We start from the raw sequence: 57,671 nt of genomic DNA on the forward strand, positions 1-57,671 counted from the left end.
GGCGGTGGCTTCCTTCGTCGGCGCCACCATCGCCACCATCGGGCTTACGCTGTTCGCGCCGCTGTTGGTGGACCTGGCGATCAAGTTCGGTCCGGCCGAGTACTTCGCGCTGTTCCTGCTGGCCTTTGCCACCATCGGCGGGGTGACCAGCGGCAGCTTTACCAAGAGTTTCATCGCCGCCTGTCTGGGCCTGCTGCTGGGGACCGTGGGCATCGACCCGGTGTCCAGCGTCGCGCGCTACACCTTCGGCACCTTCGAGCTCTATGACGGCATCGACTTTATCGTGGCCCTGGTGGGACTGTTCGCCATCTCCGAATGCCTGGTGTTTCTCGAACAGCGCCACGACGCCGACAAGCCGCATATCAAGCTGGGCTCGGCCTGGCCGGGGATGAAGGCGTCGCTGTCCTGCAAGGGCACCATCGGTCGTGGCTCGCTGATCGGCTTCGTCTCCGGGGTGCTGCCCGGCGCTGGCGCCTCGCTCGGCAGCTTCCTGTCCTACATGCTCGAGAAGCGCTGGCTGGGAGCCAAGGGGGACTTCGGCAACGGCGACCCGCGCGGTGTGGCCGCGCCCGAGGCAGGCAACAACGCCGCCGCCGGTGGCGCGCTGATTCCGATGCTGTCGCTGGGCATTCCCGGCAGCGGCACCACCGCGATTCTGCTGGCCCTGCTGCTGTCGATGAACATCACCCCGGGGCCGCTTTTGTTCGCCCAGCAGCCCGAGATGGTGTGGGGGCTGGTGGCAGCGCTGTTTATCGGCAACATCATGCTGCTGGTGCTCAACGTACCGCTGGTGGGACTGTTCGCCCGGGTGCTGCAGGCCCCCAGCTGGCTGCTGATGCCGATGGTGGTTCTGATCGCCTTTGTCGGGGTCTATTCGCTCAATAACAGCCCCTTCGATCTGTACATGATGCTGGCCTTCGGGGTGCTCGGCTATGTGCTCAGAAAGCTCGAGATTCCCACCGTGCCGGTTGTGCTCGGCCTGCTGCTGGGTGGGCAGATGGAGTTCAATCTGCGCCGGGCGATGTCGATCAGCGGTGGTGACTGGAGCATCCTGGTCAACAGCGGGATCTCGATCGGGATCTACGCCTTCGCCGCCACCCTGATCGTGGCCGGAGCGGTCTACGCCATGATGCTCAAGCGTCGGCTGGCGTAGAGAAGCGTCGCTAAAGCGTCGCTAAAGAAAGAGGGCCCGGTGGAGGTGTATCCACCGGGCCTTTCCATCGACTTTCCATCGATGCGCCTAGGGCCTGTCATGAGGGTCCTGGCGACCTCGCGGTCGTGGCCTTGCAGGTGTCGTCCCGGGTGTCAGAATGGAGGGCCACAAGGAGGGGCCATCGATGAAGACCATGAACTGGGAACGACTGCTCGATCCGGGCCGACTGCACGATCCGCGTGGCGGGACTCGTGACGAGGTGGGACGCAGTCCCTTCCACAAGGATCACGATCGCATCGTCTTCGCCGGCTCCTTTCGCCGCCTGGGACGCAAGACCCAGGTGCATCCCCTCACCGACAACGACCATATCCACACCCGCCTGACCCACTCGCTTGAAGTGGGCTGCGTCGGCCGCTCGCTGGGCATGAGCGTGGGCGAGCTGCTGCGTGACCGCCTGCCCGACTGGATCACTCCGGCGGATCTGGGGGTGATCATCCAGGCGGCCTGTCTGGGGCACGACATCGGCAACCCCCCTTTTGGCCATGCCGGTGAGTACGCCATCCGCGACTGGTTCAAGTGCGCCGAGGTCAACGGCAGCGGGCTGCTCGATGGACTGTCGCCGCTGGAGCGCGAGGACCTGCTGACCTACGAAGGCAACGCCCAGGGCTTTCGTATCGTCACCCAGATCGAGTACAACCAGTTTCGCGGCGGCATGCGCCTGACCGCAGCGACCCTCGGTACCCTGCTCAAGTATCCGTGGACGGTGACCCACGGTGGCAAGGCCGGCAAGTTCGGCTGCTATCAGAGCGAACTCGGTGCACTTGAGCAGGTGGCCGACCATCTGGGACTGATTCCCCAGGGCGAGCACCGCTGGTGTCGCCATCCGCTGGCCTGGCTGGTGGAGGCCGCCGATGACATCTGCTACGCCCTGCTTGACCTCGAGGACGGGGTGGAGATGGATATCCTGGCCTTCGACGAGGTGGCCGAGATTCTGACCCAGATCGCCGGTGGCGAGCCGTCGGACTACGCCGAGATGAACCGTGCCGGTGTATCTCAACGCCGGCGTATCGCGGCGCTGCGAGGGGCGGCCATGGAGCGAGCGGTCACCGACGTGGGCCAGGTGTTCGTCGAGCATGAGCAGGAGCTGCTTTCCGGAACGCTTCAGGATGACCTGCTGGAGCTGTGCCACCCGGATCTGGACTGGGGGGTCAAGCTGGCCAAGCAGCTGGCGCGCAAGCGCATCTTCCGCAATACCCGCAAGGCCAAGCTGGAGATCGGTGCCTACACCACCCTCGGCATTCTGCTCGAGGCCTTTATCGGCGCGGCCCACGAGTTGCACCACACCGGCCATTCGAGCTTCAAGCACCAGCGGGTGCTGGCGCTGATCGGCGAGAACACCCCGCTGCCGTCCTGGTCTTTGTACGACAGCTATCGACGCATGCTCGACTTTATCGGTGGGATGACCGATCACTACGCGGTCGACCTGGCCCAGGAGATGGGCGGAAAGCTACGTGGTGATTGAAAAACTGAGTGTGTTCAGGCGGTAAGCTCGCGGTGAGTGAACCAGGGCGTTCCGGCCAAGGGAGTCGAGCGGCGGACGATAGGGCGTTTGTCGCTGCGCGGCCTAAGTCAATGGATTACGTTTGATGCAGCAAGACTGCGTATACTGGGGAAAACGATAACAAGGTATGGCCCGTGAAAAGGAAATCCTCCCCCGCCTCTTCCGATCAAGGCTTTGATGCGATCGACAAGCCCACCTTCTTCGGTTCGCTGTTTCTCCTCCTTGCTGTCACTCTGCCTCTGGTGGTGTTCCCCGAACAGGGAGCAACCTGGGTCATCGCGGCCAAGAACTTCATTACCAATGAGCTCGGTGTGCTGTATCTGGCCCTGGGGCTCGGGGCCAGCGGCTTCATGCTGTTCATCGTGTTCAGCGATATCGGCCAGATCAAGCTGGGTGACCCTGAGGAGCAGCCGGAGTTCTCGACCCTGTCCTGGGCGGCGATGCTGTTCTGCGCCGGTATCGGCGCCTCGATCCTCTACTGGTCGATGATCGAGTGGATCTACTACTACCAGGCGCCACCCTTCCATGTGGAACCTCAGTCGCCGGATGCGGCACGCTGGGCGGCGGCCTACGGTATCTTCCACTGGGGGCCGGTGGCCTGGTCGATCTATCTGATCCCGGCGATTCCCATTGCCTACTTCTACTACGTGCGCAATCACAGCGTGCTCAAGATCAGCGAGGCGCTGATGCCGGTGCTGGGCGAGAGCCGAGCCCACCGCTGGCCGGGCAAGCTGATCGACGTGCTGTTCGTGTTCGGTATGCTGGGCGGCGGTGCCACCACCCTGGGACTGGCGGCGCCCTTGATCAACGAGGGGCTGCATGAGCTGTTCGGTTTTCCGAAGACCCTGGCGACGCGCATCTTCGTGCTGATGCTGTGTACCGTTGTCTTCGGCTACAGCGCCTTCGTCGGCCTCAAGAAGGGCATCAAGGTGCTGTCGGACATCAACTTCTGGCTAGCGGTATCGCTGCTGACCTTCGTCTTCATCGTCGGGCCGACCCAGTTCATGGCCAGCACCGGCCTGGATGCCCTTGGCAGGGTGCTCAGCAATCTGGTGCACATGGGCACCTGGACCGAGCCCTTCGCCCGCTTCGAGAATTTCCAGGACACCCACTTCCCTCAGGACTGGACCATCTTCTACTGGGCCTGGTGGCTGGTGTTCGCCCCCAGCGTCGGCCTGTTCATCGCGCGCATCTCCCGCGGCCGCACCATCCGCTCCATGGTCGCGGGCTCGATCTTCTTCGGTACCCTGGGATGCGCCCTTTTCTTCATCATCCTCGGCAACTACGGTCTCTACCTGCAACTGTCCGGCACCCTGGATCTGGTCACCATCCTTAATGAGCAGAGCCCCACGGCGGCGATCTTCGCTACCCTGTCGACCCTGCCGCTGAGCTACCTGGTGATCTTCGCCTTCACCCTGCTGGCGCTGATCTTCACCGCCACCACCTTCGACTCCATCTCCTACATCCTGGCGGCGGTGGTACAGAAGGAGGTCGACGAGGAACCGATGCGCTGGAATCGACTGTTCTGGGCCTTTGCGCTGTCGTTCATGCCGGCGGTGCTGATGTTCATCGGTGGACTCGAGACCCTGCAGACGGCCTCGGTGGTAGGGGGTGTGCCCTTGCTGCTGGTGGCGCTGTTGTTGTGCATCTCGACCGTCCGGGCGGCCCACTACGATCTGCGCTATCAGCCCGACTACACCGACAAGGAAATCTATATCGAGGAATTCCCCGAGGATGATCCCTGGACCGAGGAAGGCACCTGGGAGTTGCCGGAAGGGGAGCACCACGGTGTCGATCATGACGACAAGCCCCACCAGGAGGGCGACCCGGCGAGCCATCCTTCACGGCTGTAATCAGCGCTCAACGCCGACTGCCCGGGCCACCGTCATTGCGACGGTGGCCCGTTTTCTTGTGGTCGATCCTGTGAAGGGGGATAGCTCCGAGAGCGGCGACCAGCAAGGATCAGGCCGCCTGGCGCCAGCTATCCTGCTCGAGGTGTTCGAGGATCGCCTCTCCCACGCTGGTCTCGGGGGAGTCGATACCCTGGTTGCCGAACAGGCGGTTGAACTCCAGCACCATCGGGGCGTCGTCGACCATGGCGATGTCGAAGCCGGCGTGATCGATGCCCAGGCGCTGGGCCAGGGTGGTGGCAAGCTCGATGGCGGAGGCCGGCACCGGGTCGTGGCGGATCTCGCCGCCGCGTGCCACATTGGTGCGAAAGTCGCCCAGCGGGCTCTCGCGCCAGTAGGCGGCCAGCACCCTGCGCCCGACCACCACGATGCGCAGGTCGCGTTCGATGGGCAGGTAGCGCTGGGCGTAGAGCAGATTCTCGCTGGACAGGTGATCGATCAGCGCCTCGCGGGAGCGAATCAGGCGCACGCCCTCGCCCATGGAGCTGCGCACCCGCTTGACCACGAACGGGTAGCCGAAGCGCGCCTCCACCTGGTGGATGGCGTCTGAATTGACCCCGAGGATGGCGGTATCGGGCGTTGCCTCGGGGCAGCAGGCCTGGAAGGCGCGGGTCTGTTCGATCTTGTCGTGACCCAGGTGATAGCTGGGTAGACTGGGAAAGACGCGCGGATTGAGGCCGTAGGCCAGGGCATTGATCTGCCAGTATTCGGGGAACAGCAGGGCGTCGGCATCGGCCAGGGCCTGGCGATGGTCATTCATGTGCTCAGGCTTGATGTATCGCGCCCCCGGGACCCCCAGACTCCGTAACGGATCGAAGGTGATCAGGTTCATGAGACAGTCATCCGAGAAAGACGAAAGAGGATTGAAGCGAGGCGGCGCACCTTGCCAACTGTGGTCGCCGATTGCAAGGCGGCAGGGTGGCCGGGGAGCCCGTCGACGGCAACCATGGCGCGCGCTGGCTGCGGTGCTGCTGGCCCTCACCATGGTCGCTGGCGCCCAGGCCCACGAGCCGCAGGAGCAGCGTGAGGCACTGGAGGATCTCGAGCGAGAGCACTTCGATCATTATGTGCTGGCGCTGACCTGGCATCCCGGATTCTGCGCCAGCCGTCGTCAGCCGCCACGAGAGTGCCGGGATCCGTCGCTGATGGTCGGGGCCGACGATGGCTTCGTGATCCACGGGCTGTGGCCGTCACGCCCCGTCAGGCTGATCTCACAGGGCGTCAGTGTCAGCGAGTGGCGCCGCCAGGGCTGCTTTCTTGAACGCCCGAGGCCAGCGGGCGATTTCTGCCAGGCAGGGCCTGCCATCGATATCGGCTCATCGCTTGAACAGGAGCTCGACGACGCCATGCCCGGCAGGGCCAGCTGCCTCGACCGTTACGAGTACGCCAAGCACGGTGCCTGCCTGTCGATCAGCGATGATGACTTCTTCGACGGTGCCCTGGCGCTGACCGAGATCGTCAACGCCGGGGCCCTGGGGGACTTCATGCGCGACAACCGAGGTTCGACGGTCAGGCGCAATGCGCTGATCGCGGCCTTCGAGGAGGCTTTCGGCCGGGGTACCGGCAGCTCCCTGTCGCTGCAGTGCGGGGGCTCGGGCAACCGACTGCTCACCGAGGTGCGCATCGGCCTGGAGGCGGAGCATATCGATGACTTCCCGGCCAGAAAGAGTTTCGCTCCGGTGGATCATGGCCGCTGCCCCGGCCGGATCGAGCTGCGCCGCTTCTAGGGCTCGTCCGAAAAGTGCCTGCGCTCGGTAATACTGCGTTAAAAATCGGATCAAAATGCTCATTTACACCCCGTAAACTGCGCTTTCTCACCGATTTTTGCCTTGTCTAACCTTCGCTCGTCGACTTCTCGGACAGAGCCTAGATGGACGGGCCTTCCAGGTGGCCAAGTTCCCGCGTCAGTGTTCGCCGGTTCAAGGCCTCGATGACCCGGTCGTGCAGCGTCGGATCCATCGGTGCGATACCAGGGCAGGCGTCGGTCAGATGGGCGGCCAGGCCTTCGCCGCTGACCACGGCAAGATCGTCGTCGGGGACCTCACGTTCGATTTTCCAGCCGGGCAGGGCAAGGATGCCCTTGACCGGCACCGGCTGCCCCAGTTCGCGACATAGCCAGGAAGCGACCCAGCGGGTGGCCTGGCGGGCCTTGCGCTGGGGGCGTCGCTCCATCCAGCCGGGAAAGCGCAGGCGCTCGTGTTCGACCACCACGGTGTCCTCGGTCTCGCCGGCGGGACTGATGGCCGGGGTGCGGGCACGGGTCTCGATGACGAAGACGGCGTGGGGGGTGATCGCCACGTGGTCGATCACGAAGGTGTCGGCGGGTACGTCGTGGAACACGAAGTAGGGGTGGGCTTCGGGACGAATCAGGCGTTCGAGCTCCTGGCCCACGGCCAGTTCGCAGGCGAGCCCCAGCTTCAGTCGACGGATACGCTGGTAGTCACGCATCAGTCGGAAGCTGACCACGATCGCCAGCAGTGTGCACAGCACACCGTAGAGCGCCCATTCGATCCAGTTCTGGTGGCGCGAGAACAGCATCCTGCCCATGCCGTAGACCAGTGGGGTCAGCACCAGTACGGGGCCGAGGGCGGCGTTGAGGAACAGGGTGGCGAAGGCGCGATCCAGCCGATCGCGCAGGGCCTGCCCAGGCTCACGCAGTGGATGGGCGTCGAACGGCGAGCGTACTCGCGCGTCGTGCAGGCTTCGGAGTGCCACCACCACCGTGGCGGCCGCCGCGAGGGGGAACAGAAAGAACAGCGGCAGCAGGTAGTCCAGCCAGGCCATCGGCACTCCTTGCCCGTGAAGAATCCCGTCCATTGTAGACAACGACGTGCCTGTTGGGCCATGGCGCCCTTGGTCTTATCGATCGCCCGGGGGTAGTCTTGGCCTTGGGGGCTGGGCTGACGGGCCTGCCCCGGGTGTTGGTGCGCGGTCACAAGGGGAGGAGCAATGACGAATGTCGGCGGCGGTAGCGAGGCTCGAACTTGCGTCAACCGAGACGCGTCAGCGTCGGCGATGGATGCGCTGTACGCTCTCGTCTGTCGTCACCGGCGCATCGCGGTGCTTAGTGGCGCCGGCATCAGCACCGCCAGCGGTATCCCCGACTATCGTGACGCCCAGGGCGAGTGGAAGCGTTCGCCGCCGATCGACCATCGCGACTTCATGTCTCGCCACGCCTCGCGTCAGCGCTACTGGGCGCGGGCGATGATCGGCTTTCGTGTGCTCAATGAGGCCAGCCCCAACGCGGCGCACCGGGCCATCGCCGAGCTCGAACTGCGCGGCAAGGTCTCCGGGGTGATCACCCAGAACGTCGATGGTCTGCACCAGCGCGCGGGGACCCGGCGGGTCATCGATCTGCACGGCAGGGCGGATCTGGTGGTGTGCATGAGCTGCGGTGCGCGCCAGATGCGCCATGCCCTGCACGATGAGCTGGCACGCTGCAATCCGCAGTGGGTGGCGCAAACGTCTCCGGTGCGGCCTGCGCCGGACGGCGATGCGGACCTGGAGGCGGACTTCTCGAGCTTTCGGGTGCCCTCCTGTGGCCGCTGTGGCGACGGTATCTGGAAGCCCGATGTGGTGTTCTTCGGCGACAACGTGCCAGCGGCGACGCTGGCCAGCGCCCGAGGGCTGCTCGAGGACAGCGACGCCCTGCTGGTGGTCGGCAGTTCGCTGATGGTCTATTCCGGCTTTCGCTTCGTGCGCGAAAGCGTGAAGGTGGGACGCCCGGTGGCCTGCATCAATCTGGGGCGCACCCGCGCCGATGAACTGTTCGACGTCAAGCTCGAGGCCCCGGCCGATCAGGCGCTGGAAGCGCTGGTCCAGGATCTGGGCTAGGCGCCGGCCCAGGCACTTCTCAGGCGAGCCAGCGCTCAGCCTCCGGCCAGCTTGACCCTGTAGCCTTTCTTCTCCAGGGCGTCTTTCAACACCTGGCGATGGTCGCCCTGGATCTCGATGACGCCGTCCTTCAGCGCGCCACCGGTGCCGCAGCGTTTCTTCAGCTCCTTGGCCAGAGCCTTCAACTCCTTGTCGGCAAGCGGCACGCCGTCGATGGTGGTGACGCCCTTGCCCTTGCGTCCGCTGGTTTCCCGGCGGATTCGCACCACCCCGTCCAGGCTGGCCAGGCGCGCCTGGTCCTGGATCTCGTCGCAGCGGCAGGCGTCCTTCGGTTCACGGCAGTCCGGGCAGATGTCGCCGTGTTCGGTGGAGTAGACCAGCGAGCCGAGTTGTTCCTTCAGCGATGCCATGGTGGTGCGCTCCTGTCGGGTGGTGCGATGGTGCGGTCGGATCAGGCCAGCTGGACCGGGATGGCGTTGCTGGTGTGGCTGATCTCGTTGCCTTCCTGGAGGTAGACCAGGGAGGGCTTGTGCTGGTCGAGTTCGCTGTCGCTGTAGTGGGCGTAGCTGCAGATGATCACGCGCTGGCCTTCGCTTGCCAGGTGGGCAGCGGCGCCGTTGACCGAAATCACCTTGGAGCCTTCCTCGGCACGGATGGCATAGGTGGTGAAGCGCTGGCCGTTCTCGACGTTGTAGATCTGGATCTGTTCGTTTTCGCGGATACCGGCGAGGTCGAGCAGTTCACCGTCGATGGCGCAGGAGCCTTCGTAGTTGAGCACGGCGTGGGTCACGCGAGCCATGTGCAGCTTGGCCTTGAGCATGATGGTGTACATCTAGGGGGCTCCTATCGAGGTAGCGTCACAGTGAGGTTGTCGATCAGTCGCGTGGCGCCGAGACGGGCGGCCACCAGCAGGATGGCGTCACGGGTGGTGGCGGTCACCGCGCCGAGGTCACGGGCGCGCAGCTCCAGATAGTCGGGAGCAAAGCCGTGGGAGGCCAGGCGCGCGCGTCCCTCTTTAAGGGTGGCGTCGATGTCGGCGCCGGCCTCGAGGCTGCGCGCAAGCGTCACCAGGGTGGCCTGCAGTTCGGCGGCGGTGGCGTGCTCGGCCTCGCTCAGGTAGCCGTTGCGCGACGATAGCGCCAGTCCCGAGGCCTCGCGCACCGTGGGCACCCCGATGATCTCGATCGGCATGTGCATGTCGTGGACCATGCGGCGAATGACCGCCAGTTGCTGGTAGTCCTTTTCGCCGAAGCAGGCGACGTCCGGCTGGACGATATGGAACAGCATGCTGACCACGGTCGAGACGCCGTCGAAGTGGCCGGGTCGGGCGCCGCCGCACAGGCCTTCGCTGACCTCGGGTACCCGCACCAGGGTCTGGCCGTCGAGGCCGTCGGGGTACATGGTCGCCGGGGTCGGGGTGAACACCATGTCGCAGCCAGCGGCCTCGAGCTTGGCCAGGTCCGCCTCGAGGGTGCGCGGATAGTTGTCCAGGTCTTCGCTGGGGCCGAACTGCAGCGGATTGACAAAGATCGAGGCGACCACCAGGTCACAGCGCTCGCGGGCCGCTTCCACTAGCGCCAGGTGGCCCTGGTGAAGGTTGCCCATGGTCGGCACCAGGCCGATGCGGGCACCACTGCGGCGGTGAGGCGCGAGCGCTTCGCGAAGCTTGGCGATGGCGGAATGGACGTGCATCGCAGACCTCCTAGAAGCAGTGCTCGGCAGCCGGGAACTCCCGCGCCAGCACCGCTTCGTGGTAGCGACGGAAGGCGCCTTCGATGTCCTCGGCTTCGGCCAGGAAGTTCTTGACGAAGCGCGGGGTCCGCCCGTGGGTCACGCCGAGCACGTCGTGCATCACCAGGATCTGGCCGTCGGTGTCGGGGCCGGCGCCGATACCGATCACCGGCACTTCCAGAGCTTCACTGACGGCACGACCGAGACTCGCCGGCACGCACTCCAGCAGGATCACCGAGGCGCCGGCCTCGACCAGCGCTCGGGCGTCCTCGAGGATACGGCTGGCGGCTTCGGCCTCGCGTCCCTGGACCTTGTAGCCACCGAGCTGATGCACGGTCTGGGGGGTCAGCCCCAGATGGGCGCAGACGGGCACCCCGCGACGGGTGAGTTCACGGATGTCATCGGCCATCCAGCCCTCACCCTCGACCTTGACCAGCTCGGCGCCGGCCCTCATCAGCGCGGCGGCGTTGTCCAGCAGGCGCTCGCGACTGGGATTGCCCATGAATGGCAGATCGACCATCAGCAGGCTGTCGCCCTTGCCGCGTGCCACGCAGCGGGTGTGGTAGAGGATGTCGTCCATGGTGACCGGCAGGGTGCTGTCGTGCCCCTGCAGGACCATGCCAAGGGAATCCCCGACCAGCAGCACGTCGATGCCGGCGCGCCCGGCGGCGGCGGCAAAGGAGGCGTCATAGGCGGTCAGGCAGCTGAAGGGTTCACCGGCGCGCTTGCGAGCCTTCAGCGAGCTCAGGGTGACGGAAGTCATGGCGTGTTCTCGTGTTGGCGGTGGGGCGACTTCTATGACCGCCCCAGAGTGATCACCGCGGATTGTTACCGATGGGTGAATCTGTGTCGATAGGTAACGTTGACCAAGGCAGAGCAGGGTTCAAGGTAACAGCGACCAAAGTGGTAGAGGTCGATCGGCGTCTAGTGAGTGCCTGGAGGCTTCGGGCCACCTGGGCTCCAGGTGCTCAGCGAACGGCCTCGGTGGCGTTCAATGGGGATAGATCACCCGAGGTGAGGGCGCCGTTCCAGCGCTCGGCCAGCGATGCCAGGGTCTGACCGTCGGGCAATCTGAGGTCTGTGGCGATCTCGGCCAGCGGCAGTACCACGAAGGCGCGGTTTACCAATTCCGGGTGTGGCAGCGTGAGGCGCGGGTGGCGCCACTCGGCGTTGCCCATCCACAACAGGTCGAGATCAAGGGTGCGGGGCCCCCAGTGGCGCTGGCGTACGCGTCGATGACGTTGCTCCAGCGCCTGCAGTTGGTCGAGCAGGGCCAGCGGCGACAGCCGGGTGTGGAGTTCGGCCACGGCGTTGACGTAGTCGGGCTGGTCCTGGGGACCGACCGGGCGGCTGGCGTACAGCCGAGAGGCCGCGACTCGACGCGTCAACGGCAGCCGGTCGAGCTCCTCGAGAGCCTGCTCGACCTGACGACGGGGGGCGTCGAGATTGCTGCCGAGGCCGATAAAGGCCTGGGTATGGCGCCCCACCTGGTTCACTCGTCCGACTGCGGCGGTTGTTGCGGGCGCGGCTTGCGCCGCCGGCGACGGCGCTTGCGCGGGGCGGCGGTGCCGGCAGGGTCGGCGCCTACCTTGCCCAGCAGACGGCGCTGTTCGTGCTCGTCGGCTTCCTGAAAGGCGGTCCACCAGTCACCCAGTCCCGGTTCGAGTTCGCCGGCGGCCTCGCGCAGCAGCAGAAAGTCGTAGGCGGCACGGAAGCGCGGATGGTCACGGGTCTGGAAGGCACGCTTGCCACGACGTAGCGGCAGACGCTGCTGCAGGTCCCAGATGTCTCGCATCGGCATGCTGAAGCGCTTGGGCAGTGATACGTGCTGCAGCTCGCGGCTGATGACCTGCTGGGCGGCGGTCTGCAGGGCCGGAACGGGAGGCATGCCGTCGGCCTCGAGATCACGCTGGCGCAGCTGCACCGGCCCCCACATGAAGGCGGCCAGCAGGAAGGCGGGCGTGACCGGGCGATCCTCGCGAATGCGACGGTCGGTGCTTTCCAGTGCCTGCTCGATCAGCGGCTCGGCCCAGGGTAGCTCGGCCATGCACTCGTCGGCTTCGGGGAACAGCATCGCGAACAGGCCATAGTCCCGCAGCAGACGGAAGGTGGTCAGACCCTCGCCGGACAGGAACAGCTTGAGGATCTCGTCGAATAGCCGCGCCGGAGGAATCTGCAACAGCAGCGGCGCCATCTCAGCGATCGGCGCCTCGGTATCCGGGGCGATATCGAAGTCGAGCTTGGCGGCGAAGCGGATGGCCCTAAGCATGCGCACCGGGTCCTCGCGGTAGCGGGTCTCCGGGTCGCCGATCAGGCGCAGGGTACGCGACTCGATGTCGTCGACCCCGCCGGCGAAGTCATGCAGGCTGAAGTCGGCAATGCTGTAGTACAGGGCGTTGACGGTGAAGTCGCGACGCAGCGCGTCTTCCTCGATATTGCCCCAGACGTTGTCGCGCAGCAGCAGGCCGTCATCGGACTGGGAGGCGACATGCTCGCCGTGGTCGTCACGGGGCTTGCCACGGAAGGTGGTGACCTCGATGACCTCGCGGCCGAAACGCACGTGCACGATACGGAAGCGACGGCCGATGATGCGTGAATTGCGAAACAGCTGCTTGACCTGCTCCGGCGTGGCGTCGGTGGCCACGTCGAAATCCTTGGGAGCGATCCCGAGCAGGGAGTCACGCAGGCAGCCTCCGACCAGATAGGCTTCGTAGCCGGCGTTGTGCAGGCGGTAGAGCACCTTGAGGGAGGCTTCGCTGAACTGGCGACGGGACACGGGGTGTTCGTCGCGTGTGAGTACGCGGGGCATCGGCGGTCCTGCGGCGGCTTCCTGAGCGCCGAACAGCGACTTCAAGTGCTCGCCTGGGCTCTGTAGAAAGCGGGTAAATCCTTTGATCATGCGGCGATTTGGACTCGCGGGGTACGGAAAGGTGATGAGTGTAGCGGACGCTCCCGGCCTTGCAAAGCGCAGTGGACAAAGCCGCTCGGGTGTCAAGGACGACAGTCGGCGCAGTGTTCGTGCTGCGAAGAGGCGCAAAAGGTCCGGTTGCCCATGGCGATTGAGCCCTTGGGGGCTGTCTCGTCTGGCGGGGCAACGACTGGCTTGACGCTCGGAGGCCAGACAGCAGAAGGGGAGGCCAAGGGCCTCCCCATCAAAGCAGGATGCAGCGTCCGTGCTGCTAATTTTTCTTCGTGATGGCGCATCGCCTTGAATACGCACCACAGTCACCAAGGAGTTTCAGGCAAGCAATGATGTTGTTGTTATTGGCGCTCCTGACGGCGACCGTCTCGTATTCAAAACAATAGTCCAACCACGACGGCATGGGATCATGCCTCCTCCCGGATTATTGGCATTGTTGCCGGGAGTGCGCTCTGACGACCCTGTTGTTCTTGTTGGTCGGTCATCGTTGGCGCGTCGCGTCCTGGTACTCCGGGCCTCGTCGTCTTGTTGTTGTTCGACGAGTGATAGCTCCGCAGGTCCGTATTGTTGTTGTCAAGGCTGCGGTGCCTAGTGCCCAATCCGCCTGCTTCACCTGGAAGCGTTGTTGTTGGGGCGGCGGATTCGATCGTGGCGGTGCAGGTTATTGTTGTTGGCTGCCCACGATCGCCGGAATTTGTTGTTCTTGCCCAGACTTACTGCAGTTGTCGTGCCTACTTTGATTTTTTTCTTTTTTATCAGCCGCTTGCTTCATTGTCGTTGGTTCGAAGCAAGCCGCCGGGTCATTTGTGTTACCTCGGGCTACCCATTTTGGCGCACTCCCCTGTGTGGGATGGTAACAACCGGTGCATCAAGAGGTAGCTGGCGTGCAGGGCCTACAATGCCTGTATTGATCGCTACAGACACTTGCACCATGGTCGAATGAACCAAAGCAGGGGGCATGGCAGGAAGCGGCAGGCAAGGGCGAGCCGAGGGGTGAGTCGAGGGGTGAGTCGAAGGGAGGGCAAGGTGAGCGGCCCAAGGGAGGCCGGGGCGAAGCGCGGGGCCAGGGCCCCAGGGTGTTGAGCCTGTGGTCTCGCGTCAGTGGCGCCGCGCCGCCTTCTTGCGCGGGATGCCCAGACGCTGGCGGCGCTCCCACAGGCACTTGCGTGAAATTCCCAGCTTGTTGGCCAGCTCCGTCTCGCTCATCTGGTCCTGATGTTCGAGTACGAAGTGCTGGAAGTAGTCTTCCAGCGACAGGTCGTCCTCGGTAGCCGTGTCGGATCTTTCGGAGGCGGGCGCCTCCAGTGACGTGGCTGCCTCCTTGGGGGGACTGGGCGGGCGCGTTACCGGCACCGTTGCCAGGCCCAGGTCGTCCGGATGGATCAACTGGCCTTCAGCGAGGATCACGCCACGCTCCAGGGCATTTTCCAGCTCCCTGACGTTGCCTGGCCAGGGGTAGTCGGCGATGTCCCGCCGTGCGGCGCGAGACAGGTGCAGACCGTCGCGGGCGTGGCGCTTGCAGGCCTTGGCCAGCAGCACGTCGGCAATCTCGAGAATGTCGTCCTCGCGCTCGCGCAGCGGAGGCAGGTCGATCTGCATGACGTTCAAGCGGTAGTAGAGATCGAGACGGAAGTCTCCGCTGCGTGACAGGGCGCGCAGGTCACGGTGGGTGGCAGCGATCAGCCGAACGTCGACGTGGCGCGTCTCCACCGAACCGATGCGGCGTATCTCGCCTTCCTGCAGCACCCGCAGCAATCGGGCCTGGGCGTCCAGCGGCAATTCGCCGATCTCGTCGAGGAACAGGGTGCCGCCGTCGGCGGCCTCGACCAGTCCGGTACGCATGGCGCTGGCCCCGGTAAAGGCGCCCTTCTCATGACCGAACAGCTCAGATTCGATCAGCGTCTCGGGGATGGCTGCACAGTTGACGCAGACCAGCGGCGCCTCGGCACGGCGGCTCTGCTGGTGCAGGGCCTTGGCCACCAGCTCCTTGCCGGTACCGGATTCACCCTGAATCAGTACCGTCACGTCTGCCGGGGCAGTCTTGCGGATACGGGTGTAGACCGCCTGCATCGCCGGGCAGTTGCCGATCATGGTGTGGCGCCGTCCACCCTCGTCGGCGATGGCGGGCGGCGTGCTGCGCTGACTCGCCTGGCGGTGCAGTACTCGAGCCACGGTTTCCAGCAGTTCATCATGATCAAACGGCTTGGCGACGTAGTCCACCGCGCCGAGTTTCAGCGCATCCACCGCCGAGCGCATGCTGGCGTAGCTGGTCATGATCAGTACCGGGCAGGGGGCGGCGGCCTTGATCAGGTCGGTGCCGGGTGCACCGGGCAGGCGCAGGTCGCTGATGATCAGGTCGTACTCGCCAAAGCCCTGCCCGCATGCCTGCTCCACCGACTCGCATTCGCACACGCGGTGGTCGTGGCGTTCGAGCAGGCGGCGCAGGGCGCTGCGGATGATGGCTTCGTCTTCAACGATCAGGATTCGGTTCATGGATCGGCATATCCCCGGCAGGTCGATGGACATCGGGAGAAGGTAACCATACCTGAATTCTGGTGCCACCGGCCTGCCCCGGCAGGGGCGACTTCACCTCGACCTTGCCCTGGTGCTCGGCCACGATGCTTACCACCAGGGCGAGACCAAGACCGGTACCTTGGCTTGGCGGCTTGGTGGTGGTGAAGGGCTCGAACAGGTTTTCGCGCACGCTGGGATCGATGCCGGGCCCCTGGTCGGTGACCGACAGCCAGTGACGCTCACCTTCCTCGCCGGCGTCGATGACCACCAGGCCGTTGGCCGGGCTGGCGTCACGAGCATTGCTCAGCAGGTTGATCAATACCTGCAGCAGGCGCTGCTCGTCTCCCGTGATGTCGAGCCGCGCCGGACAGCGATTGTCGTAGCGAACATCGTCGCTCTTGCGGGCCAGCTTGAGCAAGTGCAGCGCCTGGTCGGCCAGATGCCTGGCCGATACCGGCGCGAAGTCGCTGCCGGTGACGTGGCGACCGCCGTGGGCAAAGCCCACCAGTGAGCCAACGATACGCGACACGCGCTTGGTCAGTGTCTGGATCTGTTCGGCGGTCTCGAGCACGTGGGGATCCGTGGTGTCATAGCGCAGGTTCTGGGCCAGCGATGAGATGCCGGTGATGGGGTTGCCAATCTCGTGGGCCACGCCGGCGGACATCTGGCCGATGGAGGCGAGGCGAGCCGCGTGGATGAGTTCGTTCTCCAGCCATTTCATCTCGCTGTGGTCCTCGACCAGGATGACCGTGCCACCAGCGGCGTCTGCCGCCGGCTCGTCCACCAGGCTGGCCTTGAGCAGGCTGACGTAACGCAACCCCCGGGGCAGCTCCACAGCTTCCTGGTAAAGCCGGTCCTTGTCGCTTTCCAGAATGGTCCCGAGCAGCTCGGCCCAGGGCGCGGGCAGGGCCTGGCGATGGGCGCCAATGATCTCCTCGCCGGAAATCTCGCAGAGCTCGGCCAGGGCGTCGTTCCACATCAGTACCTCGCCGTCGTCACCGAAGGCACACAGCCCGACAGGCAGTCGCGTCAGCATGCGGCGATGGTGACGTCGCAGCTCATCGAGTTCCCGCGCGAGGCCAGTGAGGCGAGATCGGTAGGCCTCCAGGCGGCTTTCGACGAAGTGGATATCTTCCTTCGGCACTCGCCCATCGCGCCGATAGGGCAGGTAGTGATCGACGATGTCCTGGGCGACCGATGGGCCCATCAGGCCGGACAGGTTGGCCTGGATACGGTCGCGCAGACGTCGCAGCGCGTAGGGCCTGGCATCCTTGGCAGATTGATGGAGGCTTGCCAGCGCCCGGGTCACTTCGCGCTCGGCGACCTCGTCGCCCAGCGCCATGGCCAGGCGCCGCCTGACGTCATCACTGTCGGCCAGATTCAGCGGCAGGCGCTTGGGGCGGATGACCGCATCCACCGAGCAGGCCTCGGCGGCCGCTCGTTCTCCGGCGGAGGTGGGGGTGATCAGCGACACCAGAATCAGGCTCAGGCCATTGACGCCAAGCGATACCAGGGCGACCGGATACCAGGCGGGCGAGTCGGTGACAGCCTCGTCGCCCAGGAGCCCGAGCAAGGCGTCCAGCGGCGCAAGCAGCGGCGGCAGATCGCTGAGCAGCGGCAGCCACAGGCCGGCACACCAGATCGCCACACCCAGGCCGAGGCCGGTCATCACCCCCTTGCGGTTGGCACCGGGCCAGTACAGCAGGGCCAGCAGACCCGGCAGACACTGAGCCATGCCAACCACCGCCACCAGCCCCAGTCGGGTCAGCTCGGTATTGGCGTCGACGGCCTGGGCGAACAGCCAGCCGGCGAGAATGATGGCGCCGATCAGGCCGCGCCGTAGCCAGCGTAGCCAGCGATAGAGGTCGGGGTGCTCCACCGGAGGATGGGCGACCAGCACCAGATGGTTCAGCACCATTCCGGCGAGCGCCAGCGCGCTCAGGATCAGGGTGCCGCAGGTGGCGGCCAGTACCGCGACAAAGGCCAGGGCGGTGACGGCGGGGCTATCGGACAGCGCGAAGATGACGTAGGCGGCCCCCTGGATATCATCGGCCACCCCCATGCGCTGACCGGCCCACAGCACCAGCGGCACCGGCAGTGCCATCAGCAGCAGCACCAGCGGCAGCCCCCAGCCCGCGCTGAGCAGGGTTCGGCGACTGAGCGGGCGGGCGAAGGTCACGTGAAACATGTGGGGCATCAGTAGCGCAGCGGCGAAGAACAGCAGCAGCAGGGTTCTCCATTGGGCGGCATCGAATTGGCTCGCCTGTGCCTGGTGGACGCGGCCGGGCCCGTCCAGCCAGTGCTGCAGGTCGCCGGGGCCGTCGAAGATGGCGTAGAGCGCAAAGGCGCCCAGCCCGAGAAAGGCGACCAGCTTGATCAGCGACTCCAGGCCGATGGCGGCGGTCAAGCCGTCGTAGCGCCGATGGACGTGGGTATGACGGGCGCCGAACAGTATCGCGAACAGTGCGATCAAGGCACACAGCATCAGCGACAGCAGGCCTGGAGAGGCAGCGTCGGTGTAGCGATGGATGGCATGCCTCATGGCCTCCACCTGCATCGCCAGCAGCGGCATGACCGCTACCAGGCTCAGCAGGGTGACGCAGGTGCCGACCCAGCGGGAGCGAAAACGAAAGGCGAACAGGTCCGCCAGAGAAGACAGCTGGTGGGTTCGCGTCATGCGCTGCAACGGCAGCAGCAGGACCGGTGCCAGCACAAAGGCGCCGGCGGCACCCAGGTAGTAGGCGAGATAACCAAATCCCCGCTGGTGGGCCACGCCAAGGCTGCCGATCACCGCCCAGGCGTTGGCGTAGACGCCCAGGGCCAGGATGCCGATCAGTGGGTGGTGGACCAGCCGCCGCGGAATCCAGCCGCGCTCCACCGCGCTGGCGGTAGCGAACAGTGCCGACAGGTAGCCAAGCCCCAGCAGTACAAGGGAGACGAGCTCAGCGCTCATCCAGCGCTCGCTTCTGCTCGAGCCACAGCGTCAGGGCGATCAGTGCCCCCCAGATCAGGAACGGGCGGTACCAGGCGTTGCCGGGCTGGCCCCAGCCGGTCATCAGCAGCGGCGAGAGCAGATACCCGCAAAACACAAGCAGCAGCATGATGCGGTAGACGTACATGGCAGGCTCACTCGTTGGTGTCAGCGTCGTCGCCGTCCACTTGCAGCCCCTGCGAGGCGATGTCTGCGCGGGGGATCTGTCGAGGACGCCAGCGGCGGCAGGCGGCCTCGAGCTGCTCGGCCACCGGCGCCTCGCTCGCCGCCGGGTCGGGGGACTGCCCCAGCAGTGCCAGGGTGGCATGCAGCAGCCGGCGGACGTCACGAGGATCTTCGGGCAGTGGTCGGGCCAGGTTCTGCTTGGACAGCTTCTGCCCATCCTGCCCTATCACCAGCGGCAGGTGAAGATAGCGCGGCGGCTCGGCACCGAGGGCTTCGAGCAGCTGCAGCTGCCAGGGGGTGTTGTCGAGAAGATCGGCGCCGCGCACCACGTCGGTGATGTGCTGGTCGATATCATCCACCACCACCGCCAGCTGGTAGGCCCAGAGGCCGTCCTTGCGCTTGAGCACGACGTCACCCAGGGCGGCAGGGTCGAAGCGCTGCAGACCCTGCAGCCGATCGTGCCAGCTGACCGGGCGCTGCCCCAGGTCGCTGCGCAGGCGCCAGGCCTGCGGGGCCTCGGGCTGGCATACGCCGTCGCGGCACCAGCCTGGATAGATGCCGTAGTCCCGCCACTGCTTGCGCGAGCAGCTGCAGGGGTAGGCCATGCCCTGCTCGGTCAGCCGCGCAAGGGCACGTGCATAGGCGTCATGGCGATGACTCTGGTAGCGCACCTCGCCGTCCCAGGCGAGGCCAAAGGTCTCGAGCTGGCGCAGGATGGTATCGACGCTGCCAGGAGGGCAGCGGGGGGGATCGACATCCTCGATGCGCAGGCTCCAGCGGCCTTGCTGGCTACGCGCATCCAGATAGCTCGCCACCGCGGCCACCAGCGAGCCGGCGTGAAGCGGACCTGAGGGGGTGGGGGCAAAGCGACCATGGACGTGGTGCATGGGGGCTCCAGCGCTATCGGGAACAGGCAACCCTCGTGAACAGGCAGCCGGGGGGGCAGGTGATCACGCAAACGGGCACCCTGAGGTGCCCGTTGTCGAAGGTCCGGCGAGGGGGGGATCAGCCGCCGAGCTGCTTTTCCTTCAGTTCGGCCAGGGTCTTGCAGTCGACACAGAGGGTGGCGGTGGGACGCGCTTCCAGGCGACGGATGCCGATCTCCACGCCGCAGGCATCGCAGAAGCCGTAGTCGTCCTCATCGATCATCTCGAGGGTCTCGTTGATCTTCTTGAGCAGCTTGCGCTCGCGATCGCGGGTCCGCAGCTCCAGGCTGAAGCCCTCTTCCTGGGTGGCACGGTCAGCCGGGTCGGCGTAGTTGTTGGCCTCTTCCTGCAGATGGCGAACAGTACGGTCGACTTCTTCCATCAGCTCCTGCTTCCAGCCAAGCAGGATCTGGCGGAAGTGCTCGAGCTGCTTCTCGTTCATGTATTCTTCACCCGCCGCCGGCTCGTACGGGATGAACTTCTTGGGCGCTTCCGGTTTTTTCTGTGCAACTGGCATGGGATTGCCTCATTACTTTAGTGACTGCTGATCAATACCCCACGCTAGGCTAAGGTATCTCACGCCAAAGGGAAGGTTGTTTAGCGGATATTTGGCCGTAGTGCAATAGTTTTGCGCGATAACTACCAGTTTTCTCCCCGAAAGTCGTAGCCCGCATCGTCCGGATCAATGATTGGCGTCCTGGACGGTGACGGACGGCGACGAGGTTCCATGTTTCAATACCTCCATTGGACCATCAAGCAGGGCTCGGGTTCGCTGCGGGCCGCGATCAAGAGAGGAAGCCATGAGCTTTAACGCCAGGGTCGAAGGGGTCGCCCCTTTCCGTGTGATGCATCTGCTGGAACTCGCTCAGCAGCGCGAGGCGGCCGGCGAGGACGTGATCCATCTGGAGGTCGGCGAGCCGGACTTCTCGACCCCACCTGCGGTGCGCGAGGCCGGCCACCGTGCCCTGGACGAGGGACGCACCCGCTATACCCCTGCCACCGGTATTCCTGCGCTTCGCGAGGCGATTGCCGGCCACTATCGTGAGCACTTCGATGCCGAGGTGGCGCCGGAGCGGATTATCGTCACCCCCGGCGCGTCCGGGGCGCTGCTGCTGGCGAGTCAATTGCTGGCGGGGCCCGGAGACGGCGTGCTGATGGCCGACCCGAACTACCCCTGCAATCGCCACTTCATGGCGCTGGCCGGCGCCCGGGTAGACGCGGTGCCGGTAGGGCCCGATAGCGGCTGGCAGCTGAACGCCGAGCTGATCGCGCGGCATTGGCGCGACGATACGCGCCTGGCGATGCTGGCCTCGCCGTCCAACCCCACCGGCCATGTGCTCGAGCGCGCGGCGCTCGGCGCGGTGGTGGACGCGGTGGCCGAGCGTGGTGGTGAACTCTTGGTGGACGAGATCTACCAGGGGCTCAACTACGGCATGGCGCCGCTGTCGGTGGCGTCACTCAGCGATCGGGCCTTTATCGTCAACAGCTTCTCGAAGTACTTCGGCATGACCGGCTGGCGCCTGGGCTGGCTGGTGGCGCCCGAGGACGCCGTGGAGCCGCTGACACGGCTGGCTCAGAACGTCTTCCTGGCCGCCTCCACGCCGGCCCAGCACGCGGCGCTGGCCGCTTTCAGCCCTGAGTGTCAGGCGTTGTTCGAGGAGCGCCGGCGAGAGCTCCAGACACGCCGGGACGCCTTGCTGGAAGGGCTGTCGCGGCTCGGCCTGGCACCGTCGCTGCCGCCCCAGGGAGCCTTCTATCTTTGGCTCGACATCTCCGCCTACAGCAACGACAGCCAGGCGTTCTGCCTGCGCCTGCTCGAAGAGGAGAACGTGGCGATTACCCCGGGGACCGACTTTGCCCTGCAGGGCGGCGAGCACCACGTGCGCATCGCCTTCACCACCGAGGTGCCGCGTCTGCAGGACGCCCTGGCGCGTCTGGAACGTTTTCTGGCACGGCAGGGCTCATGAACTACCCCACCCTGGTCGGCGGCGTATTGCTGCGCCGCTACAAGCGATTTCTGGCCGATGTGCGCCTCGACGACGGGCGCGAAGTGGTCGCCCACTGCCCCAACACCGGCTCGATGCGCGCGGTCAATGTTCCCGGCGCCCGGGTCTGGCTGTCCCCCAGCGACAATCCGGCGCGCAAGCTGGCCTGGACCTGGGAACTGATCGAACTGCCGTCTGGCGACGCCCAGGCCGGTGCTGCGTCGGCGTTGGCCTCGGTGCATACCGGGCGAGCCAACCGGATCGTCGAGGAGGCCCTGCGCTCGGGGACGGTGGCCGAACTCAGGGGTTATTCGGCGATCAAGCGCGAGGCCAAGGTGGCCAACGCCCGGCTGGACTTTCGCCTGGATGATGACGAGCGCCCGAGCTGCTTCGTCGAGGTCAAGCAGGTCACCCTCAAGGAAAGCGATGGCCACGGTTACTTTCCCGACGCGGTCAGCGAACGTGGGCGCAAGCACCTGGAAAGCCTGGCGCAGCTGGTGGCCGAGGGGAAGCGAGCGGTGTTGCTGTTCCTGGTCGCCCACGAGGGCATCGACGATGTGGCTCCGGCGATGCACCTGGATCCGGGGTACGGCGATACCCTGAGACGGGTGATGGCCGAGGGCGTAGAGGTGCTGGCCTACCGCATCCGCGCCCGGCGAGACGACCAGGGCAGGCCACTGGCGCTGACCCTGGATGCAGCCTTGCCGGTGCGGCCGATGGCGCAGTTCGTCGAGTCCTGAATGGGCGCTTCTGTGAGGGGCGGATTCAGTCTGCTGCGGACGGGCGGCAGTCGGGCAGGGCCGCGAGGACGCGCTGCATGGCGGTGTCGCCCTTGGCTCCCTCGCTGACCTGGTCCCACCACTGACGATGGATGCCGCGGACGCGCACCTCGACCCGTGGTATGCCGATCACCTGGGCCATGGCCATGCGGTGCAGCCCCTTGTTGATCTTGACCAGCTCGCCGTGCCGATCCACCGCCGCGCCCAGACGGTCCTTGCCGAGGCCATTGTCGAAGCCGAAACAGGCCATGGCCTCCATGTACAGGAGGTATCGGCGCAGATAGGCGAGGATGCGTTCGGGACGATCCAGCACCATGCCGTCGGAGTGCGAGGCCACCGGCTTGCCTCTGGCCAGGCGTTCGGCCAGCTGGTGGTAGCTGCGGCTCTGGCTTGGGTCGCGGCGGTGTGCCCAGATGTCGGCGATGAAGTGCATGCGACGGCTCGACAGGGCGTGGGTCGTCGACAGATCCCAGTCGCCGTCCCATAACAGGCGATCGCTGATCCGGTGACGCTCGCGCCGATCCGGGAAGGAGCGTGGATAGTGGATCTGCCTGAGCAGCCGGCGTGGGTCGACGCTGACGTCCAGGGCCTCGCCGTAGCGTGATTCGATGCCGCGCCGGGGCAGGCCGCGGGCCTCGAGGGGCCGGCTGCCCGGGGCCTCGGACAGCCACAGGCGCAGGGCCAGGTGCTCCAGCGGCAGTGTCAGCGAGCGATTGATCAGTCCCTTGGCCCGCTGGGCCAGTCGTGACAGGCTCATGCGCGGGCCCAGGCTGGGATCGTACAGGCTGGGGTCGGCGGGCTCACCGCCGGGCGTCAGCGGCATGTCGCGGCTGGCATCCAGCAGGCTGATGGCACAGCACAGTCGTGCCTTCAGGGCATCATCCACCGACGCCGGAAGCAACTGCTGGTACAGCGCCATCAAGGCGTCCAGCGTCGGGCGCTGGGCATCCGTCAGCGGAGGCGGCAGAACGACGCGGTCGACATCGAGCCGCCAGGGCGTGGCATCGGCCGGCGTGGCCAACGCCAGGCGCTGGCTCGCCAGGCGCGAGGCGAACACCTGCATCAGCCACGCATGGGGGGACTCGGCGGCGGGGTCGAAGCGCCAGACGTTGTGCCATGCCAGCACCAGGGTGTCGTGGATCACGTCCTCGACATCCCTTGGCGCGTCGAGAAAGTGGCGGGCGATGGCGGTCAGGTGAGGCACCGTCAGCCTGGCAAGGGTCTCGAGGCCGCCGGTGGCGCCCTGAGCGCACTCTTTCAGGGCGTCGCCGACCGCCGAGGTGACGGGTAGCGCGGAAGAGAAAAGGGTATCACTGGTCACGATAGAACCGTTTCAAGAAGCTGACTGCCTCGGGGGAAGCGTTGCGGTCAAGCTGCAGCGAGAGCCGAAAGCGCATCGGCGCACTGGTGTCGATGGCGAAGGTGGCGTAGCGCGAGATGCCATCGCCTTCCCGCAGGGTGCGAAAGGCCAGAGGTGTCTCGCCGGGCTTGCCCACCACCGAGACGCTGCCTTCGGTGGCGACGTTGAGGGCCTGGCCATCGGCGTCGCGAACGCTGAGGCTGACCAGACCCTGGTGCGGACTGCGCTGGATATCCAGACGGCGGGCCATCTCCTCGGAGAGAAAGTCGGTGGTGATGGCGCTATAGTGCGCCTCGATATCGCCGAAGCGCTCGAACTGCTGGGCCTGGGCTGGCGCCGTCGGCAATGCCTGCAGCGCCAGCAGCACCAGCACAGACAAGGCGAGTGCGTATCGTCGGTGGCTGGCTCGATTGACGTTCATCTCATCCTCCTTGGCAGCAGGCCTGCCTGCTGACGTCCGACCCATTACGGCCTTGACCCTCGGCCCGATCCTGTCGCGCCGAGGCCTGTGGCGCGCCCGCGCCAGGTGTCAGCCGTCGCGGCTCACGCGAAAGATCGCGATCTCGCCGAACAGGTTGGGCCACAGCCGTGACAGTCGTCTACCTTCGTGGTCCTTGATGCCCACCGCGCGGTCGACGATGGTCACCCCCTTGTCACGACACAGCGCCTCGAAGTCATTGAACGTCGACAGGTGGATGTTGGGGGTGTCGTACCAGGCGTGGGGCAGCGACTTGGACACCGGCATGTAGCCGCGTAGCCCAAGATGGACCCGGTGGCGCCAGTAGGCGAAGTTGGGGAAGGTGATGATGCATTCCCGGGCCACCCGCAGCATTTCGTCGAGCATGCGGTCGGGGCGGCGCAGCGCCTGCAACGCCTGGGTCATGATCACCAGATCGCAGGCATCATCCTCGAAGTTGGCGAGTCCTTCGTCGAGGTTCTGCTCGATGACGCTGACGCCCTTCTCGATGCAGGCGGTAATGCCGTCAGGATCGATTTCCAGACCGTAACCGGTGACGCCCTTGTCGCGCGCCAGAGCGTGCAGCAGGGTGCCGTCACCGCAGGCCAGGTCGAGCACATGAGCACCCTCGGGAATCCAGCCGTGAATCAGGGTGAGGTCAGAGCGCATGGTCGGCCTCCTGGCGTGACGGCAGCTTGAGGTCATCGGCGACGCGTCTCATGAAGCCGGCGAAGATCGCTTGATAGCGCGGCTCCGGCATCAGGAAGGCGTCATGGCCGTGGGGCGAGTCGATATTGGCGTAGCTGACCGACTTGCCGGCACGAATCAAGGCGTTGACCAGCTCCTTGGAGCGTGACGGCGGGAAGCGCCAGTCGGTGCTGAAGCTGACCACCAGGAACGGACACTCAGCCGGGGCCAGGGCCTTGGCCAGGTCGCCCTGGTGGGACGAGGCCGGGTCGAAGTAGTCCAGCGCCTTGGTCATCAGCAGATAGGTGTTGGCGTCGAAGGAGGTGGAAAAGGCGTCGCCCTGGTAGCGCAGGTAGGACTCCACCTGGAACTCCACGTCGAAGCCGAAGTTGAGGTCTTCGCTGCGTAGATCGCGGCCGAACTTCGAACCCATGGCGTCTTCGGACAGATAGGTAATGTGGCCGACCATGCGTGCCAGCTTCAGTCCGCGACGGGGCAGGGTCTCGTGATCGGCGTAGTGGCCGTCGTGGAAGTCGGTGTCCGAGCGAATGGCCTGACGCGCGACCTCGTTGAAGGCGATGTTCTGAGCCGACAGCTTGGGCGTGGCGGCGATGACCACCGCGTTGGCGATGCGTTCCGGATAGGCCAGTGACCACTGCAGCACCTGCATGCCGCCCAGGCTGCCGCCGACGACGGCGGCGAAGCGGCTGATGCCCAGGCGATCGGCCAGGCGAACCTGGCTGTCGACCCAGTCGCAGACGGTGACCATGGGGAAGTCCGGCCCCCAGCGGCGGCCGGTGTCCGGGTTGATGCTGGAAGGCCCGGTGGAGCCGTGGCAGCCGCCGAGGTTATTCAGCGAGATGACGAAGAAACGATCGGTGTCGATGGACTTGCCGGGACCGATGTGGGCGTCCCACCAGCCTGGCTTGCGATCGGCCTCGTCATGATAACCCGCGGCGTGGTGGTGGCCGGACAGGGCATGGCAGATGAGGACCGCATTGCTGCGGTCCTGATTGAGGGTGCCGTAGGTCTCGTAGACCAGGTCGTAGGCCGGCAGCGTCTTGCCGCAGACCAGGGGCAGAGGGTCGTCGAAGTGCGCCACCTGCGGCGTCACCAGTCCGACCGAATCGCGAGTCGTCTCGGGCATCAGTCGTGTGTGTCCAGTGAAAGTTGGTGTTGTCGTGGCCGTGTACGCGAGCGTTGGTCGAGCCTAGAGCCCGACCAGCATCCCGGAGATACCGGCGGCCCGGACCAGCGAACCCACCACGATGCCATCGATCAGGTTGATGCCGATGAACACCACGATGGGTGACAGGTCGAGCATTCCCAGCGGCGGAATCACCCGGCGTACCGGCGCCATGATCGGCTCCACCAGTTGCATCACCAGCAGCGCGCCGGGATGGCTGGCGTTGGGGGCGACCCAGCTGAGGATGATCATCACGATCAGCGCAAAGAAGTAGATCTTCAGGATCGCGCTGGCCAGGGCCGCGACGCCGGCGATGGCCAGGCCATCGAGCCTCGGCATGCCGACACCGGCCAGCTGCAGCAGGATGATGATGCTGATCACCTTGACCAGAAAGCCCGCGGCCAGGGTGGCCAGGTCAAAGCGGCCCATCACCGGGCCAAGCACGCTCTGGAAGGGACGCACCACCGGCTGGGTGATCTTGACCACCGACTGGCTCAAGGGGTTGTAGTAGTCCGCCTTCGAGGCCTGCAGCAGAAAGCGCAGCATCAGCAGGAACAAGAAGATGTTGATCAGGGTGTTGACCAGCAGCAGGCCAGCGTTTCCCAGTTGACTGCCCATGTGGGCTCCTCCGTCTTTGATTAACCCTTGCCGAGTTCGGCAGACATTTCCTGGGCACGCTTGGCACAGGCTTGCATGGCGCCGTCGAGCGCCTGCCGCAGTCCTGCCTGCTCCAGATATTCGATGGCCCTCTCGGTGGTACCCCCCGGGGACATCACATTGCGTTTCAGTTCACCGGGATCGCGGTCGCTCTGCATCGCCATCGAGGCGGCCCCGTAGGCGGTCTGTATCGCCAGTCGGCGAGCGCTTTCGGCGCTTAGCCCGAGTTTGACGGCGGCCTCTTCCATGGCCTCGAACATCAGGAAGAAGTAGGCCGGTGCACTACCCGAGACGGCGGTGACCGCTTCCAGCAGGGCTTCGTCTTCGACCCATTCGATGATGCCGACGGAAGTCATCAGCTCGCCGACCAGGGCGCGCTGCTCGTCGCTGACGCGCGGGTTGGCATACAGCCCGGAGGCACCGGCACCGACCAGCGACGGAGTGTTGGGCATGCAGCGGACCACCGCCAGGCCGCCACCCAGCCATTGTTCCAAGGTCTCGGCGCTGAGGCCAGCCGCCACCGACACGATCAGCGGCTGACGCTTTTGCACCGACTCCCGTAGAGTCTCGCACACCTGGCGCATGATCTGTGGCTTGACCGACAGTACGACCACGTCGGCGTGCTCGATCGCCGCCAGATTGTCGGTGGTGGTATGGATGCCCAGGCGCTCGGCGAGCGGCGCCAGGGTGGCGTCACGGGTGGCGGTGGCGGTGATGGCATCGGCAGGGTAGCCGCTGTGCACCATGCCGCCGAAGATGGCGCTGGCCATGTTGCCGGCGCCGATAAAGGTCACGTTGCTGGCCATGCGGGGCTCCTTGAAGGGTAGGGCGTTGGGTATTCGGACAAACAGGGTAGCGTCACCAGGCCTGTCGTGGCGACGGGCTCACTGGCGCGAGCCAAAGATCGCGGTGCCCAGGCGCACGATGGTGGCACCCTCGGCGACGGCGGCCTCTAGGTCGGCACTCATGCCCATGGACAAGGTGTCCAGCGGTGCGTCCGGCAGCTCTCGACGCAGCGATGACAAGGCCTCTGCCAGTAGCCGGAAGGGCTCGCGCTGCGCTTCTGGGTCTTCGCTGGGGGCCGGGATGGCCATCAATCCGCGCAGACGCACGCGAGGCAGCGCCGCCGCCAGGCTCGCCAGCTCAGGCAGCTCCTCCAGGCTGACGCCTGATTTGGTTGCTTCGCCGCTGACGTTGACCTGCAGACAGATATTCAGTGCGGGAAGGCCATCCGGGCGCTGATCGCTCAGGCGCTGAGCGATCTTGGCACGATCGACACCATGGACCCAGTCGAAATGGCTGGCCACGTCACGTGTCTTGTTGGATTGCAGCGGTCCGATGAAGTGCCAGTGTATGCCAGGGCAGTCGCCCAGTTGGGCCTGTTTATCCAGCGCTTCCTGTAGATAGTTCTCGCCGAAGTCGCGCTGGCCCAGGGCATAGGCATCCCGGATCATGTCGGCTGGCTTGGTCTTGCTGACCGCCAGCAGCAGGGCCGCGTCGGGCGCTCTTCCCGCCTTTGCAAGTGCCTGATTCAGGCGTGTCCGGGCTTGGGTCAAGGATTCGGCAATCGTCGTGGTCATCGGCCTGGGTCTGTCCTATCGTGGGGCTCCCTGCCCCCGAGTCGGGGGTTCAAGCCTGGTAAGCCCATGGATATTACCGAACTGCTGGCACTCTCGGCAAAGCAGGGCGCCTCGGATCTGCACCTGTCGGCGGGACTGCCACCGGTGATGCGCGTCAATGGTGAACTGGAGCGTCTGCCTGGCCCGCCGATGGGCGATGGTCAGGTCAGATTGTTGCTCGAGTCGTTGATGGATGAGGAGCTGCGCGAGCAGTATTCGCGCACCCACGAGGCCGACTTTTCCCACCAGATACCGGGTCTGTCGCGTTATCGCGTCAATGCTTTCGTCCAGCAGCGCGGGGCGGCGGTATTGCGTACCATCCCCGATCGCATCCCGACGCTTTCGGAGCTGGGGATGGGCGAGATCTTCGAACGTCTTGTCGCCCTGCCGCGGGGCCTGGTACTGGTGACCGGGCCCACCGGGTCCGGCAAGAGCACTACGCTTGCGGCGATGATCGACCATATCAACCGCCACCGTCGCGACCATATCCTCACCATCGAGGATCCCATCGAGTTCATCCACCACAGCCAGCAGGCGCTGGTGTCCCAGCGTGAGGTACACCGCCACACCGAGGGCTTTGCCGTCGCCCTGCGCAGCGCCCTGCGCGAGGATCCCGACGTCATTCTGGTCGGAGAGATTCGCGACCTGGAAACGGCGCGCCTGGCCATGACCGCGGCCGAGACCGGGCATCTGGTATTTGCCACCCTGCATACCGCCTCCGCGGTCAAGACCATCGATCGGATCATCGATGCCTTCCCGGGTGATGAAAAGAATGCGGTGCGGACCATGCTGTCGGAGTCGTTGCAGGCGGTCGTCTCCCAGGCGCTGCTGCCCAGCAGCCGGGGCGGGCGAGTGGCGGCGCGAGAGATCCTCTTGATCAATCAGGCGATCCGTCATCTGATCCGCGAGGACAAGCTGGCTCAGATCTACTCGTCGATGCAGACCGGCGGTCAGGCCGGCATGCAGACCCTGGACGCTGACCTGGCGAGACTGGTGGCGTGTGGCGAGGTGGCGCCGGAGGATGCCCGGCGCCTGACCCGTGAATCTCTGGTCGATAGCGCGCCGAGCGCCGGCTGGAGTGGCGGGCAGAACGAGGGCTGGGTGAGCCCCCAGGGCGAAGGCTGGGGGTGAGGCGGTGGTTCAGAGCCAGTCGTTACCCTTTAGCGGGCGTAGAGCCCGCCGAGCACGCGCTCTGCGCTGGCGCCGGTGACCGACGGCAGGTTGCCGGGTTGCAGATTCAGTCGGGCATGGGCCAGCCAGGCAAAGGCGGCGGCTTCCAGCCAGTCGGCCGGCCAGCCCAGGGATTCGCTGTCCAGTAGAGTAGCCTCCGGCAGCTGGCGCGCAAGGCGTGCCAGCAGGTCCAGGTTGCGTGAACCGCCGCCGCAGGGCACCAGGTCGAGGGAGGCAGGGGCGGTAAAGTGCTCCCGCGCCATCTCGATGCCCAGGGCGACGCTGGTGGCAGTGAGTTCCGCCAGGGTGGCCTGGACGTCCTGTGGTGACTCTGAACCGTTCAACTGCGCCTCTGCCCAGTCGAGAGAGAACAGCTCACGCCCGGTGCTGCGAGGCGGTGGGCGGTGAAAGTAGGGCTCTGCCAGCCAACGCTCGAGCAGCGCGGTATCCACCTGGCCGCCGGCAGCCCAATCGCCGTTGGCGTCGAAGGGGGTGCCGCGATGGCGTTGGTGCCAGGCGTCGAGCAGGGCATTGGCAGGCCCGGTGTCGAAGCCCAGCGGAGCGCGCGGGTCCGAGGTCGGCGGCAGTAGCGTCAGGTTGGCGATGCCGCCAAGGTTCAGCACCAGCCGCCAGCGTTCGGGGTGGCGAAATACCTGCTGGTGGAAGATCGGTGCCAGTGGTGCGGCCTGACCACCGGCGGCCAGGTCGCGGCGGCGGAAGTCGGCGACCACGGCACAGCGGGTCAGCTCGGCCAGCCGGCTGGGGTTGTCCAGTTGCAATGTATAGGGGGGCGAGCCTGGCTGGTGGCCGTAGGGGGCATGCTCGATGGTCTGCCCATGGCTGCCGATGGCAGACATGTCCTCGGGTTCAAGCCCCTGTTGCTCGAGCAATCGCTGGACTGCCTCGGCCTGGCACTGGCAGAAAGCCTCCTCGGCCCAGGCCAGGTCGGCAAAGCTGACCTGATCGGCGTGGGCCAGTTGCCACAGCCGCTCACGCAGAGGCTGCGGCATGGGAATGCCGACGCTGGCCTCCAGAGCTGCCGTGCCTGTGGCGTCAAAGCGCACCAGGGCGGCGTCGATCCCGTCCATGCTGGTGCCCGACATCAGTCCAATGAAGCGTTGCATGGGCCTTGTCATCTCAACCGGTGGAAAGGTTCATGGTAACATCCCCGCCACTGTCTATACCTGGCGCCGGCGCCGTGACGACGTGCCCCTGCTGACGGGGGCGTCGATGTCCGCGCAAGGGCCGATTGACCAAGCCAAGCCGAGCTGGAAAGCCGAATTGATAAGTGGAGTGAATACCATGAGCGATGTGGACGAGGCCCTTGCGCTGATTCAGCGCGGCACGCACGAGATTCTGCTGGAGGATGAGCTGAAGAAAAAGCTCGCTTCCGGGCGCAAGCTGAGAATCAAGGCGGGCTTCGATCCGACCGCGCCGGACCTGCACCTGGGCCACAGCGTACTGTTGACCAAGATGCGCCAGTTTCAGGATCTCGGCCACGAGGTCATTTTTCTGATTGGCGATTTCACCGGACGCATCGGTGACCCCACCGGCAAGAACGTCACGCGCAAGCCGCTGACCGAGGCCGAGGTCAAGGCCAACGCCCAGACCTACAAGGAGCAGGTGTTCAAGATCCTCGATCCCGACAAGACCGAGGTTCGCTTCAACGCCGAGTGGTTCTCCGAAATGAGCGCCGCTGACATGATCGAACTTGCCGGTCAGACCACCGTGGCGCGGATGCTAGAGCGCGATGACTTCGAAAAGCGCTACAAGGGTGGCCAGGCCATCTCGGTACACGAGTTCCTCTACCCGCTGGTGCAGGGCTATGACTCCGTCGCCTTGAAGGCTGACATCGAGCTGGGTGGAACCGACCAGAAGTTCAACCTGCTGATGGGCCGCGAGGTGCAGAAGCACTTCGGTCTCGAGCCCCAGGTCGTCATTACCATGCCGCTGCTGGAAGGCCTCGACGGCGTGCAGAAGATGTCCAAGTCGCTGGGCAACTATGTCGGCGTCGACGAAGCGCCGGGGGCGATGTTCAACAAGCTGGTATCGATGCCCGACAGCCTGATGTGGCGCTATTTCGAACTCTTGTCGCTCAAGGACAATGCCGCCATCGAGGATCTGCGCGCGCGGATCGAGCGTGGTGACAACCCTCGTGACATCAAGATGGAGCTGGCTCGCGAGCTGATTGCCCGCTATCACGGTGATGAAGCGGCGGCGAACGCACACCGAAGCGCCGGTAACCAGTTGGCAGAAGGTGAGCTGCCCGAAGACTTGCCCGAGGTCGAGGTGGTCTTTGAAGGCAGCGATCAGGCGCCGATTGCGGCAGTGCTCAATCGCTCGGGACTTGCCAACAACAGCGCCCAGGCCAAGGACATGCTGGGTAATGGACGTGTGCGCGTCGATGGCGAAGTGGTGGCCAAGGATCTGATGCTGGCGCTCGGCCAGAGCTATGTCATCCAGGCCGGCAAGAAGCGTTACGCCAGAGTTACGCTGCGCGGCTGATCCGCCGGTGTGACCATCGCTTCCGGGACGCTCGCCACTGGCGGGCGTCCTTCGTTTTGCCACCCGCCTGCCTGCGACCTGTCCACAGGCGGGTGCGAGAAGATGGCTGTGGGTAACATGAAGGCGCGAGTCGTGGGGCAGGCGAAGGTCAGGGCCAAGGCTGGCGCAGCAAGGAAAGCTGGCGCAGCAAGGAAGAGACGCAGCAAGGGTGGCTTGGCAACGACAGGTGAGGCTTCCGGGGGCGTAGCGGCAAGTGAAAGGACAGGCCGGCTCGCTGCACCGATCAGGTATGGAGTACTGGTCTGGAATAGGGCAGTAGAAATAGCGCAGTAGAGACGTGAAGTGTGGGGTGGGTGTTGGAGGCTTCTGACCCATGACAATGTGATGACGCCGGCGTGAAATTTTTTTACACGAAGTGCTTGCCAAGCCCGGAGGTGATGCGTAAAGTACGCATCCGCTGCCGGCGACGAGCAAACGTCACAGGCGGTGAAGGGTGGTAAAAGTGATTGTTTTGAAAAGGCTTTTTCAAGTCTTCAAAAAATTCTCCACTTGACGGGCAACGAGAAATCGGTAGAATGCTCGCCACTCGATCGGAGTCGCCGGGACGGTATCGCAGAATGCGCGTCAGGCTCGCTTCGCTTTCTCTTGGGTCCTGCAGGCATCGCTTGCACGGCGAAAAAAAGAAAGCCTTGACGAAACGCTTCGATTCTGTAAAATACGCCTTCCTCGCAGGGCGCTGCGCCAACAGGCGCTGCAAAGCGAGAAGCTCTTTAAGCTCTTCTATAGAGCCCAGAGCACGCTCTTTAATAATTTGATCAGGTAATTCATGTGGGCGCTTGCCGATGAGTCAGTGACACTGTCACTGAAATATCAAGGCAAGCGACTCGTCAAACGAGACGTTTGAACCTTGAGCCAAGTTTGGTCCGCTTAACGGACTATCAGACTTTAAACTGAAGAGTTTGATCATGGCTCAGATTGAACGCTGGCGGCAGGCCTAACACATGCAAGTCGAGCGGAAACGATCCTAGCTTGCTAGGAGGCGTCGAGCGGCGGACGGGTGAGTAATGCATAGGAATCTGCCCGGTAGTGGGGGATAACCTGGGGAAACCCAGGCTAATACCGCATACGCCCTACGGGGGAAAGCAGGGGATCTTCGGACCTTGCGCTATCGGATGAGCCTATGTCGGATTAGCTAGTTGGTGAGGTAACGGCTCACCAAGGCTGCGATCCGTAGCTGGTCTGAGAGGATGATCAGCCACATCGGGACTGAGACACGGCCCGAACTCCTACGGGAGGCAGCAGTGGGGAATATTGGACAATGGGCGAAAGCCTGATCCAGCCATGCCGCGTGTGTGAAGAAGGCCTTCGGGTTGTAAAGCACTTTCAGTGAGGAAGAAAGCCTTGAGGTTAATACCCTCGAGGGAGGACATCACTCACAGAAGAAGCACCGGCTAACTCCGTGCCAGCAGCCGCGGTAATACGGAGGGTGCGAGCGTTAATCGGAATTACTGGGCGTAAAGCGCGCGTAGGCGGCTTGATAAGCCGGTTGTGAAAGCCCCGGGCTCAACCTGGGAACGGCATCCGGAACTGTCAGGCTAGAGTGCAGGAGAGGAAGGTAGAATTCCCGGTGTAGCGGTGAAATGCGTAGAGATCGGGAGGAATACCAGTGGCGAAGGCGGCCTTCTGGACTGACACTGACGCTGAGGTGCGAAAGCGTGGGTAGCAAACAGGATTAGATACCCTGGTAGTCCACGCCGTAAACGATGTCGACTAGCCGTTGGGCTCCTTGAGAGCTTTGTGGCGCAGTTAACGCGATAAGTCGACCGCCTGGGGAGTACGGCCGCAAGGTTAAAACTCAAATGAATTGACGGGGGCCCGCACAAGCGGTGGAGCATGTGGTTTAATTCGATGCAACGCGAAGAACCTTACCTACCCTTGACATCGAGAGAACTTTCCAGAGATGGATTGGTGCCTTCGGGAACTCTCAGACAGGTGCTGCATGGCTGTCGTCAGCTCGTGTTGTGAAATGTTGGGTTAAGTCCCGTAACGAGCGCAACCCTTGTCCCTATTTGCCAGCGATTCGGTCGGGAACTCTAGGGAGACTGCCGGTGACAAACCGGAGGAAGGTGGGGACGACGTCAAGTCATCATGGCCCTTACGGGTAGGGCTACACACGTGCTACAATGGCCGGTACAATGGGTTGCGAATCCGCGAGGTGGAGCTAATCCCATAAAGCCGGTCTCAGTCCGGATCGGAGTCTGCAACTCGACTCCGTGAAGTCGGAATCGCTAGTAATCGTGAATCAGAATGTCACGGTGAATACGTTCCCGGGCCTTGTACACACCGCCCGTCACACCATGGGAGTGGACTGCACCAGAAGTGGTTAGCCTAACTTCGGAGGGCGATCACCACGGTGTGGTTCATGACTGGGGTGAAGTCGTAACAAGGTAGCCGTAGGGGAACCTGCGGCTGGATCACCTCCTTAAACGACACGTCATCTGACTGTCGGTAAGTGCTCACAATGAATTACCTGATCAAGCAAGAGTAGCGACTGAAGGGTCAACGCTCGAGGCTAGAGTAGCTGGACCCTTGTAGTATGGGGCCATAGCTCAGCTGGGAGAGCGCCTGCCTTGCACGCAGGAGGTCAGCGGTTCGATCCCGCTTGGCTCCACCATTTCTCGATCTCGAGTAAAACAGTCGTCAAGTTCTAAGCAAGATGCTTGTTCGCCACCAGGCGATATCAAGTCTCTCGCTTAGAGCTTTTGCTCTAACGCTCTTTAACAATGTATATCATGCTGACAAAGTAAGATACGTTTCAAGCGTATCCGGCAATTGTCGTGACATCATCGATTGACAGACCCTTTGGGGTTATATGGTCAAGCGATGAAGCGCATACGGTGGATGCCTAGGCAGTCAGAGGCGATGAAAGACGTGGAAGCCTGCGATAAGGTTCGGCGAGGTGGCAAACGACCTGCGACCCGGACATCTCTGAATGGGGAAACCCACCCAAGGTAACTTGGGTATCTCATGTTGAATATATAGACATGAGAGGCGAACCGGGGGAACTGAAACATCTAAGTACCCCGAGGAAAAGAAATCAACCGAGATTCCCCTAGTAGCGGCGAGCGAACGGGGACCAGCCCTTAAGCAACACAACTGGTAGGTGAACAGACTGGGAAGTCTGGCCATAGTGGGTGATAGCCCCGTAACCGAAACCTGAGTGTTGTGAAATCGAGTAGGTCGAGGCACGTGAAACCTTGACTGAAGACGGGGGGACCATCCTCCAAGGCTAAATACTCCTGACTGACCGATAGTGAACCAGTACCGTGAGGGAAAGGCGAAAAGAACCCCGGAGAGGGGAGTGAAATAGATCCTGAAACCGTATGCGTACAAGCAGTGGGAGCCAACTTGTTTGGTGACCGCGTACCTTTTGTATAATGGGTCAGCGACTTATTTTCAGTGGCGAGCTTAACCGTATAGGGGAGGCGTAGAGAAATCGAGTCTTAACTGGGCGACCAGTCGCTGGAAATAGACCCGAAACCGGGCGATCTATCCATGAGCAGGTTGAAGGTTGAGTAACATCAACTGGAGGACCGAACCAGGATCTGTTGAAAAAGATTTGGATGACTTGTGGATCGGAGTGAAAGGCTAATCAAGCCCGGAGATAGCTGGTTCTCCTCGAAAGCTATTTAGGTAGCGCCTCACGTATCACCGCCGGGGGTAGAGCACTGTTTCGGCTAGGGGGTCATCCCGACTTACCAACCCGAGGCAAACTCCGAATACCGGTGAGTGCAAGCGTGGGAGACACACAGCGGGTGCTAACGTCCGTTGTGAAAAGGGAAACAACCCAGACCGTCAGCTAAGGTCCCGAAATCCTGGTTAAGTGGGAAACGATGTGGGAAGGCTTAGACAGCTAGGAGGTTGGCTTAGAAGCAGCCATCCTTTAAAGAAAGCGTAATAGCTCACTAGTCGAGTCGGCCTGCGCGGAAGATGTAACGGGGCTCAAACCAGGTACCGAAGCTACGGGTGTGTTCGCATCACTTAAGGTGATTCGATAGTGTCAGTTCGCTGCCATCGCGAAGCGATGGCAAAGCGCTTCCCGAACGTTGAGTCGGGCAGGGCAAGGTGAACGGCCTGAGTCATTTTAAGGATGCGAACACGCGGTAGAGGAGCGTCGTGTAAGCCGATGAAGGTGTGTTGAGAAGCATGCTGGAGGTATCACGAGTGCGAATGCTGACATGAGTAACGACAAGGGGAGTGAAAAACTCCCCCGCCGGAAGACCAAGGGTTTCTGTTCGACGCTAATCGGAGCAGAGTGAGTCGGCCCCTAAGGCGAGGCCGAAAGGCGTAGTCGATGGGAAACGGGTCAATATTCCCGTACCTCACAGTATTGCGATGGGGGGACGAAGAAGGCTAGGTGAGCCAGGCGTTGGTTGTCCTGGTGAAAGCCGGTAGGCTGAGGATTCAGGTAAATCCGGATCCTCAAGGCCGAGAGGCGAGACGAACTGACTACGGTCAGGAAGTCATCGATGCCACGCTTCCAGGAAAAGCCTCTAAGCTTCAGATACTGTGAGACCGTACCCCAAACCGACACAGGTGGTCAGGTAGAGAATACCAAGGCGCTTGAGAGAACTCGGGTGAAGGAACTAGGCAAAATGGTGCCGTAACTTCGGGAGAAGGCACGCCGCATTAGGGTGAAGGTCCTCGCGACCGGAGCCTGACGCGGTCGAAGATACCAGGTGGCTGCAACTGTTTATTAAAAACACAGCACTCTGCAAACGCGCAAGCGGACGTATAGGGTGTGACGCCTGCCCGGTGCCGGAAGGTTAAGTGATGGTGTTAGCTCACGCGAAGCTCCTGATCGAAGCCCCGGTAAACGGCGGCCGTAACTATAACGGTCCTAAGGTAGCGAAATTCCTTGTCGGGTAAGTTCCGACCTGCACGAATGGCGTAATGATGGCCACGCTGTCTCCACCCGAGACTCAGTGAAATTGAAATCGCAGTGAAGATGCTGTGTACCCGCGGCTAGACGGAAAGACCCCGTGAACCTTTACTACAGCTTCACACTGGACGCTGATGTTGCTTGTGTAGGATAGCTGGGAGGCTTTGAAACCCTGTCGCCAGATGGGGTGGAGCCAACCTTGAAATACCAGCCTGGCATCATTGGCGTTCTAACTCAGGACCGTAATCCGGTTCGAGGACCGTGTGTGGTGGGTAGTTTGACTGGGGCGGTCTCCTCCCAAAGAGTAACGGAGGAGCACGAAGGTACCCTCAGCACGGTTGGAAATCGTGCAGTGAGTGCAAGAGCATAAGGGTGCTTAACTGCGAGACAGACACGTCGAGCAGATACGAAAGTAGGTTCTAGTGATCCGGTGGTTCTGTATGGAAGGGCCATCGCTCAACGGATAAAAGGTACTCCGGGGATAACAGGCTGATACCGCCCAAGAGTTCACATCGACGGCGGTGTTTGGCACCTCGATGTCGGCTCATCACATCCTGGGGCTGAAGTCGGTCCCAAGGGTATGGCTGTTCGCCATTTAAAGTGGTACGCGAGCTGGGTTTAGAACGTCGTGAGACAGTTCGGTCCCTATCTGCCGTGGGCGTTGGAGATTTGAGAAGCGCTGCTCCTAGTACGAGAGGACCGGAGTGGACGTACCTCTGGTGTTCCGGTTGTCACGCCAGTGGCATTGCCGGGTAGCTATGTACGGACGGGATAACCGCTGAAAGCATCTAAGCGGGAAGCCCCCTTCAAGATGAGATCTCCCTGAGGCCTTGAGCCTCCTAAAGGACCCAGCAAGACCAGCTGGTTGATAGGCCGGGTGTGGAAGCGCTGCAAGGCGTTGAGCTAACCGGTACTAATGGTCCGTGAGGCTTGACCATATAACACCCAAAGGGTTTTGGTCGATGATGTCTCGAATCAATTGACGGATACGATGAAGCGTATTAGAAAAAGCGAATTGTCACGCAGCGAGCGATGACAGATGGGTGATCGCCGGAGCGCAAAAACCGGAGTTTACAATTGTAAATGAGGATTTTGAGCACCGCCGAGCGCCAAACTGTCGAGCGCAGCAGGGACAAACGTTTTTTCACCAGCATGATATACATTGCCTTTTCCGCCTGACGACCATAGCGAGTGGGAACCACCTGATCCCTTGCCGAACTCAGAAGTGAAACCGCTCAGCGCCGATGGTAGTGTGGGGTCTCCCCATGCGAGAGTAGGTCATCGTCAGGCATTTATTCAGAAGAAGCCCGGTTATCGAGAGATAATCGGGCTTTTTCGCATGCATGGGAAGACCCCGCTTTTTATTTGTGGGGCCGCACTGCGTGCGGTCCGGCCGCTCGCAGGCTCGCGTCGTTCGTCACCCCTTGCAGCTTCGCTGCAAAAGCTCGGGGTGACTCACCCCCATGCGAGCGACCTACCTTGCTGTCTAAGCGTCATCGTCAGGCATTTATTCAGAAGTAAGCCCGATTATCGAGAGATAGTCGGGCCTTCTTTTTGTAAAGAGCGCATGCATGGGCTTTCTACAAGTTCAGCCCCGCTTTTTATATGTGGGGCCGCGCCGCCGCCCCCGAGGTGTGGTCCGGCCTGGCTCTTCTCAAGGGCGGGCTCGCGTCGTTCATCCCCCTTGCAGCTTCGCTGCAGCCCTTGTGAAGAGCGCTGGGGCGACTCACCCCCATGCGAGCGAACTTGCTGTCTAAGCGTCATCGTCAGGCATTTATTCAGAAGTAGGCCCGATTATAGAGAGATAGTCGGGCCTTCTTTTTGTAAAGAGCGCATGCATGGGCTCTCTACAAGTTCAGCCCCTCTCTTTATATGTGGGGCCGCGCCGCCGCCCCCGAGGTGCGGTCCGGCCTGGCCCTTCTCAAGGGCGGGCTCGCGTCGTTCGTCCCCCCTTGCAGCTTCGCTGCAAACCCTGGGGTGACTCACCCCCATGCGAGCGACCTTGCTGTCTAAGTGTCATCGTCAGGTGTCGATTCAAAAGAAGGCCCAATTCCAGGAGGAGTTGGGCCTTCGTTTTGTAAAGTCTGGTCATCGAGCAGCTGAGCCATCGCTATCACCGGAATCTTCCACCAGAAGGGGAGAGTCGGCGACCGACAAACTTGATTTAGGCTTGTGCGATACGCGGGTTGAAGCACGGCGGCAGGACCTCCATCTTGTACAAGCACGTGACAGATAGAGTCGATTGTCTAATTTATCGATCCATGGAGGATGTCATGACGCAGCAAGTGGAAGGCAAACGTGTCGCGATTCTCGCCACTCACGGTTTCGAGGAGTCGGAGCTGGCGGTACCCAAGGCGAAGCTTCAGCAGCAGGGCATCGTGGTGCACGTGGTCTCCCCGGAGGCCAAGGGCATCAAGGCCTGGGCAGAAAACGACTGGGGCGACACCTACGACGTCGACGTGGCCCTGGATGATGTCAGCGAACATGACTATCACGCCCTGGTGTTGCCTGGCGGCCTGTTCAACCCCGACGCCCTGCGCCAGGACGAGAAGGCCTTGAGCTTCGTCAAGGCTTTCTTCCAGGCTCACAAGCCGGTGGCAGCGATCTGCCACGCCCCCTGGATCCTGATCAACGCCGGGGTGGTCGAAGGTCGCAGGCTGACCTCCTACCCGAGTGTCGAACAGGATCTGCGCAATGCAGGCGCCGATTGGGTCGACGAGCAGGTAGTGGTGGATAACGGCCTGGTGACCAGCCGTAAGCCCGATGATCTGGATATCTTCTGCCACAAGCTGGTCGAGGAAATCCACGAAGGGCGTCACGAGAAGCAGCACGCCTGACGCTGTTCGATACAGCAACCTGGCGGAACGCAACAGGCCCCCGGCGACTTGGTCGCCGGGGGCCTGTTGCGTGTCGAGGTGGTGTTGGCTGGTGATGTAGCCGAGCCAGTTCGACGGGCTAGTTCGACGGGCTAGTTCGAAGGGCTAGTTCGACGGGCCTATTTGACGGTGGAAGAAGCGTTCATTGATGGAGTGACCGAATCGGTCTGTTCCTCGCCAGTGGGCTCGATGCGCTTTACGCCGAACCAGCCGGTCCAGGGCCCGATCATGGCCAGCAGGATCGAGAAGACGATACCCAAGTAATTGAACAGCGCCCATGGAGCGTAGTCGAGGGTGGCGACACCCAGGGTGCCTGCCATGTAGACGGCGGAGACGGTCCAGGGGGCCAGCGGCTCGGGAATCATGCCGCCGTCTTCCATGCTGCGCGACAGATTGAGCTGGTGCAGGCCTCGCTTGCGATATTGCTCGGCGAACAGCTCACGGGTCAAAAAGAAGGTTACGTAGCTGTTGCCGGTGGCCAGGATGATGGTGCTGCTGGCCGCAAGCGAGGCCAGGATAGTGCCGCGGGCGGAGCGCACGTAGGCCAGGCTGCGATCGAGCACGACCTTGAGGATGCCGGCGGCCTCCAGCGCCGAGGCAAAGAAGAAGGCGCACAGCGCGAACAGCACTGCTCCGTGCATGCTGTAGAGCCCGCCACGGTTCAGCAGGCTGACCAGTGCCGGGGGCAGGGTGGCGACGTCCAGGCCCGGGTTGAAGCCGGCCAGCAGGCTGACGTTGAAGCCCGAGACTGCGGCCTTGGCCACCGCCTCGGGGCTGGCACCCTGGAGCAGTATCGCCAGCAGGGCGGCGCAGGCCGAGGCCAGGAACAGTACCACCAGGGTCGGCTTCTTGCGCACCGAGCCGAACAGCACGATGGCCACTGGCAGCAGCAACAGGAGGTTCAGCTGATAGAGCCCGCCGATGGTTTCGGCGCTGGCGGCGATGGCCTCCGGGGTGCCCTCTGCCAGGTCCATGTTGAGGCCGAGTATCAGGTAGACCACAGCGGCCACCACGCTGGCGGGCAGTGAGGTGTACATCAGGTGGCGGATGTGTCGGTACAGGTCTTCGCCTACCACCATGGACGCCATGATGGTGGTGTCCGACAGCGGCGACAGCTTGTCGCCGAAGTAGGCGCCTGAGAGCACCGCGCCGGCGGTGATCGCCAGGTTGATGTCCATGGCCGCGGCGATGCCCATGATGGCCACCCCCAGGGTCCCGGCGGAGCCCCAGGAGGTGCCGGTGAAGGTGGAGACGATGGCGGTGCCGAAGAACGCCATGACGTACAGGTAGCGGGGATCGATCAGCTCCAGGCCATGGTAGATGAAGTAGGGAATGGTGCCCGAGATCATCCAGGTGCCGATGATGATACCGATGCTGTAGAGCACCAGTAGCGCGGACAGGGCGGTGCGGACCTTGTTGCCCATGATGTCCATGACGCCTTCCCAGGTCCCGCCGTGCAGCAGACTGAACAGGGTGGCGGCGGCGCCCAGGGTGATCAGCACCAGTTCGGTGGGTAGGCCCGCCACCACGATGCCGTAGACGATGGCGAAGGCGATGGCGGTCAGCAGGATCAGGGATGGAACAAGTCCAGGTTGTCGTTGTATGGCTGGCATGGGATGTCCTCCTCGTGGTGATCAGCGTTCGAGCGCGGCGAACCCCCGCTCGAGGTCGTCGATGATGTCGTCGATGTGTTCAAGCCCGATGGCCAGGCGAATCAGCGGCTGGCCGCTGCCGTCGGGGCGCATGGGAGACAGCGCGAGACTTTCGTAGCCGCCCCAGCTGACGCCGATACGCATCAGTTCGAGGGCGTCGATGAAGTTCGCGATGCGCGAGTAGCTGGGGTGATGAAGCGCAAGGCTGAGCAGGCCAGAATGGCCGTGCAGCTGGCGGGCGGCCCAGTCGGCGGCGGCGCCTTTGGCGAGGCTCGGGTGATGCACCGCTGCGACCTGCGGGTGGTCAGCGAGAAAACGGGCGACCGCCAAGGCGTTGCGCTGATGCTCGGCCATGCGCACCGGCAGGGTGCGTAGACCGCGCAGGATCAGCGAGGCGCTGTGGGGCGACAGGGCGGCGCCCAGCAACTGGTGACCGTTGGCGAAGAGCCTGTCGATCAGCTCGGCGTCGGCGATGACTGCGCCGCCGACCACGTCGCTGTGCCCGCCGATGTACTTCGACAGCGAATGCACCACCATATCGATGCCGTGGGTAAGCGGCTTCTGGAACAGCGGGGTGGCCCAGGTGTTGTCGATCAGCGTGAGGATGCCGCGTTTCCGGGCGATGGCGGAGATAGCCTCGAGGTCTGCCAGCTCCATGCGCAGCGATGACGGACTCTCGATGTAGATCAGGCGGGTCTCGGGCCGCAGGTGGTCGCTCAATTGCTGGTCACCGGCGATACCGTCGTGGCTGACGCCGTAGCGGGCCATATGGTCGAGCAACTCGACGCTCGGCCCGTAGGTCTGGTTGATGCGCAGGACGTGGTCGCCGTGCTTCAGCAACGAGAATAGCGTGGCGGAGATGGCGCCCATGCCGGAGGCAAAGGCCTTGCAGGCCTGGCCACGTTCCAGCGCCGCCAGCTTGTCCTCCAGCAACTTGACGGTGGGATTGAGCCCTCGGCTATAGATGAAGCGTTCGCGTTCGGCCAGCTGTGCGCGGCTGAAGCTATCAAGGTCCGGGAAGGTGAAGATGCTGGTCTGGTAGACGGGAGGTGCCACGGCGCCGTGATGATCCTGGCGCTGTTCGAAGGCGTGACTACAGATATGGCGATCCTGTGGGTCCACGGTGCGGTCTCCGCAAGCAGGGTGGATTTAGCTATCAGCCTGTCTGATAGCTAAGCTAGCACGGCCCTGCTGGCCCCACAATTGATCCAGAAGAGGTTTGCCGTTACCGTCGATCAGTCCCCTGGACGCCTTTCCTTCCTGGATGCCAACGTCATGAAACGACTCTACTTATCGGACACCGTCGCCGGAGAGATCAGCGCCTATATCGCCAAAGAGCAGTTGGCGCCGGGGGCGCGCCTACCCTCGGTGGGGGAGTGGATGGAGCGCCTGGAGGTAGGTCGATCTACCCTCCGGGAGGGCCTCAAGAAGCTCCAGGCCGAGGGCATCATCGAGGTGGTCAACGGCAAGGGGATCTTCGTCAGCGAACAGCGGACCTTTCAACTGCTGGCCAGTCTTGGCATCCACGACGCCAGGGCGCATCTGCTGGAGATGCTCGAGGTTCGCCAGGCGCTGGAGGCCCAGGCCATCCTGCTGGCCGTGCGGCACGCCGAAGAGGCCGCCTTCGAGGCCATGGCCGGCCACCTGGATGACTATCGACGTGCTCGGGCGAGGGAGGATTTCCTCGCGGTCAGCGAGGCCGACGCGGCCTTTCACCTTGCGATCTATCAGGCCTGCGGCAATCGCGTGCTGGTTGGGCTGATCCAGATGATGCACGACGAGCTGTACCTGTCCTGGGACTCGCCGGACGATCGTCATGAAGTGTTTGACGCAAGTTTTGCCCACCACGAAGACCTGCTCGAGGCCATGCGGCGGCGTGATGAGCAGGCCGCTCTGGCCGCCTTCGACAACCTGGTCGGTGCCACGCGCAAGAGCGTCGAGGCCATGGTGTCGTGAAGACGCCGGCCTGGTGGCTGGTTCGTTGCGCCTGCAGCAATAGCGTACAGGGCGGGCTTCGCCCATCAGATCTTGCTGCTTCGATGCAGCAAGCAGCGAAGCAGTGGCCAGTCAGTAGGCGGCTGGCATTGGCGCTGTGGAGGACTTTCGAGTCCAGGCTCGGGCATTGTCGGCGTGGCTACAATCGAGCAGAGTGGCGGACGCTTGCATGGTGCCAGTTTCCTTTTGCTCGCCACCGCCCGTCGGTGCTCGTACCACCTGGAGGAGTTGCTCAGAGGCACACCCACAGGAGTGTTGCAGACGCGTGGATTTCCGGCGACAGGCGACATTCGATAGACTATGCCCTTTTCCCGTGGAAGGGGCGAGGGATGACCATTGGTGAGCTGATTCGGCTGTTGAGTGACGGCGAGTTCCACTCCGGCCAGCAGCTGGGGGAAAAGCTGGGCGTGTCGCGGGCGGCGGTGTGGAAGCAGCTGCGCAAGCTTGAGGATCTCGGCATCCCCATGGAGGCGGTCAAGGGGCAGGGGTATCGGCTAGCCGAACCCCTTGAGCTGCTCGATGGGCCCTCGGTGGTGGCCGCGCTGTCACGCGAGTCGCGTCGGCACCTCTCGCGCCTCTTCGTGGAAGACACCCTGCCCTCGAGCAACGAGTTCCTGCGCGAGCGTTTTCGTCAGGGAGCAGGGCACGCTGAGGCCTGCCTGGTCGAACAGCAGAGCGCCGGCCGTGGGCGGCGCGGGCGCACCTGGACGACCCCCTGGGGGCGCACGCTGATGTGCTCCGTGGGCTGGCGCTTCGATTCGGGTGTCGCTGCCCTGGAAGGCCTCAGCCTGGCCATCGGTGTGGTGCTGGCCCAGGTGCTGGAGCGCCATGGGCTCAAGCCCGGGCTGAAGTGGCCCAACGACGTGCTGTTGCCCTTGGGGCCGCAAGGATCGGCTCAGCAAGGATTGGATGAGCAGGCAGCGACCGGGCAGGGGGCGGGTCAGCAGGGCTTTGGCAAGCTGGCCGGTATTCTGGTCGAGATGAGCGGTGACGCCGCTGGCCCCTGCGAGGTGGTGCTCGGTATGGGCATCAACGTGGATCTGCCGGAGAGCTTCCGGGCGAAGATCGATCAGCCGGTCGCTTGTGTGCATGATCAGGCTCCGGGGCTATCCCGTAACGTGCTGGCGGCCGAATTGCTGGACGGCCTGCTGGGCATGCTGGCAGGTTTCGAGGAGCAGGGGTTCGATGCCTGGCGCGACGCCTGGAACGCACGTCACGCCTTTGCCGGTTGGGACATCGAGATCATTCGAGGGGAGCAGCGCGAGCTGGCCCAGGCAGGAGACGTGGATGGCAGTGGCAATCTCTGGGTGCGCAAGGGCATTGACGGAGAGCGGCAAGAGCGCCTGGTGGGAGGAGAGATCAGCGTGCGGGCTCGCCCATGATTCTTGATCTGGATATCGGCAATACCCTGTCCAAGTGGCGCCTGAAGGACGCTGACAGTAGCGAGATTCGCTCCAGGGGCGCGGTGTGGACGCGGGAGGAGTGGAAGCCCGGGTCGGACATTCCCGACCTCGACGTGGTCGAGACGGTGCGCATTTCCAGTGTAGCGAGGCGTTCGGTGCTGGCGCAGACCGAGTCGCTGCTCAAGGACCGGGTGCGTTCGGTGCACGTGGCGCGCTCCTGCCACGAAGCGCTGGGCGTCACCAACGGCTATCACGAGCCGGGTCGACTGGGCGTGGATCGCTGGATGGGGGTGCTGGCGGGCTATCAGCTCGCCGGTGCCAGCTGCACGGTGGACTGTGGCAGTGCCATCACCATCGACTTCGTGCTGCCAGGCGGGCGTCATCTCGGGGGGTACATCCTGCCGGGGCTGCGTCTGATGAAAGAAAGCCTGAAGCTGGGCACCCGCAACGTGGCCATCGACCCGGACAGCGAGGCAGACGAGCTGCTCGCTCCTGGGCGGCGCACGGTAGAGGCGGTCAATCACGGTATCTACATGGCCGCTGTCAGCGCGGTCAATCGGATCTACAGCGAGGTCTGTGATCGTGAAGGGGTGGCGCTACCCATGCTGGTCACCGGCGGCGATGCCAGGGTGGTGTCTCGTGGTATTCGCGTACCCCACGCGATCTGGCCGGACATGGTCTACGCCGGCCTTGAAGCGTGTTTCCCTCTGACCGCGGCGGAGCGTGCCGGCAAGATGGCCGGGGCGCCGGTGCCGCCGGCTCCGGTAGCGCTGGAAAAGATCCGGGCGGGGTTGGCCTTCTCGATGCTGCTTTGATGCGTTGGTGACATGACTGACGGTATAACCGCGCTGGAGGCGGCTCTCTTTCCGGCCTCTGACGGCGGCAGAACGTGCCGGCAAGATGGCGGGGGCGCCGGTGCCACCGGCTCCGGTGGCGCTGGAAAAGATCCGCGCGGGTTTGGCGTTTTCGATGCTGCTGTGACCGTGGTTTTCCGGTGCGCCGTAAAAAAAGCCTATGGAAGCCTTGCGTTATCCATTCTGCTTTGACACAATGCGCCGCGTTCCGAGGTACAGCGACCCGCGGGTTGCAGGCTGCCGTCGAGACAGGTTGTAAGAATTTTGCGTACAGCTTGATTCTTTTAAAACAACCACTTGACTTCTCGGGGCAGGGCGATAAAATACGTCGCCAGTTGGAGGGGTTCCCGAGTGGCCAAAGGGAGCAGACTGTAAATCTGCCGCGAAAGCTTCGAAGGTTCGAATCCTTCCCCCTCCACCAGATTTTGATCGACCAGAGTTGTGGTTTCTGGTTGATATGGAGCAGGCGGTCGGACGCTGCCAGGCTGGTTTGGGTTCGGTGGGCTTTGCTTCAGCAAAGAAGGTTTAGTACCGATTTTGCGGGCATAGTTCAATGGTAGAACCTCAGCCTTCCAAGCTGATGATGCGGGTTCGATCCCCGCTGCCCGCTCCAGAGTTTAGGTAATGTGAAGTAGTTGGGTTGCCGAAGAGTGCGCTCATGTAGCTCAGGGGTAGAGCACACCCTTGGTAAGGGTGAGGTCGACGGTTCAAATCCGTCCATGAGCTCCATCTAAGAAAAGCGAGCCTAGGCTCGCTTTTTCTTTCTCCGCCGCGTCTGCAGGGCGGAGGGGGTTGCCAGGCGAGATCCGTTTCGCTATCATGGCGCCCGCTGTTGCAGAGGCTGCCCGCAAAGGGTGGTTTGCATCGAGTACAGGCCAGTAGCTCAATTGGCAGAGCAGCGGTCTCCAAAACCGCAGGTTGGGGGTTCGATTCCCTCCTGGCCTGCCAGTCTTCCCCAGGCTGGCAGTTTTTTATATACTTTCGTGTTTCGATTGCCGCGCCCTGAGGAGTCTCGTTTTCATGAAGCATAACGCCGAGGTGCAGGAGTCGCGCCACGACGGGCTCAAGTGGGCGGTTGTCGTCGTTCTTCTGGTGCTGGCCGTCGTTGGCAACACCTACTTTGCCGACCAGCCGCTTCTGTATCGTGTTCTGGGCGTTGTTGCCCTGTCTGTCGTTGCTGCCCTGGTCGCATTGACCACCACCAAGGGGCGTGAATTGGTGGAGCTGGCGCAGAGCGCCAGGAAGGAAATTCAACGTGTCGTCTGGCCGACGCGCCCCGAGACCATTCAGACCACCGCCATCGTGCTGGTGGCTGTGCTGGTGGTCGGGCTGCTGCTCTGGTTGATCGACACGCTGCTCAGCTGGGCGATGTCCGGCGTCATCGGTTAGGAGTCTTCATGTCCAAGCGTTGGTACGTCGTCCACGCCTACTCCGGCTTCGAGAAGCACGTCATGCGCTCGCTGATCGAGCGCGTGAAGATGCACGGCATGGAAGATCTCTTTGGTGAGATTCTGGTGCCGACCGAAGAAGTCGTCGAGATGCGTGACGGCAAGCGCCGCAAGAGTGAGCGCAAGTTCTATCCCGGCTACGTGCTGGTCGAGATGGAAATGGTCGACGAGACCTGGCACCTGGTCAACGAGACGCCCCGTGTCATGGGCTTTATCGGCGGGACCAAGGAGAAGCCGGCGGCGATCACTCAGCGCGAGGCCGACGCCATTCTCAGTCGCGTCAGGGATGGGGCCGAAAAGCCGCGTCCCAAGACCATGTTCGAGCCCGGTCAGTCGGTGCGCGTCATCGATGGCCCCTTCGCCGATTTCAACGGCGTGGTCGAAGAGGTCAACTACGACAAGAGTCGTCTGCAGGTCAGCGTGCTGATCTTCGGGCGCGCCACTCCCGTCGAGCTGGAGTTTTCCCAGGTCGAGAAGGAGTAGGTCGACAAGTTTCTTACGGTGGGTCTGCTCAGGCAGGCCCGCCGTCATGTGCTGAAAGTTTTCAGTGCGTAGGGGTCGCCTCGAGAGGCGGCCGTTTTGTCCGGGGAGCCGCAAGGCGCTACTACCCAACTGGAGTCCATCATGGCCAAGAAAGTACAGGCTTACATCAAGCTGCAGGTTGCAGCTGGTAAGGCCAACCCGAGTCCCCCCGTGGGTCCCGCGCTGGGTCAGCACGGTGTCAACATCATGGAATTCTGCAAGGCGTTCAACGCCGAGACGCAGAACATCGAGCCGGGTCTCCCGACTCCCGTGGTCATCACCGTCTACTCCGACCGCAGCTTCACCTTCGTCACCAAGACACCGCCCGCCGCGGTGCTGCTGAAGAAGGCCGCTGGCATCAAGTCCGGCTCTGGTGAGCCGAACAAGAAGAAGGTCGGTACCGTGACCCGCGAGCAGCTCGAAGAGATCGCCAAGACCAAGGAGCCGGACATGACGGCTGCCGATCTCGACGCCGCGGTGCGTACCATTGCCGGTAGCGCCCGCAGCATGGGCCTCAACGTGGAGGGTCTCTGATCATGGCAAAGCTTACCAAGCGCGCAAAGCAGATTCGCGACAAGGTTGACGCCACCAAGGTCTACTCCATCGACGAGGCCGTGGCTCTGCTCTCCGAGCTGTCCACCGTCAAGTTCAAGGAGTCGCTGGACGTCGCCATCAACCTGGGCGTCGATCCGCGTAAATCCGACCAGGTGGTGCGCGGTGCGACCGTGATGCCCAACGGTACCGGCAAGGACGTGCGCGTTGCCGTCTTTACCCAGGGTGCCAACGAAGAAGCCGCCAAGGAAGCCGGTGCCGACATCGTCGGTATGGACGACCTGGCCGAGCAGGTCAAGAAAGGCCAGCTCGACTTCGACGTGGTCATTGCCTCGCCGGACGCCATGCGTGTCGTCGGCCAGCTGGGTCAGATCTTGGGTCCGCGTGGCCTGATGCCGAACCCCAAGGTCGGCACCGTGACCCCCGACGTCGCTACCGCCGTCAAGAACGCCAAGGCCGGTCAGGTGCGTTTCCGTACCGACAAGAACGGCATCATCCACACCACCCTGGGCAAGGTCGATTTCGAAGCCGACGCCATCAAGGGCAACCTGGATGCGCTGCTCGCCGACCTTAAGAAGCTCAAGCCGAGCACTTCCAAGGGCGTGTACTTCAAGAAGATGACCCTGTCCACCACCATGGGCCCGGGTCTGACCGTCGATCACTCCGCGCTGGTGTGATGCGACACAACAGGCAAGACACTTTGCGGTCCCCGTGCCGGGTGATTCGCCCGGCCGGCGGGGCACCGTCAAAGACCGCAGGCGCCGCCGCCTGACCTTCGGGTCTACCGGCGGCTTAATCGCCCCCCCCCCCCGGGCACCTGCGCAGATGGTGTTGCCGCCAGGCATCTGGTGAGCACCATCATTGAAGCCCCTCTTCTACGGAAGGGGAGATGGTAACCATCGGAGCCCTCGGGTTCCGGCACGAAGGAGTGATCACAGTGGCACTAGCACTCGAAGGCAAGAAGGCAATTGTTGCCGAGGTCAGTGAAGTCGCCAAGGATGCACTCTCCGTCGTAGTTGCCGACTCTCGCGGCGTCGCGGTCCACAAGATGACCGAACTGCGCAAGCAGGCTCGCGAGAATGGCGTCCAGGTGCGTGTTGTGCGCAACACCCTGGCACGCCGCGCCCTGACCGGTACTCCCTGGGAGTGCCTGTCAGAGACCTTCGTTGGTCCGACTCTGCTGGCCTTCTCCAACGAACATCCGGGCGCTGCCGCTCGTCTGTTCAAGGAGTTCGCCAAGGATGAGAAGAACTTCGAAGTCAAGGCGCTGGCCTATGAAGGTGAGCTGATCCCGGCAAGCGATATCGACCGTCTGGCGACCCTGCCGACCTACGATGAGGCGATCGCCAAGCTGATGTCCGTCATGAAGGAAGCTTCTGCCGGCAAGCTGGTTCGTACCCTCGCTGCGCTGCGCGACCAGAAGCAGGAAGAAGCCGCTTAAGGCGTCGTCCTGTCGACCGACCACGATCCATTTCGCGTTCTCGGGTAACCGAGACGCCCGCAAAGTTAGGAATCTAGACAATGGCACTGACCAAAGAAGATATCATCAACGCCGTCTCCGACATGTCCGTCATGGAAGTCGTCGAGCTGATCGAAGCCATGGAAGAGAAGTTCGGCGTTAGCGCCGCTGCTGCTGTCGTGGCTGGCCCGGGCGCTGGTGGCGAAGCCGCCGCTGCCGAAGAGCAGACCGAGTTCGACCTGGTGCTGACCTCCGCTGGCGACAAGAAGGTCAACGTCATCAAGGCCGTCCGCGAGATCACTGGTCTCGGCCTGAAGGAAGCCAAGGGTGCCGTCGACGGCGCGCCGGCGACCATCAAGGAAGCGATGAGCAAGGACGACGCGGAAGAAGCCAAGAAGAAGCTGGAAGAAGCCGGCGCGTCCGTGGAGCTCAAGTAATCCTTGTGCCCATGGCTTTACGCGCTGCGTAAGCTTCCACGGCTGGTGGCGGGACGCCCGCTACCGGCCTTTTTCTGTTGTCACTAGCTGCCTGCCCCCAAGGGCCTGTAGCTTGCAGAATTCCGACGGCGAGTCACTCATCCGAGGACTTGCCGTCAGCGCCTGACGGAGACCGTCCGTCGGGTGGCGCCGACACGCATCGGTCACCCATGGTGAACAAGCTGGGGAATACAGATGGCTTACTCATACACTGAGAAAAAACGCATCCGCAAGGATTTCGGCAAACTGCCCCAAGTGATGGATGTGCCTTACCTGCTGGCCATCCAGCTTGATTCCTACTACGACTTTCTCCAGCAGGACCGCTCTCCCGAAGAGCGCATGGAAGTCGGCCTGCACGCCGCCTTCAGGTCCGTGTTCCCGATCGAGAGCTTCTCCGGCAACGCTGCGCTCGAGTACGTCAGCTATCGTTTCGGCACTCCGGCCTTCGACGTCAAGGAATGCCAGCTGCGCGGCGTCACCTACTCCGCTCCTCTGCGTGTCAAGGTTCGCCTGATCATCTACGACAAGGAGTCGTCGAACAAGGCCATCAAGGACATCAAGGAGCAGGAAGTCTACATGGGGGAAATCCCCCTGATGACCGAGAACGGTACCTTCGTGGTGAACGGTACCGAGCGCGTCATCGTGTCTCAGCTTCACCGTAGTCCCGGCGTGTTCTTCGATCACGACAAGGGCAAGAGCCACAGCTCCGGTAAGCTTCTGTACTCCGCTCGCGTGATTCCTTACCGCGGCTCCTGGCTGGACTTCGAGTTCGACCCGAAGGACAACGTATTCGTGCGGATCGACCGTCGTCGCAAACTGCCGGCGTCCGTGCTGCTGCGCGCGCTGGGCATGAGCGCCGAGGAGATCCTCGACGAGTTCTTCGACACCAGCACCTTCCACATCGAGAAGTCCGGCTTCTCGGTGGAGCTGGTGCCGTCTCGCCTGCGTGGCGAGACCGCGACCTTTGACATCAAGGGCGCCGACGGTGAGGTCATCGTCGAAGAGGGGCGTCGTGTCACCCAGAAGCATATCCGCCAGCTGGAGAAGGCGGGTCTCGAGCGTCTGGAAGTGCCGATGGACTACCTGTTCGGCAAGACCCTGGCCAAGGACCAGATCAACCCTGCCACCGGCGAGCTGATCTGCCCCTGCAACTCCGAGATCACCCCGGAGCTGCTCGAGGCCCTCGGTCAGGCCGGCATCACCACCATCGAGACGCTCTACACCAACGATCTGGACTGCGGGCCCTTCGTCTCCGACACCCTCAAGCTGGACACCACCGGTTCCCAGCTCGAGGCGCTGGTCGAGATCTACCGCATGATGCGCCCCGGCGAGCCGCCCACCAAGGAAGCCGCCGAGACGCTGTTCAACAACCTGTTCTTCAGCGAAGACCGCTATGACCTGTCCGGCGTCGGCCGGATGAAGTTCAACCGTCGTCTGCGTCGTGATTCCGACACCGGTTCCGGTGTGCTGGATCGTACCGACATCCTCGACGTGCTGCGCGAGCTGATCAACATCCGTAACGGCTTTGGCGATGTCGACGACATCGACCACCTGGGCAACCGCCGCATCCGCTGCGTCGGCGAAATGGCAGAAAACCAGTTCCGTGTCGGCCTGGTGCGTGTCGAGCGCGCGGTCAAGGAACGTCTGTCCATGGCCGAGAGCGAAGGCCTGATGCCTCAGGACCTGATCAATGCCAAGCCGGTGGCCGCTGCGGTGAAGGAGTTCTTCGGCTCCTCTCAGCTGTCCCAGTTCATGGACCAGAACAACCCGCTGTCCGAGGTGACCCACAAGCGTCGTGTGTCTGCTCTCGGCCCGGGTGGTCTGACCCGTGAGCGCGCCGGTTTCGAGGTGCGTGACGTTCACGCTACCCACTACGGCCGTCTGTGCCCGATCGAGACGCCGGAAGGTCCGAACATCGGCCTGATCAACTCGCTGGCGACCTACAGCCACACCAACAGCTACGGCTTCCTCGAGACGCCGTACCGTAAGGTCGTGGATGGCGTGGTCACCGACGAGGTGGTGCACCTGTCGGCCATCGAGGAAGGTGACTTCGTCATCGCCCAGGCCTCGGCCACCGTCAACGCCGACAAGAAGCTGGTCGACGACCTGGTCCAGGTGCGTCATCGCGGCGAGACCACCTTCATGCGTCCCGAACAGGTGACGCTGATGGACGTGTCTCCGCGCCAGGTGGTGTCCGTCGCCGCCGCACTGATTCCGTTCCTCGAGCACGATGACGCCAACCGCGCCCTGATGGGTGCCAACATGCAGCGTCAGGCGGTGCCGACCCTGCGTGCCGACAAGCCGCTGGTCGGTACCGGCATGGAGCGCTTCGTCGCCCGTGACTCCGGTGTCTGTGCCGTGGCCCGTCGTGGCGGCGTGATCGACTCGGTCGACGCCAAGCGCATCGTGGTGCGGGTCAACGAAGATGAGATCATCGGCGGTGAGGCCGGTGTCGACATCTACAACCTGACCAAGTACCTGCGTTCGAACCAGAACACCTGCCAGAACCAGCGTCCGATCGTTCGCCCCGGCGACAACGTCGCGCGTGGTGACATCCTGGCCGACGGTCCGTCCGTCGACATGGGTGACCTGGCGCTTGGCCAGAACATGCGCATCGCCTTCATGCCGTGGAACGGTTACAACTTCGAGGACTCCATCCTGCTGTCCGAGCGGGTGGTCCAGGAAGACCGTTTCACTACCATCCACATCCAGGAACTGACCTGTGTGTCCCGTGACACCAAGCTGGGGCCGGAGGAGATCACCTCCGATATTCCCAACGTCGGTGAATCGGCACTGGGCAAGCTGGATGAGGCCGGTGTGGTGTACATCGGTGCCGAGGTCGGTGCCGGCGACATCCTGGTCGGCAAGGTCACGCCCAAGGGCGAGACCCAGCTGACCCCGGAAGAGAAGCTGCTGCGTGCGATCTTCGGTGAGAAGGCGTCCGACGTGAAGGACACCTCCCTGCGTGCCCCCACCGGCATGAAGGGCACCGTCATCGACGTTCAGGTGTTCACCCGCGACGGCGTCGAGAAGGACTCGCGCGCTCTGTCCATCGAGCAGATGCAGCTCGACGAGGTGCGCAAGGACCTGCAGGAGACCTACCGCATCGCCGAGGACGCCACCTTCGAGCGTCTCAAGCGCACCCTGTCCGGTCAGCCGGTCAACGGTGGTCCGCGCCTGTCCAAGGATGACGTGCTGTCCGAGGACTATCTCGAGGAGCTGCCGCGTCAGCAGTGGTTCAAGCTGCGCATGCAGGACGAGAAGCTCAATGAGCTGCTGGCTCAGGCCGACGAGCAGCTCGAGAACCGTCGCAAGGAAATGGACGAGCGTTTCGAAGACAAGAAGCGCAAGCTCACCCAGGGCGACGACCTGGCGCCGGGCGTGCTCAAGATCGTCAAGGTCTACCTGGCGATCAAGCGTCGCCTGCAGCCGGGTGACAAGATGGCCGGCCGTCACGGTAACAAGGGTGTCATCTCGGCCATCATGCCGATCGAGGACATGCCGTTCGATGACAACGGTGAGCCCATCGACGTGGTGCTGAACCCGCTGGGTGTACCGTCGCGGATGAACGTCGGTCAGATCCTCGAGACCCACCTGGGCATGGCGGCCCGCGGTCTCGGCGTGAAGATCGAACACATGCTGCGTGATGCCCGCGAGCAGCAGCTCACTCAGCTGCGCGAGTTCCTCGGTGAGGTCTACAACTCCACCCAGGGTACCCGCGTCGAGGAGATCGAGTCGCTGTCCGATGACGAGATCATCGCGCTGGCCAAGAACCTGAAGAAGGGCGTGCCGATGGCGACGCCGGTGTTCGACGGTGCCAAGGAGCACGAGATCAAGCACCTGCTGAAGCTGGCCGATCTGCCGGATTCCGGCCAGATGACCCTGTACGACGGGCGTACCGGCGAGTCGTTCGATCGTCCGGTGACGGTGGGCTACATGTACATGCTGAAGCTCAACCACCTGGTCGACGACAAGATGCACGCGCGTTCCACCGGCTCCTACTCGCTGGTCACCCAGCAGCCGCTGGGCGGCAAGGCGCAGTTCGGTGGTCAGCGCTTTGGTGAGATGGAGGTCTGGGCCTTGGAGGCCTACGGCGCCGCTTACACTCTGCAGGAAATGCTCACGGTCAAGTCCGATGACGTGGAAGGTCGTACCAAGATGTACAAGAGCATCGTGGATGGCGATCACACCATGCAGGCGGGCATGCCGGAATCCTTCAACGTATTGGTGAAGGAAATCCGCTCGCTGGGCATCGATATCGAACTGGAGAGCTGAGGCGGCCCGAAAGGCGCTTCAATGAATGACGGTCCGCGGGGAGCAATAGCTCCCCGCCCATGACAACTCCGCAACGGAGCCGACCTAATGAAAGATTTGGTGAAAGTCCTCAAATCGCAGTCACAGTCCGACGAGTTCGACGCGATCAAGATCACGCTCGCGTCGCCGGACATGATCCGCTCCTGGTCCTTTGGCGAGGTCAAGAAGCCGGAGACCATCAACTACCGGACTTTCAAGCCCGAGCGTGATGGCCTGTTCTGCGCCAAGATCTTCGGTCCGGTGAAGGACTACGAGTGCCTGTGCGGCAAGTACAAGCGCATGAAGCACCGCGGCATCATCTGCGAAAAGTGCGGCGTCGAAGTCACCAAGGCCGCCGTGCGCCGCGAGCGCATGGGGCACATCGAGCTGGCAAGTCCGGTCGCCCACATCTGGTTTCTGAAGTCGCTGCCGTCCCGCATCGGCATGCTGATGGACATGACCCTGCGCGACATCGAGCGCGTGCTCTATTTCGAGAGCTTCATGGTCGTCGATCCCGGCATGACCACCCTCGAGCGTGGCCAGCTGCTCAACGACGAGCAGTACTTCGAGGCCCTCGAGGAGTTCGGCGATGACTTCGACGCCCGCATGGGTGCCGAGGCCGTCCAGGCGATGCTCAAGGATATCGATCTCGAGGAAGAGATCGAGCGTCTGCGCGAAGAGATCCCGCAGACCAACTCCGAGACCAAGATCAAGAAGCTGTCCAAGCGTCTGAAGCTGCTCGAAGCCTTCCAGGGCTCCGGCAACGATCCGGCGTGGATGGTGATGGAAGTGCTGCCCGTGCTGCCGCCGGACCTGCGTCCGCTGGTACCGCTGGATGGCGGCCGCTTCGCGACCTCGGATCTCAACGATCTGTACCGTCGCGTGATCAACCGCAACAACCGCTTGAAGCGTCTGCTCGACCTCAACGCGCCGGACATCATCGTGCGCAACGAAAAGCGCATGCTGCAGGAGTCCGTCGATGCGCTGCTCGACAACGGTCGTCGCGGTCGCGCCATCACCGGCTCCAACAAGCGTCCGTTGAAGTCGCTGGCCGACATGATCAAGGGCAAGCAGGGGCGTTTCCGTCAGAACCTGCTGGGCAAGCGCGTCGACTACTCCGGCCGCTCGGTCATCACCGTGGGCCCGACCCTGCGTCTGCACCAGTGCGGTCTGCCCAAGAAGATGGCGCTTGAGCTGTTCAAGCCGTTCATCTACTCCAAGCTGCAGGCCAGCGGCCAGGCGTCCACCATCAAGGCCGCCAAGAAGATGGTCGAGCGCGAGCTGCCGGAGGTGTGGGACATCCTCGCCGACGTCATCCGCGAGCACCCGGTGCTTTTGAACCGCGCCCCAACCCTGCACCGTCTCGGTATCCAGGCGTTCGAGCCGCTGTTGATCGAAGGCAAGGCGATCCAGCTGCACCCGCTGGTGTGTGCCGCCTACAACGCCGACTTCGACGGTGACCAGATGGCCGTGCACGTGCCGCTGACGCTGGAAGCCCAGCTCGAAGCGCGCGCGCTGATGATGGCCACCAACAACGTGCTGTCACCGGCCAACGGCGAGCCGATCATCGTGCCGTCCCAGGACGTGGTGCTGGGTCTGTACTACATGACCCGCGAGCGCATCAACGCCAAGGGCGAGGGCATGGTGTTCTCCGACCTCAACGAGGTCGAGCGCGCCTTCGGCACCCAGAACGTGTCGCTGCACGCCCGCGTCAAGGTGCGCCTGGACGAGGTCGACATCGACGAAGAGACCGGCGAGCGCTCCGAGCACCGCCGTCTGCGTGACACCACCGTCGGCCGTGCGCTGCTGTTCCGCATCCTGCCGCAAGGGGTGCCCTTCGATCTGGTCGACCAGGCCATGAAGAAGAAGGCCATCTCCAAGCTGATCAACGAAGTGTATCGTCGCGCCGGTCTCAAGGCCGCGGTCATCTTCGCCGACCAGCTGATGTACACCGGCTTCCGTCTGGCCACCTGGTCCGGCGCCTCCATCGGCGTCAACGACTTCGTCATCCCGGACGCCAAGGCCGAGATCGTCGAGGCGGCCGAGGAAGAGGTCAAGGAAATCGAGGACCAGTTCTCCTCCGGTCTGGTGACCGCGGGCGAGAAGTACAACAAGGTCATCGATATCTGGGCGCGTGCCAACGACCAGGTCGCCAAGGCGATGATGGCGGGCATCTCCAAGGAGACCGTGATCGACCGCGAAGGCAAGGAAGTCGAACAGGACTCCTTCAACAGCGTGTTCATCATGGCCGACTCCGGTGCCCGTGGTAGCGCCGCCCAGATCCGCCAGCTGGCGGGTATGCGTGGTCTGATGGCCAAGCCGGATGGCTCGATCATCGAGACCCCGATCGTCGCCAACTTCCGTGAAGGTCTGAACGTACTCCAGTACTTCATCTCGACCCACGGTGCGCGTAAGGGTCTGGCGGATACCGCCCTGAAGACCGCCAACTCCGGTTACCTGACCCGTCGTCTGGTCGACGTCGCCCAGGACGTGGTCATCACCGAGGTCGACTGTGGCACCGAGCGTGGCCTGACCCTGCACCCGGTCATCGAAGGCGGCGACATCATCGTCTCGCTGGCCCAGCGTGTACTCGGCCGTGTGGTCGCTCAGGACGTCATCGACCCGAGCACCGACGAAGTGCTGATTCCGCGCGGCACCCTGCTGGACGAGGCCTGGTGCGAGCAGCTCGACACCATGGGCGTCGACGAGATCATCGTGCGCAGCACCATCACCTGTGAAACCAGTCACGGTGTGTGTTCGTCCTGTTACGGGCGCGATCTGGCCCGTGGCCACCAGGTCAACATCGGTGAGTCGGCCGGCGTCATCGCCGCCCAGTCCATCGGTGAGCCGGGTACCCAGCTGACCATGCGTACCTTCCACATCGGTGGTGCCGCCTCGCGGGCCTCTGCGGTGGACAGCGTCCAGGTCAAGCATGGCGGCAAGGTGCGCCTGCACAACATCAAGTACGTGGAACGCGCCGACGGCAAGCTGGTCGTGGTGTCGCGCTCCAGCGCCCTGGCGGTGGCCGACGAGCATGGCCGCGAGCGTGAGTACTACAAGCTGCCTTACGGTGCCGAGCTTTCGGTGC

General features: G+C 63.3%; 45 protein-coding genes, 5 tRNA genes, 3 rRNA genes and 1 pseudogene (2 of these 54 only partly in view). 30 read left to right on the top strand and 24 right to left on the bottom strand.

All coding sequences use genetic code 11. From position 1 onward, the window contains the following. From NFH97_RS10445 to NFH97_RS10455, 3 genes are all read left to right on the top strand, one after another. Positions 1 to 1,153, top strand: partial view of a tripartite tricarboxylate transporter permease gene (locus NFH97_RS10445; protein ID WP_045992377.1) — the 3' portion only. 344 nt of this gene lie to the left of the window's left edge; the window shows 1,153 of its 1,497 coding nt (coding positions 345-1,497); the start codon falls outside the window, past its left edge; its stop codon occupies positions 1,151 to 1,153. Between the two features lie 184 nt (positions 1,154 to 1,337). Then, positions 1,338 to 2,675, top strand: a complete 1,338-nt coding sequence (locus tag NFH97_RS10450) for a deoxyguanosinetriphosphate triphosphohydrolase (protein WP_045992376.1) — start codon at positions 1,338 to 1,340, stop codon at positions 2,673 to 2,675. Positions 2,676 to 2,848: 173 nt separating this feature from the next. Then, a complete protein-coding gene (locus NFH97_RS10455) occupies positions 2,849 to 4,567 on the top strand; it encodes a BCCT family transporter (RefSeq protein ID WP_348814966.1) in 1,719 nt (572 codons plus the stop codon). Between the two features lie 109 nt (positions 4,568 to 4,676). On the opposite strand, the gene NFH97_RS10460 is transcribed toward NFH97_RS10455, so the two are convergent. Further along, positions 4,677 to 5,456, bottom strand: coding sequence for an ATP-grasp domain-containing protein (locus tag NFH97_RS10460; protein WP_213229402.1), 780 nt, complete (start codon positions 5,454 to 5,456; stop codon positions 4,677 to 4,679). Between NFH97_RS10460 and NFH97_RS10465 the strand changes: the two genes are divergently transcribed. Continuing rightward, entirely contained in the window at positions 5,455 to 6,351 is an 897-nt protein-coding gene (locus NFH97_RS10465; protein ID WP_349624792.1) for a ribonuclease T2 family protein, read from the top strand. The two genes, NFH97_RS10460 and NFH97_RS10465, sit on opposite strands and share 2 nt — an antisense overlap. Positions 6,352 to 6,490: 139 nt before the next feature. Here NFH97_RS10465 and NFH97_RS10470 read toward each other — a convergent pair whose 3' ends face one another. Further along, the gene (locus NFH97_RS10470) at positions 6,491 to 7,408 is read right to left on the bottom strand and encodes a nuclease-related domain-containing protein (protein WP_045993302.1); all 918 of its coding nucleotides are present in this window, start codon (positions 7,406 to 7,408) and stop codon (positions 6,491 to 6,493) included. Positions 7,409 to 7,573: 165 nt separating this feature from the next. Here NFH97_RS10470 and NFH97_RS10475 point away from each other — a divergent pair, with 165 nt between their 5' ends. Next, the gene (locus NFH97_RS10475; RefSeq protein ID WP_349624793.1) at positions 7,574 to 8,458 is read left to right on the top strand and encodes an NAD-dependent protein deacetylase; all 885 of its coding nucleotides are present in this window, start codon (positions 7,574 to 7,576) and stop codon (positions 8,456 to 8,458) included. A gap of 35 nt (positions 8,459 to 8,493) precedes the next feature. Here NFH97_RS10475 and NFH97_RS10480 read toward each other — a convergent pair whose 3' ends face one another. The 11 genes from NFH97_RS10480 to dksA form a co-directional block, all read right to left on the bottom strand. Beyond that, positions 8,494 to 8,868, bottom strand: coding sequence for a translation initiation factor Sui1 (locus tag NFH97_RS10480; protein ID WP_045993300.1), 375 nt, complete (start codon positions 8,866 to 8,868; stop codon positions 8,494 to 8,496). A gap of 41 nt (positions 8,869 to 8,909) precedes the next feature. Then, positions 8,910 to 9,290 (bottom strand): aspartate 1-decarboxylase, encoded by a 381-nt coding sequence (panD, locus tag NFH97_RS10485; RefSeq protein WP_045993299.1) that lies wholly within the window; start codon positions 9,288 to 9,290, stop codon positions 8,910 to 8,912. A gap of 11 nt (positions 9,291 to 9,301) precedes the next feature. Further along, complete coding sequence (gene panC, locus NFH97_RS10490) at positions 9,302 to 10,150, bottom strand: pantoate--beta-alanine ligase (RefSeq protein WP_349587258.1); 849 nt, start codon at positions 10,148 to 10,150, stop codon at positions 9,302 to 9,304. Between the two features lie 10 nt (positions 10,151 to 10,160). Further along, positions 10,161 to 10,952, bottom strand: a complete 792-nt coding sequence (gene panB / locus NFH97_RS10495) for a 3-methyl-2-oxobutanoate hydroxymethyltransferase (RefSeq protein ID WP_045993297.1) — start codon at positions 10,950 to 10,952, stop codon at positions 10,161 to 10,163. A gap of 205 nt (positions 10,953 to 11,157) precedes the next feature. Next, positions 11,158 to 11,676, bottom strand: coding sequence for a 2-amino-4-hydroxy-6-hydroxymethyldihydropteridine diphosphokinase (gene folK / locus NFH97_RS10500; protein ID WP_045993296.1), 519 nt, complete (start codon positions 11,674 to 11,676; stop codon positions 11,158 to 11,160). Between the two features lie 5 nt (positions 11,677 to 11,681). After that, entirely contained in the window at positions 11,682 to 13,088 is a 1,407-nt protein-coding gene (gene pcnB / locus NFH97_RS10505) for a polynucleotide adenylyltransferase PcnB (RefSeq protein WP_045993295.1), read from the bottom strand. Positions 13,089 to 14,207: 1,119 nt separating this feature from the next. Continuing rightward, complete coding sequence (locus NFH97_RS10510) at positions 14,208 to 15,602, bottom strand: sigma-54-dependent transcriptional regulator (protein WP_349624794.1); 1,395 nt, start codon at positions 15,600 to 15,602, stop codon at positions 14,208 to 14,210. Further along, positions 15,580 to 18,576: an ATP-binding protein gene (locus NFH97_RS10515; RefSeq protein ID WP_349624795.1), complete on the bottom strand. Its 2,997-nt coding sequence runs from the start codon at positions 18,574 to 18,576 to the stop codon at positions 15,580 to 15,582. Before NFH97_RS10515 ends, NFH97_RS10510 begins: the two co-directional genes overlap by 23 nt. After that, positions 18,566 to 18,742: a hypothetical protein gene (locus NFH97_RS10520; protein WP_045993292.1), complete on the bottom strand. Its 177-nt coding sequence runs from the start codon at positions 18,740 to 18,742 to the stop codon at positions 18,566 to 18,568. Before NFH97_RS10520 ends, NFH97_RS10515 begins: the two co-directional genes overlap by 11 nt. A gap of 7 nt (positions 18,743 to 18,749) precedes the next feature. Further along, positions 18,750 to 19,667, bottom strand: coding sequence for a tRNA glutamyl-Q(34) synthetase GluQRS (gluQRS, locus tag NFH97_RS10525; protein WP_348814963.1), 918 nt, complete (start codon positions 19,665 to 19,667; stop codon positions 18,750 to 18,752). Positions 19,668 to 19,785: 118 nt separating this feature from the next. Next, positions 19,786 to 20,223 (bottom strand): RNA polymerase-binding protein DksA, encoded by a 438-nt coding sequence (dksA, locus tag NFH97_RS10530; RefSeq protein ID WP_045993290.1) that lies wholly within the window; start codon positions 20,221 to 20,223, stop codon positions 19,786 to 19,788. 283 nt (positions 20,224 to 20,506) lie between these two features. Between dksA and NFH97_RS10535 the strand changes: the two genes are divergently transcribed. Continuing rightward, entirely contained in the window at positions 20,507 to 21,673 is a 1,167-nt protein-coding gene (locus NFH97_RS10535) for an aminotransferase class I/II-fold pyridoxal phosphate-dependent enzyme (protein ID WP_349623028.1), read from the top strand. Beyond that, positions 21,670 to 22,431, top strand: a complete 762-nt coding sequence (gene sfsA, locus NFH97_RS10540; RefSeq protein ID WP_349623027.1) for a DNA/RNA nuclease SfsA — start codon at positions 21,670 to 21,672, stop codon at positions 22,429 to 22,431. Before NFH97_RS10535 ends, sfsA begins: the two co-directional genes overlap by 4 nt. A gap of 25 nt (positions 22,432 to 22,456) precedes the next feature. On the opposite strand, the gene NFH97_RS10545 is transcribed toward sfsA, so the two are convergent. The 7 genes from NFH97_RS10545 to NFH97_RS10575 all read right to left on the bottom strand — a co-directional run bounded on the left by NFH97_RS10545 (position 22,457) and on the right by NFH97_RS10575 (position 28,397). Then, complete coding sequence (locus tag NFH97_RS10545) at positions 22,457 to 23,791, bottom strand: RNA polymerase sigma factor (protein WP_349624796.1); 1,335 nt, start codon at positions 23,789 to 23,791, stop codon at positions 22,457 to 22,459. Continuing rightward, a complete protein-coding gene (locus NFH97_RS10550) occupies positions 23,781 to 24,251 on the bottom strand; it encodes a DUF4426 domain-containing protein (RefSeq protein ID WP_349624797.1) in 471 nt (156 codons plus the stop codon). Before NFH97_RS10550 ends, NFH97_RS10545 begins: the two co-directional genes overlap by 11 nt. Positions 24,252 to 24,359: 108 nt before the next feature. Next, on the bottom strand, positions 24,360 to 24,956 hold the full coding sequence (gene metW, locus NFH97_RS10555; RefSeq protein WP_045993286.1) for a methionine biosynthesis protein MetW: 597 nt from the start codon (positions 24,954 to 24,956) through the stop codon (positions 24,360 to 24,362). Further along, the gene (gene metX, locus NFH97_RS10560; RefSeq protein ID WP_045993285.1) at positions 24,946 to 26,121 is read right to left on the bottom strand and encodes a homoserine O-succinyltransferase MetX; all 1,176 of its coding nucleotides are present in this window, start codon (positions 26,119 to 26,121) and stop codon (positions 24,946 to 24,948) included. Before metX ends, metW begins: the two co-directional genes overlap by 11 nt. A 63-nt stretch (positions 26,122 to 26,184) precedes the next feature. Continuing rightward, positions 26,185 to 26,778 (bottom strand): YggT family protein, encoded by a 594-nt coding sequence (locus tag NFH97_RS10565; protein ID WP_045993284.1) that lies wholly within the window; start codon positions 26,776 to 26,778, stop codon positions 26,185 to 26,187. A gap of 20 nt (positions 26,779 to 26,798) precedes the next feature. Continuing rightward, positions 26,799 to 27,623, bottom strand: a complete 825-nt coding sequence (proC, locus tag NFH97_RS10570; RefSeq protein ID WP_349624798.1) for a pyrroline-5-carboxylate reductase — start codon at positions 27,621 to 27,623, stop codon at positions 26,799 to 26,801. A 78-nt stretch (positions 27,624 to 27,701) separates the two neighbouring features. Then, positions 27,702 to 28,397 carry a YggS family pyridoxal phosphate-dependent enzyme gene (locus NFH97_RS10575; protein WP_124805266.1) on the bottom strand — a complete coding sequence of 232 codons (696 nt, stop codon included), beginning with the start codon at positions 28,395 to 28,397 and terminating at the stop codon, positions 27,702 to 27,704. 66 nt (positions 28,398 to 28,463) lie between these two features. Here NFH97_RS10575 and NFH97_RS10580 point away from each other — a divergent pair, with 66 nt between their 5' ends. Then, positions 28,464 to 29,567, top strand: coding sequence for a type IV pilus twitching motility protein PilT (locus tag NFH97_RS10580; protein WP_349624799.1), 1,104 nt, complete (start codon positions 28,464 to 28,466; stop codon positions 29,565 to 29,567). A gap of 29 nt (positions 29,568 to 29,596) precedes the next feature. Here NFH97_RS10580 and NFH97_RS10585 read toward each other — a convergent pair whose 3' ends face one another. Continuing rightward, positions 29,597 to 30,730 (bottom strand): anhydro-N-acetylmuramic acid kinase, encoded by a 1,134-nt coding sequence (locus NFH97_RS10585; RefSeq protein ID WP_349624800.1) that lies wholly within the window; start codon positions 30,728 to 30,730, stop codon positions 29,597 to 29,599. A gap of 178 nt (positions 30,731 to 30,908) precedes the next feature. On the opposite strand from NFH97_RS10585, the gene tyrS reads away from it, so the two are divergent. Next, positions 30,909 to 32,111, top strand: coding sequence for a tyrosine--tRNA ligase (gene tyrS, locus NFH97_RS10590; RefSeq protein ID WP_045993280.1), 1,203 nt, complete (start codon positions 30,909 to 30,911; stop codon positions 32,109 to 32,111). A gap of 406 nt (positions 32,112 to 32,517) precedes the next feature. On the opposite strand, the gene NFH97_RS10595 is transcribed toward tyrS, so the two are convergent. Further along, the gene (locus NFH97_RS10595; protein WP_349624801.1) at positions 32,518 to 32,868 is read right to left on the bottom strand and encodes a hypothetical protein; all 351 of its coding nucleotides are present in this window, start codon (positions 32,866 to 32,868) and stop codon (positions 32,518 to 32,520) included. Positions 32,869 to 33,058: 190 nt separating this feature from the next. Between NFH97_RS10595 and NFH97_RS10600 the strand changes: the two genes are divergently transcribed. From NFH97_RS10600 to NFH97_RS10620, 5 genes are all read left to right on the top strand, one after another. Next, positions 33,059 to 34,596, top strand: a 16S ribosomal RNA gene (locus NFH97_RS10600). 113 nt (positions 34,597 to 34,709) lie between these two features. Further along, positions 34,710 to 34,785: transfer RNA gene (locus tag NFH97_RS10605), tRNA-Ala, on the top strand. 200 nt (positions 34,786 to 34,985) lie between these two features. Next, positions 34,986 to 37,991 (top strand): 23S ribosomal RNA (locus tag NFH97_RS10610). Between the two features lie 236 nt (positions 37,992 to 38,227). Continuing rightward, a 5S ribosomal RNA gene (gene rrf, locus NFH97_RS10615) occupies positions 38,228 to 38,343 on the top strand. The 16S, 23S and 5S rRNA genes sit together here with 1 tRNA gene alongside, the layout of an rRNA operon. Before the next feature lie 983 nt (positions 38,344 to 39,326). After that, entirely contained in the window at positions 39,327 to 39,890 is a 564-nt protein-coding gene (locus NFH97_RS10620; protein ID WP_124805273.1) for a type 1 glutamine amidotransferase domain-containing protein, read from the top strand. Positions 39,891 to 40,048: 158 nt separating this feature from the next. Here the strand turns inward: NFH97_RS10620 and nhaC are convergent, their stop codons facing one another. Further along, a complete protein-coding gene (gene nhaC / locus NFH97_RS10625) occupies positions 40,049 to 41,542 on the bottom strand; it encodes a Na+/H+ antiporter NhaC (RefSeq protein WP_108133873.1) in 1,494 nt (497 codons plus the stop codon). A gap of 21 nt (positions 41,543 to 41,563) precedes the next feature. Next, the gene (locus NFH97_RS10630) at positions 41,564 to 42,703 is read right to left on the bottom strand and encodes a trans-sulfuration enzyme family protein (protein WP_348814957.1); all 1,140 of its coding nucleotides are present in this window, start codon (positions 42,701 to 42,703) and stop codon (positions 41,564 to 41,566) included. Between the two features lie 153 nt (positions 42,704 to 42,856). On the opposite strand from NFH97_RS10630, the gene NFH97_RS10635 reads away from it, so the two are divergent. The 16 genes and pseudogenes from NFH97_RS10635 to rpoC form a co-directional block, all read left to right on the top strand. After that, positions 42,857 to 43,537 carry a FadR/GntR family transcriptional regulator gene (locus tag NFH97_RS10635; RefSeq protein WP_222517136.1) on the top strand — a complete coding sequence of 227 codons (681 nt, stop codon included), beginning with the start codon at positions 42,857 to 42,859 and terminating at the stop codon, positions 43,535 to 43,537. A gap of 368 nt (positions 43,538 to 43,905) precedes the next feature. Further along, complete coding sequence (locus NFH97_RS10640; protein ID WP_045990875.1) at positions 43,906 to 44,958, top strand: biotin--[acetyl-CoA-carboxylase] ligase; 1,053 nt, start codon at positions 43,906 to 43,908, stop codon at positions 44,956 to 44,958. Next, positions 44,955 to 45,794: a type III pantothenate kinase gene (locus tag NFH97_RS10645; RefSeq protein ID WP_045990874.1), complete on the top strand. Its 840-nt coding sequence runs from the start codon at positions 44,955 to 44,957 to the stop codon at positions 45,792 to 45,794. Before NFH97_RS10640 ends, NFH97_RS10645 begins: the two co-directional genes overlap by 4 nt. Positions 45,795 to 45,849: 55 nt before the next feature. Then, positions 45,850 to 45,960, top strand: a pseudogene (locus NFH97_RS10650) (type III pantothenate kinase); the annotation flags it as partial. A gap of 210 nt (positions 45,961 to 46,170) precedes the next feature. Further along, positions 46,171 to 46,254 (top strand) — tRNA-Tyr (locus tag NFH97_RS10655). Positions 46,255 to 46,372: 118 nt separating this feature from the next. After that, a tRNA-Gly gene (locus tag NFH97_RS10660) sits at positions 46,373 to 46,446 on the top strand. Positions 46,447 to 46,487: 41 nt separating this feature from the next. Further along, positions 46,488 to 46,562, top strand: a tRNA-Thr gene (locus NFH97_RS10665). Between the two features lie 143 nt (positions 46,563 to 46,705). After that, positions 46,706 to 46,781: transfer RNA gene (locus NFH97_RS10670), tRNA-Trp, on the top strand. 72 nt (positions 46,782 to 46,853) lie between these two features. Further along, complete coding sequence (gene secE / locus NFH97_RS10675; protein WP_045990873.1) at positions 46,854 to 47,222, top strand: preprotein translocase subunit SecE; 369 nt, start codon at positions 46,854 to 46,856, stop codon at positions 47,220 to 47,222. Positions 47,223 to 47,230: 8 nt separating this feature from the next. After that, positions 47,231 to 47,764, top strand: coding sequence for a transcription termination/antitermination protein NusG (nusG, locus tag NFH97_RS10680; protein ID WP_045990872.1), 534 nt, complete (start codon positions 47,231 to 47,233; stop codon positions 47,762 to 47,764). A gap of 141 nt (positions 47,765 to 47,905) precedes the next feature. Continuing rightward, positions 47,906 to 48,337, top strand: a complete 432-nt coding sequence (gene rplK / locus NFH97_RS10685) for a 50S ribosomal protein L11 (RefSeq protein ID WP_045990871.1) — start codon at positions 47,906 to 47,908, stop codon at positions 48,335 to 48,337. A 2-nt stretch (positions 48,338 to 48,339) separates the two neighbouring features. Continuing rightward, on the top strand, positions 48,340 to 49,032 hold the full coding sequence (gene rplA, locus NFH97_RS10690) for a 50S ribosomal protein L1 (RefSeq protein WP_045990870.1): 693 nt from the start codon (positions 48,340 to 48,342) through the stop codon (positions 49,030 to 49,032). 260 nt (positions 49,033 to 49,292) lie between these two features. Continuing rightward, the gene (gene rplJ, locus NFH97_RS10695; RefSeq protein ID WP_045990869.1) at positions 49,293 to 49,796 is read left to right on the top strand and encodes a 50S ribosomal protein L10; all 504 of its coding nucleotides are present in this window, start codon (positions 49,293 to 49,295) and stop codon (positions 49,794 to 49,796) included. Between the two features lie 80 nt (positions 49,797 to 49,876). Beyond that, positions 49,877 to 50,251, top strand: coding sequence for a 50S ribosomal protein L7/L12 (rplL, locus tag NFH97_RS10700; protein ID WP_108133877.1), 375 nt, complete (start codon positions 49,877 to 49,879; stop codon positions 50,249 to 50,251). Positions 50,252 to 50,485: 234 nt separating this feature from the next. After that, a complete protein-coding gene (rpoB, locus tag NFH97_RS10705) occupies positions 50,486 to 54,565 on the top strand; it encodes a DNA-directed RNA polymerase subunit beta (protein ID WP_108133878.1) in 4,080 nt (1,359 codons plus the stop codon). 87 nt (positions 54,566 to 54,652) lie between these two features. Next, positions 54,653 to 57,671 carry the 5' portion of a DNA-directed RNA polymerase subunit beta' gene (gene rpoC, locus NFH97_RS10710; protein ID WP_045990866.1) on the top strand. 1,199 nt of this gene lie beyond the right edge of the window, so 3,019 of the gene's 4,218 nt are visible here — the first part of the coding sequence; the start codon lies at positions 54,653 to 54,655; its stop codon lies beyond the right edge, outside the window.

The sequence above is a fragment of the Halomonas sp. SCS19 genome, assembly GCF_040147015.1.
In the GTDB taxonomy this organism is placed as follows: domain Bacteria; phylum Pseudomonadota; class Gammaproteobacteria; order Pseudomonadales; family Halomonadaceae; genus Halomonas; species Halomonas litopenaei.

Bases quoted from the DNA above. Each gene is read 5' to 3' on its own strand.
- NFH97_RS10450 (WP_045992376.1), top strand. From the start codon at position 1,338: ATGAAGACCATGAACTGGGAACGACTGCTCGATCCGGGCCGACTGCAC.
- NFH97_RS10465 (WP_349624792.1), top strand. From the start codon at position 5,455: ATGAGACAGTCATCCGAGAAAGACGAAAGAGGATTGAAGCGAGGCGGC.
- NFH97_RS10460 (WP_213229402.1), bottom strand. From the start codon at position 5,456: ATGAACCTGATCACCTTCGATCCGTTACGGAGTCTGGGGGTCCCGGGG.
- NFH97_RS10470 (WP_045993302.1), bottom strand. From the start codon at position 7,408: ATGGCCTGGCTGGACTACCTGCTGCCGCTGTTCTTTCTGTTCCCCCTC.
- NFH97_RS10475 (WP_349624793.1), top strand. From the start codon at position 7,574: ATGACGAATGTCGGCGGCGGTAGCGAGGCTCGAACTTGCGTCAACCGA.
- NFH97_RS10480 (WP_045993300.1), bottom strand. From the start codon at position 8,868: ATGGCATCGCTGAAGGAACAACTCGGCTCGCTGGTCTACTCCACCGAA.
- panD (WP_045993299.1), bottom strand. From the start codon at position 9,290: ATGTACACCATCATGCTCAAGGCCAAGCTGCACATGGCTCGCGTGACC.
- panC (WP_349587258.1), bottom strand. From the start codon at position 10,150: ATGCACGTCCATTCCGCCATCGCCAAGCTTCGCGAAGCGCTCGCGCCT.
- panB (WP_045993297.1), bottom strand. From the start codon at position 10,952: ATGACTTCCGTCACCCTGAGCTCGCTGAAGGCTCGCAAGCGCGCCGGT.
- pcnB (WP_045993295.1), bottom strand. From the start codon at position 13,088: ATGATCAAAGGATTTACCCGCTTTCTACAGAGCCCAGGCGAGCACTTG.
- NFH97_RS10510 (WP_349624794.1), bottom strand. From the start codon at position 15,602: ATGAACCGAATCCTGATCGTTGAAGACGAAGCCATCATCCGCAGCGCC.
- NFH97_RS10515 (WP_349624795.1), bottom strand. From the start codon at position 18,576: ATGAGCGCTGAGCTCGTCTCCCTTGTACTGCTGGGGCTTGGCTACCTG.
- NFH97_RS10520 (WP_045993292.1), bottom strand. From the start codon at position 18,742: ATGTACGTCTACCGCATCATGCTGCTGCTTGTGTTTTGCGGGTATCTG.
- gluQRS (WP_348814963.1), bottom strand. From the start codon at position 19,667: ATGCACCACGTCCATGGTCGCTTTGCCCCCACCCCCTCAGGTCCGCTT.
- dksA (WP_045993290.1), bottom strand. From the start codon at position 20,223: ATGCCAGTTGCACAGAAAAAACCGGAAGCGCCCAAGAAGTTCATCCCG.
- NFH97_RS10535 (WP_349623028.1), top strand. From the start codon at position 20,507: ATGAGCTTTAACGCCAGGGTCGAAGGGGTCGCCCCTTTCCGTGTGATG.
- sfsA (WP_349623027.1), top strand. From the start codon at position 21,670: ATGAACTACCCCACCCTGGTCGGCGGCGTATTGCTGCGCCGCTACAAG.
- NFH97_RS10550 (WP_349624797.1), bottom strand. From the start codon at position 24,251: ATGAACGTCAATCGAGCCAGCCACCGACGATACGCACTCGCCTTGTCT.
- metW (WP_045993286.1), bottom strand. From the start codon at position 24,956: ATGCGCTCTGACCTCACCCTGATTCACGGCTGGATTCCCGAGGGTGCT.
- metX (WP_045993285.1), bottom strand. From the start codon at position 26,121: ATGCCCGAGACGACTCGCGATTCGGTCGGACTGGTGACGCCGCAGGTG.
- NFH97_RS10565 (WP_045993284.1), bottom strand. From the start codon at position 26,778: ATGGGCAGTCAACTGGGAAACGCTGGCCTGCTGCTGGTCAACACCCTG.
- proC (WP_349624798.1), bottom strand. From the start codon at position 27,623: ATGGCCAGCAACGTGACCTTTATCGGCGCCGGCAACATGGCCAGCGCC.
- NFH97_RS10575 (WP_124805266.1), bottom strand. From the start codon at position 28,397: ATGACCACGACGATTGCCGAATCCTTGACCCAAGCCCGGACACGCCTG.
- NFH97_RS10580 (WP_349624799.1), top strand. From the start codon at position 28,464: ATGGATATTACCGAACTGCTGGCACTCTCGGCAAAGCAGGGCGCCTCG.
- NFH97_RS10585 (WP_349624800.1), bottom strand. From the start codon at position 30,730: ATGCAACGCTTCATTGGACTGATGTCGGGCACCAGCATGGACGGGATC.
- tyrS (WP_045993280.1), top strand. From the start codon at position 30,909: ATGAGCGATGTGGACGAGGCCCTTGCGCTGATTCAGCGCGGCACGCAC.
- NFH97_RS10620 (WP_124805273.1), top strand. From the start codon at position 39,327: ATGACGCAGCAAGTGGAAGGCAAACGTGTCGCGATTCTCGCCACTCAC.
- nhaC (WP_108133873.1), bottom strand. From the start codon at position 41,542: ATGCCAGCCATACAACGACAACCTGGACTTGTTCCATCCCTGATCCTG.
- NFH97_RS10635 (WP_222517136.1), top strand. From the start codon at position 42,857: ATGAAACGACTCTACTTATCGGACACCGTCGCCGGAGAGATCAGCGCC.
- NFH97_RS10640 (WP_045990875.1), top strand. From the start codon at position 43,906: ATGACCATTGGTGAGCTGATTCGGCTGTTGAGTGACGGCGAGTTCCAC.
- NFH97_RS10645 (WP_045990874.1), top strand. From the start codon at position 44,955: ATGATTCTTGATCTGGATATCGGCAATACCCTGTCCAAGTGGCGCCTG.
- secE (WP_045990873.1), top strand. From the start codon at position 46,854: ATGAAGCATAACGCCGAGGTGCAGGAGTCGCGCCACGACGGGCTCAAG.
- nusG (WP_045990872.1), top strand. From the start codon at position 47,231: ATGTCCAAGCGTTGGTACGTCGTCCACGCCTACTCCGGCTTCGAGAAG.
- rplK (WP_045990871.1), top strand. From the start codon at position 47,906: ATGGCCAAGAAAGTACAGGCTTACATCAAGCTGCAGGTTGCAGCTGGT.
- rplA (WP_045990870.1), top strand. From the start codon at position 48,340: ATGGCAAAGCTTACCAAGCGCGCAAAGCAGATTCGCGACAAGGTTGAC.
- rplL (WP_108133877.1), top strand. From the start codon at position 49,877: ATGGCACTGACCAAAGAAGATATCATCAACGCCGTCTCCGACATGTCC.
- rpoB (WP_108133878.1), top strand. From the start codon at position 50,486: ATGGCTTACTCATACACTGAGAAAAAACGCATCCGCAAGGATTTCGGC.